Source organism: Streptomyces sp. NRRL S-337, assembly GCF_000720175.1.
GTDB lineage: Bacteria > Actinomycetota > Actinomycetes > Streptomycetales > Streptomycetaceae > Streptomyces > Streptomyces siderophoricus.
In genome coordinates, this window is sequence record NZ_JOIX01000052.1 from 1 (window position 1) to 50,751 (window position 50,751).

Consider the following 50,751-nt stretch of genomic DNA (forward strand, 5'->3'; position numbering starts at 1 on the left):
AGGTAGGGGAGGTGGGACGCGGCCGGTGGGGGTGCGGCCCGTTCGGCGGGGCGTGGGCCGGGGCCCCTGGGGGAGCGGGGGTGCGCTCCTGCACCCGCCCCCCGAAGGGGGGTGGGCGGCGGGGAAAAAGAGGAGCGCGTCATTCCGCGCAGCCGGGAGGAGCGCGTCAGCTCGCCCCCGGCGGGAGCGCGTCAGCGCGGCCCAGAGGAGCGCGTCAGCGCAGTCGGGCCACGCGCCAGATGGCCAGGGCCGCGGGGACGGCCACCACCAGGGCGTACAGCAGGACCACCCGCCAGCTGGCGCGGCGGCCGGAGCCCCGGGCGGGCAGGCCGGGCCAGGTGTGGCCGACGCGGCGGGCGGCCATCATGCCCCAGCCGGCCGCGCAGCAGCACAGCAGCAGGCCGAGCATCGCGATCACCGCGCCACCGTCGCCGCCGAATTCGAAGGCCAGCGGGAAGGCGAACATCAGCGAGCCGACGGCCGCCAGCCCGACGATCGGTGCGAGCTGCCACAGCCGCAGCCGGCGCGGCGGACGCAGCTCGCGGAAGGACTCACCCCCCTCACCGGTCCCGCCGGCGGCGTCCGGTCCGTCGGAGTCGTCCAGCGCCCCGGTGGCGTCCAGGGCGTCGGAGTGGCCCATGGGGTCGGAGGTCCGCAGGGGGTCGGACGAGGCGAGGGCATCGGACGAGGCGAGCGGGCCGCTGCCGAGGGCGTCGCCGCCGGGCGGACCGTCTTCGGCGAGGCCGTCGTGGGACAGGTCGCCGTGCGACCGGCCGCCCTGGGAGAGACCGTGGTGCGACCGGCCGCCGTGGGCCGCGTCCTCCCGGGACGGGTCGTTCCGGGACGGGTCGTTCCCGAGCGGGTCGTCCCGGAGCAGGTTGCTACCAGGCAGAGCGTCCCGGAGCGGGGCGTTGGGGACGTCCGGGCCGTCGGTGGTCAGCGGCGCCGCGTCGGTGCCCGTGTCCGTGTCGGTATCCGTGTCAGCGCCGTTGTCCGGCTGCTGGGCTCGGTTGCGAGGGCCGGCCTCCATTGCCACGCGCCCTCCCCACTGCCGCATGCATGCCTCGATCGAAGGTCGATGATGACACGCCCTCAGGGGCCCTGATGACGGCCGGAGCGTCCCGATGCCATGACGTGATCAGGCTGTGACCGGTCGTTCGAGCAAGGCCAGCGCCTGCTCAGGGAGTTCCGTCCGGTGCTCGGCCGCGCCGCTGAGCCAGTGGACGCGCGGGTCCCGGCGGAACCACGAGTCCTGACGGCGCGCGAAGCGCTTGGTGGCGCGCACCGTCTCGTCACGCGCCTGCTGTTCCGTGCACTCCCCCGCCAGCTGCGCGAGCACCTGCTGGTAGCCGAGCGCCCGGGAGGCGGTGAGGCCCTCGCGCAGTCCTTCGGCCTCCAGGCGGCGCACCTCGTCGACCAGGCCCGCCTCCCACATGCGGTCGACCCGGCGGGCGATCCGCTCGTCGAGTTCGGGGCGGGCGACGTCGACCCCGATCTGCACGGTGTCGTAGACCGCCTCATGACCGGGGAGGTTCGCGGTGAAGGGGCGGCCGGTGATCTCGATGACCTCCAGGGCACGCACGATGCGGCGGCCGTTCCCGGGCAGGATGGCGCGGGCGGCCTCCGGGTCGGCGGTGGCCAGCCGGGCGTGCAGGGCTCCGCTCCCCAGATCGGCCAGTTCGGCCTCCAGACGGGCGCGCACCACAGGGTCGGTGCCGGGGAACTCCAGGGCGTCGATGGCACCGCGTACGTACAGGCCGGAGCCGCCGACGAGGACCGGGGTGCGGCCCTCGGCGAGCAGCCGGTCGATCTCGGCACGGGCCAGCCGCTGGTACTCGGCGACGTTGGCGGCGCGGGTGACGTCCCAGACGTCCAGGAGGCGGTGCGGTACGCCCTGCTGCTCCTCGGGCGTGAGCTTGGCGGTCCCGATGTCCATGCCGCGGTAGAGCTGCATGGAGTCGGCGTTGATGACCTCGCCACGCAGATGTCGGGCGAGCGCAACGCCCAGATCGGACTTTCCGGCCGCGGTGGGGCCGACGACGGCGATGACCCGCGGAGCGGGGACAGCGGTGTTCACCCCGTCAGTCTCCCAAACATCGGTGGCCCATCTCGAACGAGCGACGTGACGGGCCACCGATGAGGTCGTTGCCTGTTGCGAGGTCCCGAGAGAGCCGGTGCAGCACCGGCGCCCGTGGGCGGCGCAACGGTCCGCTCCGGGCGGCAGGGGATTTCGCCCACATGAAGAGCGTAGGAGCAGTTATGGGCGTGTTTTCGCGGTTTCGCCGCCGTAAGTCCGAAGCGTTGACGGAGGAGAGCGCCGCGACGTCGGTGACGGCCGAGGCGGAGGAGCCGGCGAAGTCGGCCGCTTCTGAGGAGGCCGAGGGCGCCGAGGAAGCCCGGGGGGCCGGGGAGGCCGAGAAGGCCGCGGGCGCCGGGGAGGCCACGGCCGGCGACGGGGCCGCGGCGGACGCGGTGGCCGAAAGTGTGGCGGACGACGTGGCGGAAGCGGCGGCCCCGGAGGTGTCCGGTGACGAGACGCGTGACGAACAGTGTGCGGAGACCGCCGAGGCGGCCGCCGAGCAGGCCGCGGAGACGCCTTCCGGACCGGCCGCCGAGCAGGCCGCCGAAGGGGAGCCGCACGGCGCGGCGGAGCAGACCGCCGAGAGCTCCGGGATTCCCCGGCAGCAGTCGGTCCGGGCCACGGCGAACAGCGAGGCCGGCGAGGGCGCACGGAAGTGAGGCACGGGTAGTTCACGCGCGTCGGAAAGACGGGCGGCGCACGACGGCCGCGGGGTGGCTCACCACCTCGCGGCCGTCGTGTCGTATCCACTACGGAGCGGACGCCGCCGGACCGCCCCCTCAGGAGAGCCGGCGTGCCACCGGCCGGCCGGTGACCGGCCGGCCCGGCACAGCGGCGGCTACGACCAGGTGGCGACGAAGTACCCCACCCCGTACGGGGCCTCCTCGCGCAGCAGCCGACCGGCCAGGCCCGCGCCCTCGGCGGCGCCCGCCAGGAGCTGCCAGCCGGCCCGTCCGGACGCCTGCAGGGCCGCAGCGAGCTGGGCGTCCAGGGCGCTCAGCGCGGCGACGTCGGCGGCACCCAGCGCGCGGGACACGGCGGCGTCGAAGGGCTCGGCCCGGTCGTCGAGGTAGCCGGGCGCCTTGACCGTCCGGCAGGCGCTGCCATCGCCCATCACCAGCAGGGCCACCCGGGGCGCACGGGTGGCGATCTCCCGGCCGGCCGCCAGGGCCCGTTCGGCGGGCAGCGCCGGGTCCAGGCCCAGGCCCTCCACGGGGGCGTCGGCCCAGTCCGCGCGGGCCAGCAGCCAGGCGCCGACGGAGAGGGACGGCGGGAGCGGCCGCTCGGTGGCGGCCTCGGCGGCGCCCAGCGTCACATCGAGCGGCACCCCGAAGCCGCGGAACGAGCCGGCGGCACCCTCGGGGTGCGGGCCGCGGGTGGCCTCGTCGGCGGGGCCCACGACGACCAGCCGGTCCGGGCGAGCCGCGGCCAGCAGGCCGATCGCGTCGAGGCAGGCGGCGCGCAGCGTTTCCAGCTCGGGCGCCGCGCCGGCGGCGACCTCCGGGACGAGCAGCGGCGGGCAGGGGCAGATGGCGGCGGCTACGAGCATGCCACGCAGCGTAACGTCCCTGCCCGCCGTCCTCGCGCTCAGTCGCAGCCGCAGCCCGCGGTGGGCGCCGGGCTCGGGGCCGGGGCACCGATGGTGGGCAGGCCCAGCAGGACGCCCTTGGGCTTGTCGGCCGGGGCGGCGGTGCGCTTCTCCCAGGCGTCACCGGCGCGGGTACGGCGGACCCCCTTGGCCGGGCCCTCCGCGAGGAGGTGGTGCGGAGCGGCGTAGGTCACCTCGACGGTCACCACGTCGCCGGGGCGGACCGGCTCCTCGGGCCGGGTGAAGTGCACCAGGCGGTTGTCCGCCGCCCGGCCGGACAGCCGGTGGGTCGCGTCGTCCTTGCGGCCCTCGCCCTCGGCGACCATGACGTCGAGGGTGCGGCCGACCTGCTTCTTGTTCTCCTCCCAGGAGATCTCCTCCTGGAGGGCGACCAGCCGCTCGTAGCGCTCCTGGACGACGGCCTTGGGGATCTGGCCGTCCATCTCGGCCGCGGGGGTGCCGGGGCGCTTGGAGTACTGGAACGTGAACGCCTGGGCGAAGCGGGACTCGCGGACCGTGTGCAGGGTCTGCTCGAAGTCCTCCTCGGTCTCCCCCGGGAAGCCGACGATGATGTCCGTCGAGATCGCGGCGTCCGGCATGGCGGCGCGCACCTTCTCGATGATGCCGAGGAACCGCTCCTGGCGGTACGAGCGGCGCATCGCCTTGAGGACCCGGTCGGAGCCGGACTGCAGCGGCATGTGCAGCTGCGGCATCACGTTGGGCGTCTCGGCCATGGCGGCGATCACGTCGTCGGTGAAGTCGCGCGGGTGCGGGGAGGTGAAGCGCACCCGCTCCAGGCCCTCGATGTTCCCGCAGGCGCGCAGCAGCTTGCTGAAGGCCTCGCGGTCGCCGATGTCGGAGCCGTAGGCGTTGACGTTCTGCCCGAGCAGGGTGATCTCGCTGACGCCCTCGGCGACCAGCGCCTCGACCTCGGCGAGGATGTCGCCGGGCCGGCGGTCCTTCTCCTTGCCGCGCAGCGCCGGGACGATGCAGAAGGTGCAGGTGTTGTTGCAGCCGACGGAGATCGATACCCAGGCCGCGTACGCGCTCTCGCGGCGGGTGGGGAGCGTGGAGGGGAACGCCTCCAGCGCCTCGGCGATCTCGACCTGCGCCTCTTCCTGGACGCGGGCCCGCTCCAGCAGCACCGGCAGCTTGCCGATGTTGTGCGTCCCGAAGACCACGTCGACCCAGGGGGCCTTCTTGACGATGGTGTCGCGGTCCTTCTGCGCGAGGCAGCCGCCCACGGCGATCTGCATTCCGGGGTGCGCCGCCTTCTTGGGGGCGAGCTGCCCGAGGTTGCCGTAGAGGCGGTTGTCGGCGTTCTCCCGCACCGCGCAGGTGTTGAAGACGACGACGTCGGCCTCCTCGCCCCCCTTGGGCGCACGGACGTACCCGGCCTCCTCCAGCAGGCCGGACAGCCGCTCGGAGTCGTGGACGTTCATCTGGCACCCGTAGGTGCGGATCTCATAGGTCTTCGGCACGCCCACGACGTGGCTGCGGTCGGTGCTGCTGGTCATTCCTCAAGGGTAAGGGCCCGCCGGAGAAGCCTTCCCCCCGCGGGCCGTAAGGGCCGTCCGTACCCGTTCCCGGCAGGCGGGCGGGGCCTCATCGCTCCCCTCGAAAACTCTCCTGGTAACTCTCCTCGTGACTCTCCTCGAAGAAGTCGATCAGACGCAGCACTTCCGCGCCGAAGTGCCGCTCCAACGGGTCCGGCCGGTCCCGCAGTGCCGCGGCCGCTTCCCGGACGGCCGGGTCCGGCCGCTGCTGGGCCGCGGACGTCGTCGCCCACCACACCTCGTGATCGACGTCCGGTTCGGCCAGGGCGCGGGACAGCAACTGCTCGAAGGCGGGGCGGACCCCGTAGCGCGGCTCCAGCATGGTGAGGATCGCGGTGTGCCCGGTGCGGACCCGCAGTCCGTCCAGCGACAGCTCCTCACAGGTCGTCCCGGACGCACCCCGGACGGTCCTGCGCCCGACCGGCTCCGCCGGCCCGCTCCTCCCGGTCCTCCCGCTCCTGCGCCGCAATTCGGCCACGGCGCCGGTCCCGTGCCAGTACCGGGCCAGCGCCAGGGCATCGCGCCCCGCGCCGTCCTTGTGCCAGAGTTGCGCGCCGCGGCAGATGAGCGTTTCCGTGATCTCGTACGCCCCGCGGTCGATCGCCCGCAACAGGGCGGTCCGGCCGTCGGGGGCCACCTGGTCCAACCGCGCCGCCCCGCTCAGCAATTCCACCACCGGCAGGTCGAAGGCATCCACCGCCAGGCACAGCAGGGGCGTGCCGTGCCCGTCGACGGTGTCCGGGTCGCCCCCGGCAGCGAGCAGCGCGTCCACCGCCGTCGCGTCCCCGTTCCGTACGGCCGCTACGAGTGCCTCGTCGCCCATGCTGCGTCCCCCGCTCCCGCACCGCGCGCCCACCGACCGCCCGCCGGACAACGATCACGCGCGGAGCGGAGCGTAGTGGACCACAGGGCCCCCTCCCCCTCCCGCCGGAGCCCGGCACCTGGCAGGATCCCGCGCATGGTCACCGCACTCCCCCGCCCGGGCCGCCGGGCGTATCAGGCAGGCGTCGCGGCGCTGGTCGTGCTCGGGCTGGCGCTGTGGTGGCTGCTGTCCATGGGGAGCGCGCCCGCGCCGGGCGGGCAGGTGACGATGGCGACGGGCGTGCCGACGGGGGTGTACGCGCGCTACGGGGAGCTGCTGCAGCAGGACCTGGCGCACGACATGCCGGACGTACGGCTGCGGCTGACCCGGAGCGAGGGGTCGATCGACAATCTGCGGCAACTGGTGTCCGGGCGTGCGGAGTTCAGCATCGCGACGGCTGACGCGGTCGCCACGTACCAGTTCCGGGGCGAGCCGGGCGCGGACCGGCTGCGGGCCTGTGCGCGGCTGTACGACGACTACATGCAGCTGGTGGTGCCCAAGCGGTCGGCGGTGCGCTCGACCAAGGATCTGCGGCGGCTCCGGGTGGGCGTCGGGGCCGACGGCTCGGGTGTGCAGCTGATCACCCGGCGGCTGCTGGAGGCGGCCGGACTGGACTTCGACCGGGACATCAAGCCCGTGCGGGTGGGCATCGACCGGATGCCGAAGCTGCTGGAGCAGGGGAAGCTGGACGCCTTCTTCTGGTCGGGCGGGCTGCCGACGACGGCGGTCCAGCGGCTCGCGGAGCGGTTCCCCGTACGGCTGGTGCAGCTCGGGGACCTCACCGAGGGGCTGCACCGGCAGGGCGAGCGCACCCGCTACTACCGGGCGGCGGTGATGCCCGCCGACGCCTATCCGCGGGCCCAGGACGGGCAGGCGGTGAAGACGATCGCGGTGGCGAACCTGCTGGTCACGACGGACCGGGAGGACGCGGCGCTGACCCAGGGCATCACCCGGACGGTGATCGACAGCCGGGACTGGATCGGGCGTCAGGTGCATGCCGCGCAGAAGGTGGACCTGCGGACGGCGGTGTTCACCGATCCGCTGGAGCTGCACGAGGGCGCCCGGCGCTATTACGCGTCCGTGAAGCCCTGAGGGCATCGGACCGCGCGGCCGTGCGTGGCCCCTGGCACCCCAAAAAAGCGCCCTGGCCTGCGACGGACGGTGCCGTCACAGGCCAGGGCAGACGCGCGGGGCGTCAGGCAGGCATGATGTTCTCGGCCTGCGGGCCCTTCGGGCCCTGGGTCACGTCGAACGAGACCTTCTGGCCCTCCAGCAGCTCACGGAAGCCCTGAGCCTGGATGTTCGAGTAGTGGGCGAAGACGTCGGGGCCGCCGCCGTCCTGCTCGATGAAGCCGAAGCCCTTTTCCGAGTTGAACCACTTGACGGTGCCGGAAGCCATGTTTTTCTCCATTCATGGGGCAAACCGGGGACCACACCGTGCGGTCCCCTTCGCCGCGATGATCGCCCCACACCGGAAACGGCCCGGAAACTCCGGAAAACAGGAACGCCCGGGGCTACCAGCCTCCGGGCGCACACAACGTTCATGGGTACCACAACTGCAACGTCCTTCGACGGTAGCACACTGCGCCGACGGGCCGGCCGGTTCAGGGCGCGCTGCGCGGCAGGGTGACGGTGACCTCCAGCCCGTGCGGCGGGTGTGGGGCGTAGGCGATGGTGGCGCCGCCCGCGGCGAGCAGGGCGCGGGTGATCGACAGGCCGAGCCCGGAGCCGGAGACGTTCTGGTGGCGGCTGCTGCGCCAGAAGCGGTCACCGATCCGCGCCAGTTCGTCCTCGGTCAGCCCGGGCCCGCGGTCCGCCACGGTGATCCGCACCTGCGCGCCGTCCGGCGCCACCCGTACGGTCACGGGTCGGCCGGCCGGGGTGAACTTGAGGGCGTTGTCGACGACCGCGTCCAGGGCGCTGGAGAGGGCGACCGGGTCGGCCCAGCCGGTGACCGCGGGCTGGCCCTCGTAGGTCAGCCGGACGCCCTTGTCGTCGGCCATCGGGCGCCAGGAGTCGACGCGTTCGGCGGCCAGCGCGGCCACGTCGGTGAGCTGGAGGTCGGCGGCGGTGTGCTCGGCGAGCGCGAGGCCCAGCAGATCGTCCAGGACCCGGGCCAGCCGCTTGCCCTCGGTGCGCACCGAGGCGATCTCCTCGTTGCCTTCGGGGAGTTCGAGGGCCAGCAGCTCGATCCGCAGCAGCAGCGCGGCCAGCGGGTTGCGCAGCTGGTGGGAGGCGTCGGCGACGAAGGCGCGCTGCTGTTCCAGCACCTCCTCGACGTGGTCGGCCATCTCGTTGAAGGAGCGGGCCAGCCGGCGCAGTTCGGGTGGTCCGGCGGTGGCGGCGACCCGGGACTTCATCCGGCCGGTGGCGATGTCGTGACTGGCCGCGTCCAGGACCCGTACGGGCCGCAGCACCCAGCCGGTGAGCCGGAAGGCCGCGCCGACGGCGACGAGCATCGCCGCGCACTCGCCGGCCGCGATCAGCAGCCAGCCGTGCAGGATCCGCGCGCGCATCTGCCCGGTGGGCGAATCGGTCATGACCACCGCGACCACGTCGCCGTCGCGGATCACCGGCGAGGCGACCGGGATGCGGCCGTCGTCGTCCCACGGCCAGATCTGGTGCGGGTCATGGCTGCGGCGGCCGGCCAGCGCCTCGCTGAAGGCCCGGGCGCCCTCCCCGTCGCGGGGCACCGGCATGTCCCGCGGGGCGGCGGCCATCGGGGAGCGGTCGCGGTAGAAGACGCCGGCCCGGATCCCGTACAGGCCGTAGTAGCGCGCCAGCTCCGAGCGGAGGGTGGCGCGCCGCTCGTCCTCCTCGGGTGTCTTGTCCTTGGGGTCGGCAGCGGGGCGGGCGGTGACGAACTGGGCGAGCGAGGCGAACCGGGCGGCGTCGTCGATCCGGTCGACGACCACCTTCTGCTGCTCCACGCCGGCGGTGATGACGCCGAGCGGGAGGCCGAGCGCGAGCAGCACACCGGCCATCAGGACGATGAGGAGCGGAAGGAGTCGGGTGCGCACGTGCCCGCGGCGGCCTTCAGGGAGCCTGGGCGGCCGGGGCGGCCGGCACGACCAGGCGGTAGCCGACGCCGCGTACGGTCTCGATCAGGGCAGGCATGCGCAGTTTGGCGCGGAGCGAGGCGATGTGCACCTCCAGGGTCCGGCCGGTGCCCTCCCAACTCGTCCGCCACACCTCGCTGATGATCTGCTCCCGGCGGAAGACCACCCCGGGCCGCTGGGCGAGCAGAGCCAGCAGATCGAACTCCTTGCGGGTCAGCGGCACCGCGGCGCCGTCCACGGACACCTGGCGGGTGGAGAGTTCGACGGTGACCGCGCCGAGCCGCAGCGGCGCCTCGGGCGCGCCCTCCTCGGCCGGCTGCTCCGTGCCGCCGGCCGGCACCGCGTTGCGCCGGCTGACGGCGTGGATACGGGCCAGCAGCTCACCGGTGTCGTACGGCTTGACCACGTAGTCGTCCGCGCCCAGGTTGAGGCCGTGTATGCGCGAGCGCACGTCGGAGCGCGCGGTGACCATGATGACCGGGGTGGCGCTGATCTTGCGGATCCGGCCGCACACCTCGAAGCCGTCCTGGTCGGGCAGCCCGAGGTCGAGCAGCACCACCGCGAACGGCTCGGCGGCGTCGGGCAGCAGGGCCTTGAGCGCCTCCTCACCGCTGCGCGCGTGGACGACGGACAGGCCGTGCTTGGCGAGCACGGCGGCCAGCGCCGCGGCGACGTGATCGTCGTCCTCGACCAGCAGCAGTCTCATCGGGCCTCCTTCCCGGGTGCGTACGGACAGGCCACAGGGCATCTACGGCGATGGCGGGTGCGCGCGTCAAGAGGAGGCCACCTCCCGGCCGCCATCCGTTACCCAGCCGGTACGCCGCCGGCACCGCGCCACGGCAAACCCGGCCCCCGGCCGGCTCTCCCCTCCCCTGCCCGCCCGCCTCACCCTGAGTGTCCCGCTGCGACCGGATCGTTATGCTCAAGTTCCCCTCAGATGTAATGACGCTGGTCGCGGGGCGTCACTAGGGTCCTCCCAACCGAGGAGGACGGAGCTGTACGCCGATGAGTGAAGTATCGGTGACCAAGAACGCCGAGGGTTCCCCGCCGGCGGGTGACCAGCTGGTCGTGCTGGACAACGTGAACAAGCACTTCGGCGCGCTGCACGTGCTCCAGGACATCGACCTGACGATCAACCGGGGCGAGGTCGTCGTCGTGATCGGGCCCTCGGGCTCCGGCAAGTCGACGCTCTGCCGCACGATCAACCGCCTGGAGACCATCGACTCCGGCAGCATCACCATCGACGGCAAGCCGCTGCCGCAGGAGGGCCGCGAACTGGCCCGGCTCCGCGCGGACGTGGGCATGGTCTTCCAGTCGTTCAACCTCTTCGCACACAAGACGGTGCTGGAGAACGTGATGCTGGGCCAGACCAAGGTCCGCAAAACGGACAAGGCGGCGGCCGAGCAGAAGGCCCGCGCCCTGCTGGACCGGGTCGGTGTCGGCACCCAGGCGGACAAGTACCCCGCACAGCTCTCCGGCGGGCAGCAGCAGCGGGTGGCGATCGCCCGCGCGCTGGCCATGGACCCGAAGGTGATGCTGTTCGACGAGCCGACCTCCGCGCTGGACCCGGAGATGATCAACGAGGTGCTGGACGTGATGCAGCAGCTCGCCCGGGACGGCATGACGATGGTCGTGGTCACCCATGAGATGGGTTTCGCGCGCTCCGCGGCGAACCGTGTGGTCTTCATGGCGGACGGCCGCATCATCGAAGAGGCCGAGCCGAACCAGTTCTTCAACAACCCGCGCAGCGACCGCGCCAAGGACTTCCTGTCGAAGATCCTCCACCACTGAGGCCGCAGTTGGGCCACCATCATTGCCAACACTTGCTGAACCAAAGGATGTTCACCATGAGGATGCTCAAGACGGCTGCGGCCGGTGCGGTGGTGCTCGCGCTGGCGGCCACGGCGACCGCCTGCGGCGGCGAGTCGGGAACGGCCGGCGACAAGCCGGCCGGCGGTGAGGTCTACAGCGGCACGTACAAGGTCGCCAAGGACGTCAAGGTCAACTCGGCGGTGCTGAAGAAGGCCCAGCAGAAGGGCCAGATCGTCATCGGCGTCAAGGCCGACCAGCCGTTCCTGGGCTACCAGGACCCCTCGTCGGGCAAGTACTCCGGCTTCGACATCGAGATCGCCAAGATGGTCGCGGCCGACCTGGGCTTCTCGGAGAAGCAGATCAAGTTCAGCACGGTCGACTCCAACGTCCGTGAGACCAAGATCTCCGGGCACGACGTCGACTACTACGTCGGCACCTACACGATCAACGACGAGCGCAAGAAGCAGGTCGGCTTCGCGGGCCCGTACTACACCGCGGGTGCGGACCTCCTGGTGCGCAAGGACGAGAAGGGCATCACCGGCCCGGACACGCTCCGCGGCAAGACGGTCTGTTCGATCACCGGCTCCACGCCGCTCCAGGAGATCAAGAAGGTCAAGTACGGCGCCAAGACCATCGAGCTGGGCAAGTACTCGGACTGCGTGAAGAAGCTGATCGACGGCGACGTCGACGCGGTCACCACCGACGACGCGATCCTCAAGGGCTACGCGGCCCAGCGCCCGCAGAAGCTCCGCGTGGTGAACAAGCCGTTCACCAAGGAGCCCTACGGCGTCGGCATGGACAAGAACGACAAGGCCCTGCGCGACGCGATCACCAAGGCGCTGGAGAACCACATCAGCAACGGCGACTACAAGAAGGCTTACCAGGGCACCCTCGGCAAGTCCGGGTCGGCCTACGTCGCCCCGCAGACGCCGCTGCCGCGGTACTGAGGCGCCGGACCGCTCCTCCTGACCGCGCCGCCCCGTACGCCCGCCGTGGCCGGGTGTGCGGGGCGCGCTGTCTTCACCCCGTCTCTCCCTTCCCCGCCGTCGACCCGATGACCGCTACCGCGGAGACCCCATGAACGTACTCCTCGATCATCTGCCCGAGTTCCGGGACGGGTTCCTCGGAACCCTGGCGATCACCGCGGCGAGCGCGGTGATCGCCCTGGTGCTCGGCGTCCTCATAGCCGGATTCCGGGTCTCTCCGATCCCGCCGCTGCGCGCGTTCGGAACGGCCTGGGTCACGCTGCTGCGCAACACCCCGCTGACGCTGCTCTTCCTCATCGCGATGTTCGTCGTGCCCCAGGTGCTCTTCAAGGGACTGAGCCCCTTCGTGCTGGCCATGCTGGCGCTGGGCTTCTACACCTCCTCGTTCGTGTGCGAAGCGGTGCGCTCCGGCATCAACACCGTGCCGCTGGGGCAGGCGGAGGCCGCGCGCAGCCTCGGGATGACGTTCTCGCAGACCCTTCGCCTGATCGTCCTGCCGCAGGCCACCCGCACCGTGCTGCCGCCGCTGAGCAGCATCTTCATCGCCCTCACGAAGAACTCCGCCATCGCGGGTGCGTTCAGCGTCACCGAGCTGTTCGGCTTCGCCAAGCTGCTCAGCGACCAGGGGTACGCGATCGCCTGGATCTTCCTGTGGGTCGCTCTCGCCTACCTCGTCATCACCTTCGCCATCAGCGGTGCCTTCCGGCTGCTGGAGCGCCGGATGGGGGTCGCGCGGTGAACGGACGCGACATGAGGGTCCCCCCGGCCGACATCCCCCAGCTACCGCTGGGAGGTGTCCCCATGGGGAGGAAGAGCACGATGTGGGTGCCACGCGCCAGCGGGGCGGAACGAAGTGAGGTAACGGCATGAGTGGGGCCAGCGTTCTCTACGACGTCCCCGGGCCGAAGGCGAAGGTGCGCAACCGCGTCTACACCGTCCTCGGTGGGCTCGTGGTACTCGCCCTGATCGGGTTCGTCGTGATGCGGCTCAACGCGACGGGCCAGTTCGAGCCCGAGCGGTGGGACATCTTCAACAACGCGGGGGTGCGCACCAACATCCGCAACGGCCTGCTGACGACCCTTGAGGTCTTCGCGGTCGCCGCGGTGCTCTCCCTGCTCCTCGGCATCCTGCTGGCGGTCGCACGGCTGTCGGACCACAAGCCCGTGCGCTGGCTGGCGACCGGGTTCATCGAACTCTTCCGCGCCGTCCCGCTGCTGATCACCATCTACGTGATCTGGGTCCTGCTGCTCACCAACCGCGACGCGCTCGGCCTCTCCGGCGACCAGCCGCAGTTCTGGGCCCTGGTCATCGGACTGACGGTCTACAACGGCTCGGTCCAGGCCGAGGTGCTGCGGGCCGGCATCAACTCCGTGCCCAAGGGCCAGAGTGAGGCGGCCTACGCCCTGGGCATGAGCAAGACCCAGGTCATGACGACCGTGCTGATCCCGCAGGCCGTCCGCGCGATGCTGCCGACGATCATCAGCCAGCTCGTGGTGACGCTGAAGGACACCTCCCTCGGCTACATCATCACGTTCGAGGAACTGCTCTACACCGCCCGCCTGATGAGCACCAACATCCTCGTCAACGGCGAGGACACCTACGTCCCGTTCATCATCGTCACCGGCTCCCTCTACGTCGCGATGTGCCTGGCGCTGTCCGCCCTCGCCAACTGGATCGAGCGGCGCGGCCGGCGGGCGAAGACCGGGATCGGTGTGGCGGCGGCCGGCGAGCCGGTGACCGCCACCGACGCCCTGGAGCCCGCGGCTCCGGCCGACGTCCCGGCGGACGCGAAGGACTGACGGTACGACGGCCCGCGCGGCCGGTACGGAACCGTCCGGAGGCGGTGGCAACGGCGCCACCGCCTCCGTCACTTGACGCGAGCGGCCGCAGTGGGTTGCATACGCTGTGTGATCACGCACCGGGCTCCAACTGCCAGTCCCCGCATGTCCCGTACGTACCGGCGGCCCTGGGGAGCAGCGCCGTGGACCCGGTGATCGTCGCCGGGGGCGGCCCGGTCGGCCTCTCCCTCGCGCTCGCCCTCGCCCGGCTCGGCGTCCCCTCCATCGTCCTCGACGAGACCTCCGGCCAGGAGGACACCCGGCCCGCCCGCACCGCCGTCCTCCGCGAGGACACCGCGGCGTTCGTCGGCCGGCTCGGCTGCGCCGCGACCCTGGAGTCCGCCGGCACCCGCTGGACGGCCTGGCGGATCATGCGCCGCCGGCGCCTGGTCGAACGCGTCGCCTTCGCCCCGCACACCGCCGACGACGCGGCCGGGCCCGCCGCCACCTCCCCGGTGCACCTCCCCCAGCACGCCCTCACCCGCGCGCTGCGCGCCGCGCTGGAACGCGAGAAGCTCGCCGAGGTCGTCACCGACAGCCGGCTGACCGACCTCGAACAGGACGAGCACGGCATCAGCGCCCACACCCGCGGCCCCAAGGGGACGTGGTGGCGCGGGAGTTACCTCATCGGCTGCGACGGCCCCCGGTCGACCGTGCGCAAGCTGCTGGACATCCGCTTCCCCGGCCGTACGGCCGTCGAGCGGCATGCGGTGGCCGCGCTGCGCTGCGAACTCCCCTGGCCCGGCGAGGCCCTGCTGCACCGCTCACCGCCCCGGCAGGGCGGGACACCGGGCAGCGAGGTCTCCGCCCGTCCGCTGGCCGACGGCGTCTGGCGGCTGGACTGGCTGCTGCCCCCTGGCCGCGAACTGGTCACCCCGGACGCCCTGGTCGCCCGGATCCGCGACTCGCTGGCCGGCTGGACCACCGAGTACCCGGTCGAGGCCGGCGACGTCGTCGCGGGCTCCGGCGTGGACGGGGGCGGCGCCCGGGGTTCCGGCCACGGCCGGCTGGTCCCCCCGTACGAACTCCTCGACACCGGCGTGCACACCGTCCACCACCGGCTGGCCCGCTGCTGGCGGCAGGGCCGCGCCTTCCTCGCCGGGGACGCCGCACACCTGCTGGGCGCGCTCGGCACCCAGGGGCTGGACGAGGGGCTGCGGGACGCCGAGAACCTCGCCTGGAAGCTGGGACTGGCCTGGCACCACGGCGCCACCGAGACCCTGCTCGACAGCTACCAGGCCGAGCGGCGGGGCGCGGTCGCGGCCCGGCTGCGCGCCGCCGACCAGGCGCTGCCGCTGCTGCGGGACGGCCGCTCGGCCCGCTGGCGCACCGTCCTGCCCGGCGCCGCGCGCGGCCGCAGCACCCTGCTGACCGACGGCCACCTGGGCCGCGGCCCGCTGGGCGCCCCACCGGTGTACGCCCGCACGCCGCTGGCACCGCCCGCCGCGCACACCGGCGGACCGCTCGTCGAGACGCCGCCGGGAGCACCGGTGACGGACGTACCGGTGACCGCGCCGGACGGTTCGGTGGTCCGGCTGCGCACCCGCCTCGGGCGCGGGCTGCTGGTGGTACTGGTGGCGCCCGGCACCACCGTCTGGGACCGCCGGCACTGGCAGTCGGCGGGCCTCATGCCCCGGCTGAGCAGCGCCGCCGCGGCGCTCCCGATGCCCGCCGAGGTCCTGGTCACCGAGTCCTACCCGGGCGCCGCCGCCCACACCGTCCTCCTCGTACGCCCCGACGGCCACCTGGTCACCGCCCTCGCCCCCGGCATCCGCCCGTCCGAACTCCACGCCTGCGCGGAGGCGGTCCGGGGCGGCACACCTGACGACGCCTCGGGGGTCGCGGGGGCTTATGGGCGAGTGAGGGCTGGGGGCTCGGGGAGTGCCTTGGGGAGTGCGGGAGTTTCGGGGGGCTCTGGGGCTTCTGTGGGTTCTGTGGGTGTGCAGAGGGTGGGGGATGTTGAGGGGGTGGTTGGTGGTGCCGATGCGGGGGGCGGTTCCGGGGGTGGTTCCGCAGACGGTTCCGGGGGTCGGGAGGGTGCCGGCGCGGGGGATGGTGCCGGCGCGGGGGGTGGTGCCCGTGCGGGGGATGGTGCCGGCGCTGGGGATGGTGGCCGGGGAGGTCCCCAGGCTGGGGAGGGTTCCGGCGCCGGCAAGGGTGTGCGGGCCGCGGAGGAGTACTGGAGCGAGGACGGAGGGGCAGGCGCGGACGGGAGCGGAGGCGAGCCGGGTTCCGGCGCCAGCGCCGGAACCGATCCGAGAACCCACCCCGGAACCGACCCTGGAACTGACCTGGGAACGAGCGCCGGAGGGGACCCCGGAACGAGCCCCGGGGTGGATACCTGAGCGGGCGCCCGAGGGAGCCGCAGACTGAGCACCGACGCAAGGACCCACCCCAGTCTTCCGGTGGACCCGCCAGTCGACCAGACCAGCTGGCCCGTCCAGCTGGTCCGTCCAGCTGGTCCGTCGAGCTGGCCCGCCCAGTTGGTCCGCCCAGCCGACTCGGCCATGTGATCGCGCAGTCGACTCGATGCGGTTGACTCGTGCAGTTCACTCGTGCAGTTGACCCGTTCCGAACCAGCGTGTTTCACTCCGAGAGTGACTGACCACAGCTCGCGATTCTGGCGGAGGGTCCATCTGGACCTGGTCCGCTATGCGGGCTGCATGTGTCGTCCGTCCTGTTGATCCGCATTTCCTTCCCCGCGCGGCCGCCTGCCCCTGTCCGGCAGCCGCGCCTCTTCGCGATCACTCAGGACGGTTTCCGTGCCCGACGTACGTACCCCCGCGCGCCCGCACACCCCCGGCGATGACACCCCCACCAACGACACCGCCGGCAAGAACGGCGGTCCCAGCGCCTCCGCACTCCTCGACTTCGTCCGCCGTACCGCTGCGGACCCGGCACTCGTCGCCTCCCTGCCGCTCGACCCGGAAGGTCGGACGTGGATCCGGCTGGACGGGCCGGGCGGCAGCGAGGCCTGGCTGATCGGCTGGCCGCCCGGCACCGGCACCGGCTGGCACGACCACGGCGGCTCACACGGGGCGTTCGCCACGGCGACGGGCGAACTGACGGAGCAATCGCTCGCCGCCCAACTGCCCACCGACGGCTGGAAAACCCTGGAACTCACCGACGACGTCGACCGGGAACGCACACTCGCTGACGGCCGCGGCCGAGCCTTCGGCCCCCACCACGTCCACCAGGTCCTCAACACCTCGCCGGACACCCACGCGGTCTCCGTGCACGCCTACTACCCGCCGCTGCCGCTGATGCGCCGCTACAGCCGCACCGGCCAGGTACTCCGCCTGGAAGAGGTCGAGCGTCCGGAGGAGTGGACGTGAGCGCCATCGACGCCCTTCTCGCCGACGCCCGCCGCCAACTGGGCCGCCGGATCGACCCGCAAGAGGCGGCCGCCGTCCAGCAGGCGGGCGGCCTGCTCGTCGACATCCGTTACGCGGAACTACGGGACCGCGACGGCACCATCCCCGGTGCCCTGATCGTGGAACGCAACGAACTGGAATGGCGCCTGGACCCCACCAGCGCACACCGGGCGCCGGAAGCGACCCACCACGATCTGCCCCTCGTGGTGATCTGCAACGAGGGCTACGCCTCCAGCCTCGCCGCCCTCTCCCTCCGCCACCTCGGCCTCCACCGAGCCACCGACCTCACCGGCGGCTTCCAAGCCTGGCGCACAGCCGGCCTGCCGGTCGAGGGTGGGGCCCCGAGATGAGGTGAGGGATGAGGGCCCCGCGAGCCGTCATGCGAGGTAGGCGAGGGCGGAACTTCGGTAAGGGGCTGGGGGCGGGACTTCGATAGGGGCTGGGGGCGGAACGGGTGCGGGCCTTCCTCTCCCCCCCCGGGGCCCCGCCCCGCCCCCACCCCGCTTCCTGCCCACTTCCACGCAGCCCTGACCGACGCGGGACGCTGGCGGTGCCGGAGGCTGCCCGTCCCAAGCCCGACCGTCGCCCGAATCCCCACCCCCGCCGCAATGCCACAACACTCCAGGCCACAACACTCCAGGCCACGACACTCAAGGTCAGGCCAGGAGTAGTCCTCGCTCCGGCCCGCTCCGGCCAGCTCCCGTCGGCTCCACTCCGCTTCGGTCCGATCCGGTCCGCTCCGGCCCGGATCAGTCTTCCCCCAGATGCTCTTCCAGGAGGTCAGGGTCCTCGCCCTCTTCCTCCAGGGCCTGTCTGACCACGCGGAGGGCCAGGCCCTCCGGGTAGCCCTTGCGGGCGAGCATGCCTGCCAGGCGGCGCAGGCGCTTCTCGCGGTCCAGGCCCCTGGTCGTGCGCAGCTTGCGGTCGACCAGTTCGCGGGCAGTGGACTCCTCCTGCTCGGAATCGAGGCGGCCGACCGCCTCGTCGATCAGTGCGGAGTCCACGCCCTTCGTACGCAGCTCCCGAGCGAGGGCCCGCCGGGCCAGGCCGCGCCCGTGGTGGCGGGACTCCACCCAGGCGTCGGCGAAGGCCGCGTCGTTGATCAGTCCGACGTCCTCGAAGCGGGACAGCACGTCCTGCGCGGCCTCATCGGGAATGCCGCGCCGGCGCAAGGCATCCTCAAGCTGTTTACGGGTACGCGGACTCCCGGTGAGCAGGCGCAGGCAGATGGCCCGCGCCTGCTCCTCGGGCGTACGCGGTGGTCCCGCCTCGGCCCTCGACGAGGCGGGTTCGTCCTCGCCGGAGGCGAGAGTGGAACCACCGCCGTTCTGACGGCCACGGCCGCCCCTGCGGCCGTTACGGGTCTCGGCGTCACCGGCAGCGCTGTGGATCCCGTCCGCGCTGTCCGGCCATTCCGTTCGCCGTGTCATGGCGGGCTAGCTCTTGGCCGCAGCGGCCTTGGAACCCTTGGCGCTCTTCGTCGCCGCGGCCGGAGCAGCCGGGGCCGCGTCGGTCGCCGCGCCCGCGGCGTCCGCGCCGGGCTCCGCCGCCGGGTCCTGCGGCTTGACGCCGATGCCCAGCTTCTCCTTGATCTTCTTCTCGATCTCGTTGGCGAGATCGGGGTTGTCCTTGAGGAAGTTGCGGGCGTTCTCCTTGCCCTGTCCGAGCTGGTCGCCCTCGTACGTGTACCAGGCGCCGGACTTGCGGATGAAGCCGTGCTCCACGCCCATGTCGATCAGGCCGCCCTCGCGGCTGATGCCCTGGCCGTAGAGGATGTCGAACTCGGCCTGCTTGAAGGGCGGCGAGACCTTGTTCTTGACGACCTTGACGCGGGTGCGGTTGCCCACGGCTTCGGTGCCGTCCTTGAGGGTTTCGATGCGGCGGATGTCCAGGCGGACCGAGGCGTAGAACTTCAGCGCCCGGCCACCGGTCGTGGTCTCCGGCGAGCCGAACATCACGCCGATCTTCTCGCGGAGCTGGTTGATGAAGATCGCCGTGGTCTTGGACTGATTGAGCGCGCTGGTGATCTTGCGCAGGGCCTGGCTCATCAGCCGGGCCTGGAGGCCGACGTGGGAGTCGCCCATCTCGCCCTCGATCTCGGCCCGCGGCACCAGGGCGGCGACGGAGTCGATCACGATGAGGTCGAGCGCACCGGAGCGGACCAGCATGTCCACGATTTCCAGGGCCTGCTCGCCGTTGTCGGGCTGGGACAGGATCAGGGCGTCGGTGTCCACGCCGAGCTTCTTGGCGTACTCGGGGTCGAGCGCGTGCTCGGCGTCGATGAACGCGACGGAGCCGCCGGCCCGCTGGGCGTTCGCGACCGCGTGCAGGGTCAGGGTCGTCTTACCGGAGGATTCCGGGCCGTAGACCTCGATGACGCGGCCTCGGGGGAGGCCGCCGACGCCCAGGGCGACGTCGAGGGCGGTGGATCCGGTGGGGATGACCTCGATGGGCTCCTTCGACCGCTCCCCCATGCGCATCACTGCGCCCTTGCCGAATTGCCGTTCAATCTGTGCGAGTGCGGCGTCCAGCGCCTTCTCGCGGTCAGTGCCTGCCATGGGTTCCACCCGATTTGCTTGAGTCGATCGCTTCACGTCCATGACGCTAACGCCTGCCACTGACAATGCGCCCGGACCCGGCTCCGGCCTGTGGATAACTTCGCGGGTATCCCGGAATCACGGGCCGGATCTCTCATGAGAATAGCTGTTCGATTTTTGTGTCAAGCGCCGCACCACGCCGTGTGCCCCGCGGTCCGCGGTGTCAGCCCGCGTCGGGCGCGCCCTGCTGTGCGGTGGCGTCCCGGCCGGCCGAGTCCGTGTCCTGCCCCACCGGGTCCTTCCCGTCGGGCCGGTCCTCGTTGCGCTCGGCGGCGTGGCGCACGCGGGCGAGGAGGTCGGCGGCGCGTCGGCGGCGGGCCTTGCCGTGGACCCGAAGGTCGTCGGGCACGGCGTAGCGCTTGACGTACGCACCGAGGAACGCCTGCAGGGTGGCCGTGGCCGGGATGGCGATCAGTGCGCCCACCGCGCCCATGAGGGCCGTGCCGGCGACGACCGATCCGAAGGCGACGGCGGGATGGATGTCCACCGTCTTGGCGGTGATCCGTGGCTGGAGGAGGTAGTTCTCGAACTGCTGGTAGATCACGACGAAGCCGAAGACCCACAGGGCGTGCCAGGGGTCGACGGTGAAGGCGATCAGGATCGGCAGCGCGCCCGCGAGGTACGTGCCGATGGTCGGGATGAACTGGGAGACCAGGCCCACCCACATGCCCAGCGCCGGGGCGTACGGCACGCCCATCAGCTCCAGCAGGACGTAGTGCGCAAGGCCGGAGATCAGGGCCATCAGGCCGCGCGAGTAGAGGTATCCGCCGGTCTTGGCGACAGCGATCTCCCAGGCGCGCAGCACCTCCTCCTGGCGGCGGGGCGGGAGGACGGAGCACAGCGCGCGGCGCAGTCGGGGGCCGTCGGCGGCGAAGTAGAACGAGAAGAGGGCGACGGTCAGGAGGTTGAACAGGCTGCCCAGCACGGTCGCGGAGACGGCGAGGACGTTGTTGGCGCTGTCCTGGACGTACTTCTGCAGCCAGTCGGACCGGAGCAGGTTGTTCTGCACCTCGACCCGGGAGAGGTGGGAGTGCAGGGTGCTGTTGATCCAGCTGATGACGGAGTCGAGGTACTGCGGGAATTCCTCGACCATGGTGGCTATCTGGCCGGCGAGCATCGAGCCCAGCAGCGCGAAGAAGCCGGCCGCGGCGACGAGGATGCCGAGGAAGACCAGGCCGGTGGCCAGGCCGCGCCGCATGCCGCGGGCCGCCATCCAGGAGACGGCCGGTTCGACGGCTAGCGCCAGGAAGAACGCGATCAGCACGTTCAACAGCAGCGAGATGAGCTGGTGGAATCCCCAGGTGGCGAGCTGGAAGCAGGCCACGAGGGCGAGCGCGAGCACCATGGCGCGCGGCAGCCAGCGCGGCATCCGGGCGTCGGACCGGGCGTCCGGCCGGTCCTCGGGGTGGGGGACGTCGTTGCTGGTGATCTCATCAGACACAGGCACGAAGCCAAGTGTCGCGCACCGCGCCGACTGCTCCGGCCGCGTTCGGGTCCAGCCGCTTCAGCGCTTCTCGGGCGGCACGTCCATGGCGGCGCAGACCACCCGCCACACCTCTTTGGCGCTCCACCCGGCGGCCAGTGCTTCGTGGACGGTCCGGCCGCCGAGGCCGGACATCACGTGATCGCGCGCGAAGGAGTCGGCGTACGACGCGCCGAAGTGATCCGCCATCCGCTGCCAGAAGACCGTCAACCGCATGCCTCCAGTATCCCGCCCTGGGCTGGCAGGGGGGCGCGAGCCGGTGCCGCCGGAGGATTTCGGCCCTACCGTCGGGCCATGGCCGAAAACGCAAGCCCTCCTCCGACCCCTCTGGCGCGTGCGGAGCGATTCATCTGGCTGACCGCCCGGGTACTCGAACAGCGGCTCTTCGAGTACGACTTCCTCGGCGGCGGTGCGGACCCGGTGGAGACCGCGCTCGCCGCGTACCGCAACGACGACGACGGCTTCGGCCACGCCCTGGAGCCCGATCTGCGCGGACCCGTGAGCCAGCCGCTGCACACCGCGCACGCCCTGAAGGTCCTGGATCTGATCGGGCGCTGTGACGGCCGTCAGGTGGAGCGGATCTGCCGCTATCTGACGAAGATCTCGACTCCCGAGGGAGCACTGCCCGCGCTGCACCCCTCCCAGCGTGGTTACCCGGCCGCCCCGTGGATCCCGGTGGTCGACGATCCGCCGAGCGCGCTCCTGGCGACCGGCCCGGTGGTGGGCACGCTGCACCGCAACGAGGTGTGGCACGCCTGGCTCTTCCGGGCCACGGACTACTGCTGGGCGGCGGTGGAGTCGCTGAAGGGGACCCATCCGTACGAGGTGGAGGCGGCGCTGGCGTTCCTGGACGGCGCGCCGGACCGGCCGCGGGCCGCCGCGGCGGCCGAGCGGCTGGGGCGGCTGGTCAGGGAGGAGGGCCTGGTGCTGCTGGATCCGGGGCGGGCGGCCGAGGTCCCGGTGGCGCCGGGGTACGCCCCCGGGGAGCACCACTTCGCGTACAACTATGCGCCGTCACCCGGTTCCCTGGCCCGCGGCTGGTTCTCCGACGAGGAGATGGACCGGGCCCTGGACCACCTCCTGGCGCTGCAGGAGGAGGACGGCGGCTGGCCGGTGAACTGGCGGATCTGGGCACCGGGGACGGCGCTGGAGAGCCGCCCGATGGTGACGCTGAAGGCATTGCGTACCTTGCGGGCGTACGGACGGCAGCTGGGCTGAGCGACCGGTCCGGGCCGGTCGTCCGCGCCGCGCCCGGACCTCTTGGGTGAGCATGCGGGTGGCCCCTCCCCCGGGGCCGCCCGCATGCTGCGTTCGCCCTCCGTCCCAGGGGAGGGCGTCCCCCGGCCCGGGGCGCGTCAGCCGCCCAGCGCCCGTACGCCTGCCGTGACGGCCACGGCGACGCCGACGACCAGCAGGAACGGCGCGCGCAGGGCGAGCGCGACGGCCGCGGCGGCCACGCCTGCGGCCTTGGCGTCGAGCATCAGGTGGTGGCCGTCGCTGAAGGTCTGCTGTGCGGTGAGCGCGGCCAGCAGGGCCACCGGAAGCAGCGCCGCCAGCCGCTTGACGAGCGGGCGTTCCAGGACACCGGCGGGCGCGGACAGGCCGAGGTACTTGACCAGGTAGCAGCCGACGGCGGTGGCGGCGATGGCGATCCAGACGTTCATGCCTGCTTCTCCTCGGTGGCGGGGCGGCCCTGCGCGTCGCCCGTGTGGGTCGTGTCGTTGCCGGCGCCCTTCGCCCGTGCTCGGCGGCCCTGTACGACGAGGACTGCGGGGGCGGCGAGCGCCGAGAGCAGGACCGGTACCCCGGTGGGCAGCAGCGGCAGCGTGGTCATGACCAGGACGACCGCGAGGCCGGCGGCCGCCCGCTCGGCGGTGCTCCGCAGCATCGGTGCGAGCAGCGCCAGGAAGACCGCGGGGCTGGCTGCGTCCAGGCCCCAGGCGTCGGTGTCGCCGAGCGCCGCGGCCCCGAGGGCGCCGATGAGGGTGGTGAGGTTCCACAGGACGTAGAGGCTCAGGCCGGTGACGGTGAAGCCGAGCCGGGCGCTGCGGCGGTCCGGCTGGGCCAGGGTGACGGCGGTGGTTTCGTCGATGACCCAGTGGGCGGCGAAGGGCCGGACCGCCGCCCGGTGGCCGAGGACGGCGGAGAGCCGCAGGCCGTAGAAGGCGTTGCGCACGCCGAGGAAGAAGGCCCCGGCCGCGGCGGTGAGTGGGTTGCCGCCCGCGGCGAGCGCGCCGACCAGGGCGAACTGTGAGGCGCCGGTGAACACGAGCAGGCTCAGCGCGCAGGTCTGGAGCAGGGTGAGGCCGGAGCCGGCCGAGGTCACGCCGAAGGCGAACCCGGAGAGGCCGACGGCGATGCCGACGCCGAGGGCGTCCCGGATGACGGCGGAGTCGGGTTTGGCGGGCCGTGCCGGTTCCGGCGTCGCGGCCTTTCCGGTGGGGCGTATGTCTGTCTGTTCTGCCACGCCCGGGACCTTAGGCGGGGGCGCTCCCGGTGGTCTTGTACGTTCTTGCGCCTCCTGCCGGGCGCGGGCCGCTCACAGGGCGCGTTCCTTGCGGTACGCGCCGGGCGGTACCCCGACGATCCGGGTGAAGTGGCGGTTCAGGTGCGGCTGGTCGGTGAAGCCGACCGCGACGGCGGTGTCGGCGGGCGGGTGGCCGGCCTCCAGGAGGGTGCGGGCCCGGCGGACCCGGGCATCGGTGAGCCAGGCGTGCGGGGGCATCCCGTAGGCGGCCTTGAAGGCCCGCAGCAGGGCGAACGGGCTGGTGCCGAGGTCGTGTGCCAGGTGTTCCAGGGAGGGCGGGTCGGCCATCCGGTCCTCCAGTACGGCACGGGCGCGGGCCGCGTTGCGCGCGCCCGCGCTGCGTGGGGTGCGTGCCGGGAGGGGGCCTCCGTAGCGGCGCAGCAGCCGGGCGACGGTGAGGCGCAGCAGGCTGTCGGCGGCGAGCGCGTTGCCGGCCTCGGCGGCCCGGTGGACGTCGGTGATCATGCGGGCGAGCCGGGGGTCCTCGGCGACGGTTTCGGTGAAGCCGGCGGTGCCGCGCAGGGCCGTGGTCTCGTCGGCTATCTCGGCGACGAGGTCGGACGACGGGTAGAGGGTGGCGTAGGTCCACCCTTCGGGGGCGCCGGCCCGTGCGGTGTGGGCGACCTCGGGGTTGATCATCATGATGCCGCCCTGCCCGGCCCGGACGGTGCCCTTCTGGAAGCCGACCTCCTCGATGCCGGAGGTGACCGCGCAGACGACGTAGCCGTCGTGGGCGTGGCGGGGGAAGGAGTGCCGTACGTAGCGGGCGCGCAGCAGGTCGAGACCGGGCAGGCCCGGGTAGCGCCAGTGCCGGGCCCACTCCCCGCGCTCCCGTGGCGTGGCGTCGGTGCCCGGTGCGCGGTCCGCGGCCGCGCTGTCGCCGCTGACCGTGATCATGTCTCCATTCTGCGTCCGGATCGCACGCCCGTGACCTGGGGGTCCGAGGCGTGGACGGCGGGCGGGGCGGTCCGCCGGCGCCCGGGGGGGCCGCGTTGTCAGTGGTCCGGTGCACGATGGGGAACATGGCCAAGGCAGCGCTCGACTCGTTCTCGCCGGCGACCCGCGGATGGTTCGCCGGGGCGTTCCGCGCGCCCACCGCCGCGCAGGAGGGCGCCTGGCAGGCGATCGGCGCGGGCTCGGACGTCCTGGTGGTCGCGCCGACGGGTTCCGGCAAGACGCTCGCCGCGTTCCTGGCGTCGCTGGACGCGCTGGCGTCCATGCCGCCGCCTGCGGAGCCCAGGAAGCGCTGCCGGGTGCTGTATGTGTCGCCGCTGAAGGCGCTGGCCGTCGACGTGGAGCGCAATCTGCGCAGCCCGCTGACGGGTATCCGGCAGGAGTCCGTCCGGTTGGGCCTGCCGGAGCCGGACATCAGGGTGGGTATCCGTTCCGGGGACACGCCCCCGGCGGAGCGCCGGGCGCTCGCCAACCGCCCGCCGGACATCCTCATCACGACGCCCGAGTCGCTGTTCCTGATGCTGACGTCCTCGGCGCGGGAGGCGCTGGCGGGCGTCGAGACGGTGATCGTGGACGAGGTGCACGCGGTCGCCGGCACGAAGCGCGGGGCGCATCTGGCGCTGTCCCTGGAGCGGCTGGACGAGCTGCTGGACCGTCCGGCGCGCCGGATCGGGCTGTCGGCGACGGTGCGCCCGGTGGAGGAGGTGGCCCGCTATCTGTCGCCGCAGCGCCGGGTGGAGATCGTCCAGCCGCCGTCGGGGAAGCGGTTCGAGTTGTCGGTGGTCGTCCCGGTCGAGGACATGGGCGAGCTGGGCAGCGCCCCGGTCCGGGAGGGGGAGACCGGTGAGAAGCCGTCCATCTGGCCCCAGGTCGAGGAGCGGATCGCCGATCTGGTGCAGGCCCACCGCTCCACGATCGTCTTCGCCAACTCGCGCCGGCTGGCGGAGCGGCTGTGCAACCGACTCAACGAGATCGCCTACGAGCGGACGACGGGAACGGCGCTGCCGGAGCACCACTCCCCCGCGGAGCTGATGGCCGAGGCCGGTGCCGCGAAGGGCGCTCCGCCGCTGTTGGCGCGGGCGCACCACGGCTCGGTCTCCAAGGAGCAGCGTGCCCAGGTGGAGGAGGACCTGAAGGCGGGCCGGCTGCCGGCCGTGGTCGCCACGTCCAGTCTGGAGCTGGGCATCGACATGGGCGCGGTCGATTTGGTGGTGCAGGTGGAGTCGCCGCCGTCGGTGGCGTCCGGTCTGCAGCGGGTGGGCCGGGCCGGCCATCAGGTCGGGGCCGTCTCGACGGGCATCGTGTTCCCGAAGTACCGCGGCGATCTGGTGCAGGCAGCCGTGGTGACGGAGCGGATGCGGACCGGCGCCATCGAGGCGCTGCGGGTGCCCGCCAATCCGCTGGACGTGCTCGCCCAGCAGGTCGTGGCGATGGCTGCGATGGACACCTGGGTCGTGGAGGAGCTGCTGGCCGTCGTCCGGCGGGCGGCGCCGTTCGCCGCGCTGCCGGAGTCGGCGTTCCGGTCCGTGCTGGACATGCTCGCCGGCCGCTATCCCTCGGACGCGTTCGCCGAGCTGCGGCCGCGCCTGGTGTGGGACCGGGTCGCCCAGACGGTCACGGGGCGCCCCGGCGCCCAGCGGCTGGCCGTGACGTCGGGGGGCACGATCCCGGACCGCGGTCTGTTCGGGGTGTTCCTGGCCGGCGGCGACTCCGGCAAGGGGGGTGGCGGGCGCCGGGTGGGCGAGCTCGACGAGGAGATGGTCTACGAATCCCGGGTCGGCGACGTCTTCACGCTCGGTACGACGTCCTGGCGGATCGAGGACATCACCCGGGACCGGGTGCTGGTCACACCCGCCCCCGGGGTGCCCGGCCGGCTGCCGTTCTGGAAGGGCGACCAGCTGGGCCGCCCCCTGGAGCTGGGGCGGGCGCTGGGTGCGTTCCTCAGGGAGATCGGGGCCGCCGACCCGGAGGAGGCGCGGAGCCGGCTGGCCGCGGCCGGGCTGGACGACTGGGCGGTCTCCAATGTGCTGGGCTATCTCGCCGAGCAGCGGCAGGCCTGCGGCCATGTCCCCGATGACCGCACGATCGTCGTCGAGCGGTTCCGCGACGAGCTCGGCGACTGGCGGGTGGTCATCCACTCCCCGTTCGGCGCGCAGGTGCACGCCCCGTGGGCGCTGGCCCTCGGCTCCCGGCTGGCCGAGCGCTACGGCCTGGACGCCCAGGTGATGCACGCCGACGACGGCATCGTGCTGCGCCTGCCGGACGCCGACCTGATGGGCCTCGACCTCCTCGACGGGGACGGCGGGTTCGGCGCGGCCGGTGACCCGGGGCTGGGTGCGCGCGGCGCGGAGTACGACCCGGAGCAGTCCCCGGTGGGGGCCGCCGACGTCGCCTTCGATCCGGGCGACGTCGATCAGCTCGTCACGGACCAGGTGGGCGGCTCGGCGCTGTTCGCCTCCCGGTTCCGCGAGTGCGCCGCCCGCGCCCTGCTGCTGCCGCGCCGCAACCCCGGCAAGCGCACCCCGCTGTGGCAGCAGCGGCAGCGCGCGGCCCAACTGCTCCAGGTGGCCAGCGAGTTCGGGTCCTTCCCGATCGTGCTGGAGGCCGTCCGCGAGTGTCTCCAGGACGTCTTCGACGTGCCCGGTCTGACGGAGCTGATGGGTGACCTCGAGGCCCGCCGGGTCCGCCTGGTGGAGGTCACGACCCCCGAGCCGTCCCCGTTCGCCCGCTCGCTGCTGTTCGGCTACGTCGCCCAGTTCCTGTACGAGGGCGACTCCCCGCTCGCCGAGCGGCGGGCCGCCGCGCTGTCGCTGGACTCGCGGCTGCTCGCCGAGCTGCTGGGCCAGGCCGAGCTGCGCGAGCTGCTGGACGCCGAGGTGCTGGCCGAGCTGGAGCGCGAGCTGCAGTGGCTTTCGGAGGACCGCCGGGTCAAGGACGCGGAGGGGGTGGCCGACGTCCTGCGGCTGCTGGGGCCGCTGACCGACGCCGAGCTGGTCGAGCGCGGCGCCGATCCGGCATGGCCGCGGGAGCTGGCCGCCGCCCGGCGGGCCATCTCGGTGCGGATCGCCGGCGCCGACCACTGGGCCGCCGTCGAGGACGCCGGCCGGCTGCGGGACGCTCTCGGCACGGCGCTGCCGGTCGGCGTCCCGGAGTCCTTCACGGAACCGGTCAAGGATCCGCTGGGCGATCTGCTGTCCCGCTTCGCCCGTACGCACGGCCCGTTCACGTCCGACCAGGCCGCCGCCCGCTTCGGACTGGGCACCGCGGTCACGGACGGCGCGCTGCACCGCCTCGCCGCCGCCGGCCGCGTCGTCCAGGGCGAGTTCCATCCGGCGGGTATCGGCCAGGAGTGGTGCGACGCCCAGGTGCTGCGCAGACTGCGGCGCCGTTCGCTGGCCGCGCTGCGTGAGGAGCTGGAGCCGGTGCCGCCGGCGGCGCTCGCCGCCTTCCTGCCCCAGTGGCAGCATGTCGCCGCGCCGCGTCCGGCCCCGGTGAGCGGCCCGCCGGCGCCGTCCGGCGGAGCGTCGCACAGCCTGCGCGGAATCGACGGGCTGGTGCGCGCCGTCGAGCAGTTGCAGGGCGCGCCGGTGCCGGCCTCGGCCCTGGAGAAGCTGGTGCTGCCGTCCCGCGTCGGCGGATACACCCCGGCCATGCTGGACGAACTGACCGCCACCGGCGAGGTGTTGTGGGCCGGTGCCGGTGCGCTGCCCGGCAAGGACGGCTGGCTCTCGCTGCATCTCGCCGACGCGGCTCCGCTGCTGCTGCCGCCGCCGCTCCCGCTGGAGCTGACCGCCCTCCATGAGTCGCTGCTGGCCGCGCTCGCCCCCGGGTACGGCCTGTTCTTCCGCCAGCTCGCCGACCAGGTCCGGGCGACCACCCACCCCGAGGTGACCGATCCCCAACTGGCCGACGCGCTCTGGGACCTGGCGTGGTCGGGCCGGCTGACCAATGACACCCTCGCCCCGCTGCGGGCGCTGCTCGGCTCGGGCCGTACGGCCGGTTCGACGGCGCACCGCGCCCGGCGCGCCGTCCCCCGCGGGCGGTACGGCTCGCTGGCCATGGCCGCGGGCCACGGCGTCCGGCCCACGGCGTCCCGGTCGGGCCCGCCGACCGTCGGCGGCCGCTGGTCGCTGCTGCCCGCTCCCGAGCCGGACCCCACCCACCGCGCGCACGCCCTGGCCCGTACGCTCCTGGACCGGCACGGCATCGTCACCCGCGGGGCGGTCGCGGCCGAAGGGGTCGAGGGCGGTTTCTCCGCCGCGTACCGCGTCCTGGCCGCGTTCGAGGAGTCCGGGCAGGCCCGCCGCGGCTATGTCGTCGAGGGGCTGGGCGCCGCCCAGTTCGCGATGGACGGTGCGGTGGACCGGCTGCGCGCGGTGAACACCCAGCGGGAGCGCACCGTCGACGAGGCGCTGCCGGACGGCGGGCCGCAGCGGCGCGGCGGTCCGCAGCGGGCCGTGGTGCTGGCCGCCGCCGATCCGGCCAATGCCTACGGCGCCGCCCTGTCCTGGCCCGATCCGCCCGAGGGCTCGACCCACAAGCCCGGCCGGAAGGCGGGCTCCATGGTGGTCCTGGTCGACGGTGAGCTGACGCTCTACATGGAGCGCGGCGGCAAGACCCTGCTGATGTGGCCGCTGGGCCAGGACCCGGCCGGGGCCACGACGGACCCGCGGCTGCGGATCGCGGTGGAGGCGCTCACCGACGCCGCCCGGGCCGGTGCGCTGGGCACGATCACCACCGAGCGCATCAACGGCACCGCGGCCCTCACCTCCCCGTTCGCCGCCGTCCTGGAGTCCGCCGGCTTCCACCCGACGCCGCGGGGGCTGCGGCTGCGCGGCTGACGGCGCCGGCGGACCGGCATGATGGGGGCATGCCCGAAGGTGACACCGTCTGGCGGCTGGCGCAGCGGCTGCACGAAGCGCTGGCCGGCCGGCCGCTGACCCGCTGCGACCTGCGGGTGCCCAAGCTCGCGACGGTGGACCTGACCGGCCGCGAGGTGCAGGCGGTGGTCCCCCGCGGCAAGCATCTGCTGACCCGTTTCGAGGGCGGCCTCACCCTCCACTCCCATCTGCGGATGGACGGCGCCTGGCAGATCTACGGTCCCGCCGAGCGCTGGCGCGGCGGGCCGGCCCATCAGATCCGGGCGATCCTCGGCACGGCGGAGCACACCGCGGTCGGCTACCGCCTCCCGGTCCTCGATCTGCTGCCGACGGCCGACGAACCGCGGGTCGTCGGTCATCTGGGGCCCGATCTGCTGAGCCCCGACTGGGATGCCGCGGAGGCGCTGCGCCGGCTGCTCGACGCCCCGCGGCGGCCGCTCGGCGAGGCGCTGCTCGACCAGCGCAATCTGGCAGGCATCGGCAACGTCTTCAAGTCGGAGCTGTGCTTCCTGCTGCGCGCCTCGCCCTGGCTGCCCGTGGGGGAGCTGCCCGCACCGGAGCGGGTGCCGGCGCTCGCCAAGAAGCTGCTGGAGGCGAACAAGCGGCGCCCGGCGCGTACCACCACGCCCAGTGCCCGCCCGGACCGCCGGCTGTGGGTCTACGGCCGGGCCGGCCGCCCCTGCCTGCGCTGCGGTACGCCGGTCCGCTCCGCCGACCAGGACCCCGCGGCCGAGGAACGAGTCACCTACTGGTGCCCTCGATGCCAGCCCGGCACAGAGAATTGACGACCCGTCAGCTCGGGCCTACCCTCCCGGCATGCCTCTGCCCGCGTACGACCTCACGGGCCGCACCGCGATCGTGACCGGCGCGGCGAACGGAATCGGCCGTGCCACCGCGGCACTCCTCGCCGCGGCCGGTGCCACGGTGCACTGCGCGGACCTCGACGAACGGGGCGCGCAGGCGACCGCCACGGCACTCACCGCGGCCGGCGGCACCGCGCACGCCCACCGCGTCGACGTCACCCACCGGGCCGAGGTCGCCGCCGTCGTCGATGCGGCCCGCTCGGCCTCCGGCCGGCTCGACGTGCTGGCGAACATCGCCGGAATCATGCACTCCGCCCCCGCCCTGGAGACCGCGGACGAGGATCTGGACCGGGTGTGGAACACCAACTTCAAGGGGGTGCTGTACGGCTGCCAGGAGGCCGCCCGGGCGATGATCGCCACCGGCACCCGCGGCTCCCTCGTGACCATGGCCTCCGGTGCGATCGACACCGGGGCACCGGGCCTGCTCTGCTACGGGGCCGCCAAGGCCGCCGTCGTGCAGCTGACCAGGACGCTGGCCAGCGAGGTCGGCCGGCACGGCATCCGCGTCAACGCCGTCGCGCCGGGCTGGATCCGCACCCCGATGACCGACCGCCCCACCGCGGAGGCGCAGCGGCGGGCGGAGGCGCCGATGATCCGGAGGTCACCGCTGGGGCGGGTGGGAGAGCCGGTGGATGTCGCGCACGCCGTGCTGTACCTCGCGTCGGACGCCTCGTCCTTCACGACCGGCCAGATCCTCCGCCCCAACGGCGGCGTCGCCATGCCGTGGTGAACGCCATCCGGGCCCGCCGGAGCACGGCCCGCCGACGCCGGGACTCGTTCCGGCCCGTCCACGGCACGCAGTGCACCGGCAGCAGGCTCAGGCCCCAGCCGCCGAGCGCCACGGCGCCCTCGACCAGGCCCGCCGCCTGCGGCCAGAACGCCAGCCGGAGCACGGCGCACCACCACAGTCCCCCGACGAGGGCCGCGGATATCCGGCGCCCGGGGACGGCCCGCGGACGACGGCCGGACGGCTCACCCTCCGGGAGCCGGCCGGCCGGTCCGCGGGCCGCGGTTCCACGCCACGCCATGGCTGCCTCCTCCGGCCGACGCTAGACGGGCCCGCCGTCGGCGGGGAGAGCGCACTAGGGCGTTTGCGGCGCGCGGAACCACCACGGGCACCGTCAGTGGGCCTCGGCCTGGAACATCCAGTGGTGCTTCTCCAGGTCGGCGGTGAGACCGATCAGGATGTCCTGGGTGACCGGGTCCGGCTCGTCGGTGGCGATGATCCGCTCGCGCATCCGCCCGATGACCGCGCCCAGGGCGTTCACCATGGCCCGCACCACGTCGCCGTCCTTGACCCAGCCGTCCTGCACCTCGTTGATGCCGCTGGTCTTGGCGACGGTGGCGGCCCGGCCGTCCGGGGACACCCCGATCGCGGCCGCCCGCTCGGCCACCGTGTCCATGTGCGTCCGTGCGCTGGCGACCACCTCGTCGAGCTGGAGGTGCACGGAGCGGAACCGCGGGCCGACGACGTTCCAGTGGACCTGCTTGGCGACGAGGGAGAGGTCCACCAGGTCGACGAGGGCGCCCTGCAGGGCGCTCCCCACGATGCCGCGGGCTTCGTCGGACAGCGTGCTCTTGACGACAGACATCCAGATACTCCTGTTCGAACGGGGATCGAGCCTGACCGGACCCGATCGGGCCGCGCACGGTCCGGACAACCCGTCCGGGTGACCGATCTGGCCGACCGGTCCGGGTGATCGATCCAGGTGGGCGCGTCCCGTGGGCGATCCCGACAGCAATTCGGACCATTTGTCCGATTTAGCCATCGTACAAATGAATCGCACGTTCTGAGCGGCCCGGGGTGATCCGCCGGACCTTCCCGGACAGCACGGAGCCCCGGCGGGCTGCTGCCCGCCGGGGCTCCGGACGCCTGTGAACAGGTGTGTCAGGCCGCGACGACATCCACGACGTCGGCCGGGGACTTGATCGTCACGCGCTCCTCCGGTACGCCGGCCAGAGACGCGACGGACACCGAATTGAGCTTCGGCCGCACCGGCGCCGGCACCGCGTCGCTCGCGGCCGCGGACGCGGCCAGCTCGGCGAGCGCCAGCTCGTCGCTGACCTCCCGCATCAGCTCGGACATGCGCACGTCCAGCGCGTCACAGATCGCCGAGAGCAGCTCGGAGGAAGCCTCCTTCTGCCCCCTCTCGACCTCGGACAAATAGCCGAGCGACACCCGAGCGGAGGACGAGACCTCGCGCAGGGTTCGGCCCTGGCGCTGACGCTGTCGGCGCAGAACGTCACCCAGCAGGCGACGAAGCAGAATCATCGCTGGCTCCCTCCTCGGACCTCGGATCCGGATCCTTCTCGCCCCACCGTACCGCCTCGGGCCGCGGCCGTGCCGGGCGCAAGTACGTGTTCACTCAGGGCTGCAAACATCCATTCCCCCCGTGTTGTTCCGTATCCTGTGCCCGCGCATTTTCTGTCAGTTCGCTCAACAACAGTGCGAGCACCGCGTCAATGGTGTCCCGGCGGATCCGGTCGCGATCCCCCGTGAACGCCAGCCGGCGCACCTCGCCGGCACCGTCCGGCCCCTGCACCGCGACGAAAACGGTGCCCACCGGCTGCCCGTCCTGCGGATCGGGTCCGGCGACGCCCGTGGTGGCGATGCCCCAGTCGGCGCCCAGCACCCTCCGCACACCGGCCGCCATCTGCCGGGCGACCTCGCCGTCCACCGCTCCGCGCGCGGCCAGCAGGGCGCCGTCGACGCCCAGTATGTCCCGCTTGAGGTCGGTGGCGTACGCGGTGATCGAGCCGCGCAGCGCCCGCGAGGCCCCGGGGACCGCGGTCAGCGTGCCGGCCACCAGGCCGCCGGTCAGCGACTCCGCCACGGCCAGGCTCTGCCCCCGTCCGGCGAGCAGCTCCAGCGCCCCGGCCGCGGCAGAACCCGGCCCGGTCACCGGACGGTGTCCTGTTCGGCCCGGGCGGCCCGCTCCCGCGCCAGCCCGGCCCGGCGCAGCACCACGGCCTGCCGGACGTAGTCGAGTCCGGTCGCGACCGTCAGCACCACGGCCGCCGCCATCACCCACCAGCGGAAGGTCGCCAGGGGCCCGGTCAGCACCAGGACGTACATCCCGACCGCGGTGCCCTGCGCCAATGTCTTGATCTTGCCCCCGCGACTGGCCGGAATCACCCCGTGCTTGATCACCCAGAAGCGCATCAGCGTGATGCCGAGCTCACGGAAGAGGATCACGCCCGTCACCCACCAGGGCAGATCACCGAGCACCGACAGGCAGATCAGCGCCGCGCCCATGATCGCCTTGTCCGCGATCGGGTCGGCGATCTTGCCGAAGTCGGTGACCAGGTTGTACGTGCGCGCCAGATGTCCGTCGAAGATATCGGTGATCATGGCGATCGCGAAGGCGGCCCAGGCGAAGGCGCGCCAGGCCCGATCGGTCCCGTTGTCGTGCATCAGCAGCATCACGAAGGCGGGGACCAGCACCAGCCGCAGCATCGTCAGGACGTTGGCGATGTTCCACAGCCCGGCCGGCCGGACGGCCGGCGCCGTGCGCGGGCCACCCGCTGCGGAAGCCGGGACTCCGGTCATCTGGCCGCCTCCTCGGTACACGACGCGCCGTCCACCGACAGCACCTCCGCCACCAGGTCCACGCCCTCGCTCGCCACCACCTTTGCTTCGACCATACGACCCGGCGACAACTCCTGGCCGGTCGAGAGCAGGGTCACGCCGTCGGTCTCCGGCGCCTGGTGCGCGGCCCGCCCGACGAGACCGTCCTCGTCGTCGTCACGGTCGACCAGCACTCGCACCGTCTCGCCGATCCGCTCCTCCGCGCGCTGCGCGCTGAGCTCCTCGGCCAGCCGCGACACCTGGGCCAGCCGCTCGGCGACCTCGTCCGGGTCGAGCTTGTTCTCGTACGACGCGGCCTCGGTGCCGTCCTCGTCGGAGTAGCCGAAGACGCCGATGGCGTCGAGCCGGGCCTCGGTCAGGAAGCGCTCCAGCTCCGCCAGGTCGCCCTCGCTCTCCCCGGGGAAGCCCACGATGAAGTTGGACCGGACACCGGCCTGCGGCGCCTTCGTCCGGATCTGGGCGAGCAGCTCGAGGAAGCGGTCGGTGTCGCCGAAGCGCCGCATCGCCCGCAGCACACCGGGTGCCGAGTGCTGGAAGGAAAGGTCGAAGTACGGCGCGACCTTGTCGGTCCCGGTCAGGACGTCGATCAGACCCGGTCGCATCTCGGCCGGCTGCAGATAGCTGACCCGGATCCGCTCGATGCCGTCGACGGCCGCCAGCTCGGGCAGCAGCGTCTCCAGCAGGCGGATGTCGCCGAGGTCCTTGCCGTAGGAGGTGTTGTTCTCGGAGACCAGCATGATCTCCTTGACGCCCTGCTCGGCCAGCCAGCGGGTCTCTCCGAGCACGTCGGAGGGCCGGCGGGAGATGAACGAGCCGCGGAAGGACGGGATGGCGCAGAACGTGCAGCGCCGGTCGCAGCCGGAGGCCAGCTTCACCGACGCCACCGGGCTGCTGCCGAGCCGGCGGCGCAGCGGGGCGCGCGGCCCGGAGGCGGGCGCGATGCCCTCCGGCAGGTCCTCGGGCGGGGCGGCCGGCGCCTCGGCCTGGGCGTGGCCGGGCAGCGCGACCCCGGCGGAGCCCTGCCGCTCGGCCGGGCTGATCGGCAGCAGCTTGCGGCGGTCGCGCGGGGTGTGCGAGGCGTGGACGCCGCCGCTGAGGATGGTCTGCAGCCGGTCGGAGATGTCGGCGTAGTCGTCGAAACCGAGCACGCCGTCGGCCTCGGGCAGCGCCTCGGCGAGCTCCTTGCCGTAGCGCTCGGCCATACAGCCGACGGCGACCACGGCCTGGGTTCTGCCGCCGCCCTCACGAGCCGCGGTCTTCAGATCATTGGCTTCCAGCAGGGCATCGACGGAGTCCTTCTTGGCGGCCTCGACGAACCCGCAGGTGTTGACGACGGCGACATCGGCTTCGGCGGCTTCCTCGACCAGCTCCCAGCCGTCCGCCGCCAGGCGGCCTGCGAGCTCCTCCGAGTCCACCTCGTTACGGGCGCAGCCAAGGGTGACAAGGGCGACGGTACGGCGTTCGGGCATAGGCCTCAGCCTACTTCGTCCCGGACACCCCCTTCGCGCGCAGGTCTCCGCCGCCGGGCCCAGGGGCCCCGGGCCGGGCGGCGGACGCGGTCCGGAGCGTGGCGCTCAGCCCGCCTGGGGGTCCCCCGGCGTGTAGCTGAGCCGCTCGACGGGCCCCTTCTCACCGATCTCCTTGACCTCTTTGCCGTTGACGTACAGCTGTACGACCGGCGCATTGCCGAGGACCAGGTCGATCCGCTTCTTGTCGGTGATCGTCTTGGACTCGCCCTGCTTGAGCAGGCTGTCCTCCAGCAGCTTGCCGTTGGCGTCCTTGGCGGAGACCCAGCTCTGGCCGTCCTTGGCGGTGACCTTGATCGTCACCTTGTCCTTCGGCAGCCCGGCGACCGCACTGTCGGACGGCTCCGGCAGCGGCGGCTTGATCGTCGAGGGATGGCGGGTGGGCGCCGGCGCGGGCTTGGCGTGCGAATCGGACGCGATCGGACTGTTGTCGCTCTTGTCGCCGCCGGTGAAGAGCGTGAAGCCGGCGAAACCGACCACCGCGACGATCGCCGCGACCATCGCCGCCGTCCAGTTCGGGCGGCGCGGCTCGGAGCGGATCCGGTCGGCCTCGTAGATCGGGGCGGCCAGGTCGGTCGGCGTCGGCCGGCCGCCGTGCTCGGCGTCGAAGTGCGCGATCAGCGGGCCGGGGTCGAGCGAGACGGCGCGGGCGAGCGTTCTGATGTGCCCCCGGGCGTAGACGTCACCGCCGCAGCGCGAGAAGTCGTCCTGCTCGATCGCGTGCACGATGGGGATGCGCACCCGTGTCGTCGTACTGACCTCTTCGACGGTCAGTCCCGCGGCGATACGGGCCTGCTGGAGGGCGCGACCGACGGAAGGCCGGTCAGCTTCGGGGGAGTTGCCGATGGACACGGGCGGCGCCTTTCGAGCGTGTAGCCACCTGCTGGAAGCTCAGTCTAGGGGTGGAGCGAAAGGGTCGGGCAAGCGGGAGAGCTCGGTTTGTACGCCATCAGAACGCCCCGCGGGGGTGCCGTGCGGGTTGATGATGAAGCATCGTTCCCTCGCCTCCCTCAACTTGACGTGTCGGCAGGAGAAACGGTTGCTTGCGTCTCCCGTACGGGTGACCCGGATGTCTGTGCTACTCCGTAGCCTCCCCCCGGATCACCGCCAGCACTCCGTCCAGTTCGTCAGGTTTCACAAGAACGTCACGAGCCTTCGACCCCTCGCTGGGCCCGACGATGTTGCGCGACTCCATCAGGTCCATCAGCCGGCCGGCCTTCGCGAAGCCCACCCGCAGCTTGCGCTGGAGCATCGACGTCGACCCGAACTGGGTGGAAACCACCAGCTCAGCGGCCTGACACAGCAGGTCGAGGTCATCGCCGATGTCCTCGTCGATCTCCTTCTTCTGCTTGCTGCCCACCGTCACGTCGTCCCGGAAGACCGGGGCCATCTGGTCCTTGCAGTGCTTGACCACGGCGTGGACCTCGGCCTCGGTGACGAACGCGCCCTGCATACGCGTCGGCTTGTTCGCCCCCATCGGCAGGAACAGCCCGTCACCCTTGCCGATCAGCTTCTCGGCACCCGGCTGGTCGAGGATGACCCGGCTGTCGGCCAGCGAGGACGTGGCGAACGCGAGCCGCGAGGGCACATTGGCCTTGATCAGGCCGGTCACGACGTCGACGGACGGCCGCTGGGTGGCGAGCACCAAATGGATGCCGGCGGCCCGGGCGAGCTGGGTGATGCGGACGATGGAGTCCTCCACGTCGCGCGGCGCGACCATCATCAGGTCCGCCAGCTCGTCGACGATCACCAGCAGGTACGGGTAGGGCGCCAGCTCCCGCTCGCTGCCCTCGGGCGCGCTGATCCTGCCGTCGCGCACCGCCTCGTTGAAGTCGTCGATGTGCCGGAAGCCGTAGGCCGCCAGGTCGTCGTAGCGCAGGTCCATCTCGCGCACCACCCACTGCAGCGCCTCCGCGGCCCGCTTGGGGTTGGTGATGATCGGCGTGATCAGGTGCGGGATGCCCTCGTAGGCGGTCAGCTCGACGCGCTTGGGGTCGACCAGCACCATCCGGACGTCCTCCGGGGTGGCGCGCATCATCACCGAGGTGATCAGGCAGTTGATGCAGGACGACTTGCCGGAGCCGGTGGCGCCGGCCACCAGCATGTGCGGCATCTTCGCGAGCGAGTGCATGACGTACCCGCCCTCGACGTCCTTGCCGAAGGCCACCAGCATCGGATCGTCGTCCTCGGCGGATTCCGCGAGCCGCAGCACGTCGCCGAGGTTGACCATCTCGCGGTCGGTGTTGGGGATCTCGATGCCGACCGCGGACTTGCCCGGGATCGGGCTGATGATCCGGACGTCGGGGCTGGCCACCGCGTACGCGATGTTCTTCGCCAGCGCGGTGATCTTCTCGACCTTGACGGCCGGACCCAGCTCGACCTCGTAGCGGGTGACCGTCGGACCGCGGGTGAAACCGGTGACCGCGGCGTCGACCTTGAACTCCTGGAAGACCGTGGTCAGCGCGGCCACTATGGCGTCGTTCGCGGCGCTGCGGGTCTTGCCCGGCCCGCCCCGCTCCAGCAGGTCCAGCGACGGCAGCGCATAGGTGATGTCCCCGGACAGCTGGAGCTGCTCGGCGCGCGGCGGCAGCTCGCCGGAGGGCTCGGGCGGGGCCTTGGTGAAGTCCGGTACGGACGCGGTGGGCGGCTCCTCGGCAGGCGTCGGCTCCGGCTTCGGCCCGGCGCCGCGGGCCGGCGGGACCGTACCGCTCTCCTCCGACGTGTCCGCGCCGTCGTGCTCGCGGTGCTCGGTCGAGATGCCGCTGCTGAGCCCGGCCACGAGCGGGGAAGGCTGGACGCCGTGCAGCACCGCGCCGTCCAGCGCCGCGGCGGCTGCGGCGGCCACGTCCACCGCGTCCATCGGCCGGTCCGCGGCGGGCTGTACGGAGCTCCGGCGCGGTCGCCGCCGCTTGGCCAGCGCCGCCTCCTCCAGGGAGTCCGGGTCGGCCGGGGCGGACGCCGCGGGGGTACGGCGGCGGGGGCCGCGCGCGGGCTGCTCGCGCCAGTCCTCGGCGTACTCCTCGGCCTCGTCGAAGTCCACCTCCTCCTCCAGGGGGTGCACCACGCCCAGCCGCACGCCGAGCGCCCGCAGCCGCTGCGGGATCGCGTTGACCGGGGTCGCGGTGACCACCAGCAGCCCGAAGACCGTCAGCAGCACCAGCAGCGCCACGGCCAGGGTCTGGCCGACGGTGAAGATCAGCGGCTTGGAGGCGACCCACCCGAGGTAGCCGCCGGCGTCCTGTATGGCCGCGAAACCATCGCCGCGCCCCGGCGAGCCGCAGGCCATCGCGACCTGCCCGAGGACGCCGACGACCAGCGCCGACAGCCCGATGACGATCCGTCCGTTGGCCTCCGGCTGCTCCGGGTGCCGGATGAGCCGCACCGCGATGCCGCCGAGCAGTATCGGGACGACCAGGTCGAGACGGCCGAACGCGCCGGTCACCAGCAGTTCGACGAGGTCGCCGACCGGACCGGAGAGGTTGGACCAGGTGCCGGCCGCGATCACCAGTGCCAGACCGAGCAGCCCGAGGGCCAGGCCGTCCTTGCGGTGCGCCGGGTCGAGGTTCTTCGCGCCGCGGCCCATCCCGCGGAACACCGCTCCGATGGCGTGGGCGATCCCCAGCCAGCAGGCGCGGACCAGGCGGTACACCCCGCCGGTCGGGGACGGTGCCGGTCTGGGCGGGGCCTTCTTGACGGGCGCCTTCTTGGCCGGGGCCTTCTTGGCCGGGGCCTTCTTGGCCGGGACCTTTTTCGCCGCGGCCTTCTTGGCGGGCGGTTTCGCGGGCGCCTTCTTCGCTGCGGTCTTCTTGGCCGCGCCCCCGGACCGTCCGGCGCGCTGCTTCGAGGGGCCCGCCGTGCTCTGGGTTCCCTTGCCGGACGTACGTGAGGCCATGGCGACGAGATTACAGGCGATCGCGGGCATGACACGAGCGCACGGCGCTTCACCCATCCGTGTCGCGCGCCCGTCTCATGAAGGGGCGTCAGCAGCCCGCGGGCCGCCCCGCGCTCACCCCGTGGTGGCCCCGGCCCCGGGCTCCAGGGCGTCCAGCGCCCGGCGCAGCCCGGTGAGTTTGCGCTCCAGGTGGGCCGCGGTGGCCACCGCTGCGGCGTCCGCGGTCTCGTCCAGCTGCTTGGACAGCGCCTCCGCCTGCTCCTCGACCGCCGCCAGCCGCGCGGACAGCTCGGCGAGCAGCCCCGCCGACTCCCTCGCCTCGTCGGCGCTGGGCCGGCCGCCCTCCAGCTGCAGCCTCAGCAGGGATGCCTGCTCCCGCAGTTGGCAGTTCTTCATGTATAGCTCGACGAAGACCGAGACCTTCGCGCGCAGCACCCACGGGTCGAACGGCTTGGAGATGTAGTCCACCGCGCCGGCCGCGTAGCCGCGGAAGGTGTGGTGCGGACCGTGGTTGATGGCCGTGAGGAAGATGATCGGGATGTCACGGGTGCGCTCACGCCGCTTGATGTGCGCGGCGGTCTCGAAACCGTCCATGCCCGGCATCTGCACATCGAGCAGAATCACCGCGAAATCGTCCGTGAGCAGTGCTTTGAGCGCTTCCTCCCCGGACGATGCCCGCACCAGTGTCTGATCGAGCGCGGAGAGGATCGCCTCCAGCGCCAGCAGATTCTCCGGCCGGTCATCGACCAGGAGGATCTTGGCCTTCTGCACCATGGCCCGTCCTCCTCGCCCCGGCAGTGAACCGGACGCCGCCCCAGGGGACGACTCCGTCATGCCGCCCGTCCTTGTGCCGGTCATGGTAGCTGCACCCCGCCTGTCGCCACACCCTGTCACCGCGATGTCACTGTGCACGTAGCAGAAACGCAGACAGAGACGAGAAGGTTCCCCGGATCCGGGGCCTCCACACGTCCGCCGCCACACTCCGTCAGCACGCGATGATCCTCATTCCGGCTCCATACTGGACGCCCTCTCACTCCGCGCGCATCCATTGCTCCATGACCGACAGCAGATGGTCGGTGTCCACCGGCTTGGTCACGTAGTCGGAGGCCCCGGAATCGATGCTCTTCTCCCGGTCGCCCTTCATGGCCTTCGCGGTCAGCGCGATGATCGGCAGCCCGGCGAACTGCGGCATCCGGCGGATCGCCGCGGTGGTCGCGTAGCCGTCCATCTCCGGCATCATGATGTCCATCAGCACCAGCACGATGTCGTCGTGCTGCTCCAGGACCTCGATGCCCTCCCGGCCGTTCTCCGCGTACAGCACCGACAGCCCGTGCTGTTCCAGGACGCTGGTGAGCGCGAAGACGTTGCGGATGTCGTCGTCGACGATGAGCACCTTCTCGCCGTGGAAGCCGCCCTCGAAGCCCTGCTCGACGAGGTCCTGGCCGTTGCCCAGCCAGGGTTCCTCGGCGGCCGGCCGCTCCGGCTGCGCGGGCGCCTGCTTGGCGGGCGCCTGCGGGGCGGGCTGCGGCGGGCCGGACGGCTGCTGGCCGGGCAGCGCGAACCGCCGCTGGGACCCGGAAATCGCCCGCCGGCGACGCCGGTTGAGGCTTCCGCCGCCCACCTCCCGGCGCGGCGCCTCCTCCGCCTCCTGGATCCCGGCCTCCGTCTCGCGCGCCTCCGCGTCCATCGCCAGCCCGCCGGCGACCAGCTGCGGGTAACCCTGCGGCGGCAGACCGCCCGGGTTGTGCGGCAGGTAGAGCGTGAAGGTGGAGCCGCGGTTGGGCTCGCTCTGGGCGTGGATCTCGCCGCCCAGCAGACGGGCGATCTCCCGGCTGATGGACAGGCCCAGACCGGTACCGCCGTACTTGCGGCTGGTCGTGCCGTCCGCCTGCTTGAACGCCTCGAAGATGACCCGCATCTTGCTGGACGCGATGCCGATGCCGGTGTCGGTCACGGAGAACGCGATCATCTCGGCGTCCGGGTCGCGCAGCGAACCGTGTTCCAGCAGCTGTTCGCGAATGGCCACCGGGACGTCCGCGCCGGCCGGCCGGATGACCAGCTCGACCGCGCCGGTGTCGGTGAACTTCACCGCGTTGGACAGCAGGTTGCGCAGCACCTGCAGCAGCCGCTGCTCGTCGGTGTGCAGCGTGGCCGGCAGCTCCGGCGAGACCCGTACGGAGAAGTCGAGCCCCTTCTCCGCGGTCAGCGGCCGGAAGGTGGCCTCGACGTAGTCGACGAGCTGGACCAGCGCGATCCGCGTCGGGCTGACGTCCATCTTGCCGGCCTCGACCTTCGACAGGTCCAGGATGTCGTTGATCAGCTGGAGCAGGTCGCTGCCCGCGCCGTGGATCGTCTCGGAGAACTCGACCTGCTTCGGGGAGAGGTTCCCCTCGGCGTTGTCGGCCAGCAACTTGGCCAGGATCAGCAGCGAGTTGAGCGGGGTGCGCAGCTCGTGCGACATGTTGGCCAGGAATTCCGACTTGTAGCGCATCGAGACCGCGAGCTGCTCGGCGCGCTCCTCCAGGACCTGCCGGGCCTCCTCGATCTCGGTGTTCTTCACCTCGATGTCGCGGTTCTGCGCCCGCAGTTGCTCGGCCTTCTCCTCCAGTTCGGAGTTGGACAGCTCCAGCGCCTTCTGCCGGCTCTCCAACTCGGCGGAACGCTCGCGCAGTTGCTCGGTCAGCTCCTGCGACTGCTTGAGCAGCACCTCGGTCTTGGTGTTGACCGAGATGGTGTTGACGCTGGTCGCGATCATCTCGGCGATCTGGCTGAGGAAGTCCTTCTGGATCTGGGTGAACGGCTGGAACGACGCCAGCTCGATCACGCCGAGCACCTTGTCCTCGAACAGCACCGGCAGCACGATCACGTTCGCCGGCGGCGCCTCGCCCAGACCCGAGGCGATCTTGAGGTAGCCGGCGGGCACGTTCTCCACCAGGATCGTGCGCTTCTCCTCGGCGGCCGTGCCGATCAGCGTCTCACCGGGCTTGAAGGTGGTGGGCATATTGCCCCCGGCGTAGCCGTACGAGCCCATCAGCCGCAGCTCGTACTCGCCCGACTCGCCGCCGTCCGCGCCGATCTCCTGGCTGTCCGGCTGCGCCGCCAGGAAGAACGCGCCGTGCTGCGCGGAGACCGCGGGCGACAGCTCGCTCATGATGAGCGTGGCGACGTCCTTGAGGTCGCGCCGGCCCTGCATCAGACCGGAGATCCGGGCGAGGTTGCCCTTGAGCCAGTCCTGCTCCTCGTTGGCGAGGGTGGTCTCGCGGAGCGTGGCGATCATGGTGTTGACGTTGTCCTGGAGCTCCAGGATCTCGCCGGCCGCGTCCACGTCGATCCGGACGTTGTGGTCGCCGAGGGTGACCGCCGCGGCGACCGCGGCGATGGCGCGCACCTGCCGGGTCAGGTTTCCGGCCATCTCGTTCACGGATTCGGTCAGGTCCCGCCAGGTGCCGGCCACGCCCCGCACCTGAGCCTGACCGCCCAGCTGGCCCTCCGTACCCACCTCGCGGGCCACCCTGGTGACCTGCTCGGCGAAGGACGACAGCTGGTCGACCATGGTGTTGATGGTGGTCTTCAGCGCGAGGATCTCGCCGCGCGCGTCGATGTCGATCTTCTTGGTCAGATCACCCTTGGCGATGGCGGTGGTGACCATCGCGATGTTGCGGACCTGGCCGGTCAGGTTGTTGGCCATCGAGTTCACGGACTCGGTGAGGTCCTTCCACGTCCCGGCGACTCCGGGGACGCGGGCCTGACCGCCCAGGATGCCGTCGGTGCCCACCTCGCGGGCCACCCGCGTGACCTCGTCGGCGAACGACGACAGCGTCGTGACCATCGTGTTGACCGTGTCGGCGAGCTGCGCGACCTCGCCGCGCGCCTCGACCGTGACCTTCTTCGTCAGGTCGCCGTTGGCGACCGCCGCGGAGACCTGCGAGATGTTCCGCACCTGGATGGTCAGGTTGTTGGCCATCAGGTTGACGTTGTCGCTGAGGTCCTTCCAGATGCCGGTGACGCCCGGAACCCGTGCCTGGCCGCCCAGTTGGCCTTCGGTACCGACCTCACGGGCGACCCGGGTCACCTGCTCGGCGAACAGCGACAGCTGGTCGACCATCGTGTTGACGGTCGTGACCAGTTCGAGGATCTCGCCCTTGGCGTCGACGGTGATCTTCTTCGACAGGTCACCGCGGGCGACCGCGGTCGTCACCTCGCCGATGTTGCGCACCTGCGACGTCAGGTTGTTCGCCATGAAGTTGACGGACTGGGTGAGGTCCTTCCAGGTGCCGCTGACGCCCTGCACCTCGGCCTGACCGCCGAGGATGCCCTCGGTGCCCACCTCGCGGGCGACCCGGGTGACCTGCTCCGCGAAGGACGAGAGCTGGTCGACCATGGTGTTCAGGGTGTTCTTGAGCTCCAGGATCTCGCCCCGGGCGTCCACGTCGATCTTCTGCGACAGGTCACCTCGCGCGACGGCCGTGGCGACCTGTGCGATGTTGCGGACCTGGGCCGTGAGGTTGCCGGCCATGCCGTTCACGGAGTCGGTCAGATCGCGCCAGACGCCGGCCACGCCGGGCACCTGCGCCTGACCGCCCAGCCGGCCGTCCGTACCGACCTCCCGGGCGACCCGGGTGACCTGCTCGGCGAACGCGGAGAGCTGGTCGACCATCGTGTTGATGGTGCTCTTCAGCTCCAGGATCTCGCCGCGCGCGTCCACGTCGATCTTCTGCGACAGGTCACCGCGCGCCACCGCCGTCGTCACCTGGGCGATCTGCCGCACCTGAGAGGTGAGGTTCCCCGCCATGAAGTTGACGGAGTCGGTCAGCTCCTTCCAGGTGCCGCTGACGCCGTCCACCCGGGCCTGACCGCCCAGCCGGCCCTCCGTGCCGACGTCCCTGGCCATCCGCGTGACCTGGTCGGCGAACGACGACAGCTGGTCCACCATGGTGTTCACGGTGTTCTTCAGCTGGAGCATCTCGCCGGAGACGTCGACGGTGACCTTCTGCGACAGATCGCCGTTGGCGACCGCTGTCGTCACCTGCGCGATGTTGCGCACCTGCCCGGTGAGGTTGCGGAACGCGGTGTTGACGGAGTCCGTCAGGTCCTTCCACGTCCCCGCCGCCCCGGGCACCGCCGCCTGGCCGCCCAGCTCACCCTCGACGCCGATCTCCCGTGCCACCCGCGTCACTTCGGCACCGAACGAGGAGAGCTGGTCCACCATCGTGTTGACGGTGTTCTTCAACTCCAGCATTTCCCCGGCCACATCGACGGTGACCTTCTGCGACAGATCGCCGTTGGCGACCGCCGTCGTCACCTGCGCGATGTCCCGCACCTGGGCCGTCAGGTTGCGGAAGGCGTTGTTCACCGAATCGGTGAGGTCCTTCCACGTGCCCGCGGCACCCGGCACCTGCGCCTGACCGCCGAGCTGCCCCTCGGCCCCGACCTCGTTCGCCACCCGCGTCACTTCGTCCGCGAAGGTCCGCAGCGTTTCGGTCATGGTGTTGATCGTGTCGGCGAGCTGGGCGACCTCGCCGCGTGCGCTGACCGTCACCTTCTGCGACAGGTCACCGTTGGCCACGGCCGTGGTGACCTGGGCGATCCCGCGCACCTGAGCGGTGAGGTTGCCGGCCATGAGATTGACCGAATCCGTCAGGTCCTTCCACACCCCGGCCACACCGGGGACCTGGGCCTGACCGCCGAGCTCGCCCTCCGTACCGACCTCGCGGGCAACCCGGGTCACCTCGGAGGCGAACGACGACAGCTGGTCCACCATCGTGTTGACGGTGTTCTTCAGCTCCAGCATCTCGCCGGCGACATGGACCGTCACCTTGCGCGACAGATCACCCTTGGCGACCGCCGTGGTGACCAGCGCGATGTCCCGCACCTGTGCGGTCAGCCGGGACGCCATGGTGTTGACGGATTCCGTGAGGTCCTTCCACGAACCCGACATTCCGCGCACCCGCGCCTGGCCGCCGAGCTTGCCCTCCGTACCGACCTCGCTGGCCACCCGCGTGACCTCGTCGGTGAACGCGGAGAGCTGGTCCACCAGACCGTTGACCGTCCGGCCGACCTTCAAGAATTCACCGCGCAGGGGATGCTCCGAAGAACTGTCCGAACTGCGCGACCGAAGATCCATCCGCTGTTCCAGATCGCCCTCGGACACCGCCGAGAGCACCCGGCCGACCTCGGAAACCGGCCGTACCAGGTCGTCGACCAGCGCGTTCGAGGCGTCGATGGCCGCGGCCCAGGAGCCTTCGGCGGCCCCGACCTCCAGCCGCTCCGTGAGTTTTCCCTCACGTCCGACGACCCGGCGCACCCGCGCCAGCTCGCCCGTCAGATGCAGATTGCGGTCCGCGACCTCGTTGAAGACCGCCGCGATCTCCGACATGACGCCGTCGCCGGAAACCGTGAGCCGCTTGCGGAAGTTCCCGTCCCGCATGGCGACCAGAGCGACCAACAGCCGATTCAGCGCAGCCGTATCCACCTCGGTCGTCCCGTTGCTCCGGGAACGTCCGCCTTTCGCGCGCGTGCTTGCGCCCCGCGCCGCTGCGCCAGACTCCACCGTGTCCCTCCCGCAGGGTCGACCGTTCTACCCGGGCTTTCTCTTGATACTTGCCCAGTGTTTCACCATGGCCCAACCAGGCCATAACAGTTCGGCAGCATCGCACACCGTCCCACGGCACGATTGGGGCGGAAACACACGTGACCGGCATCCTCGGCCGCGGCGAAGGTAAGTAACCTGGCATACGGCTGTCCACCCGCCCCGTGACCACGCGTACGGGCGGTGGCACGAGCACACCAGGTATTTCCGGAGGGGCGCCGCGACCATGGGGGAGCAGATCACCGACACACGCATGAGGAGACCAGTGATCACCGCGCGGGCCGCCGCAACCTTCGAGCCGGTCGGGCGCTCGGTCGCCACCGCCCGTGCGTTCGTCCGCGACACCCTCCAGGGCTGGGGCTGCGCCGACATCATCGACGACGCCGTCGTCCTCACCAGCGAGCTGGTCACCAACGCCGTCGTGCACGCCGGCACCGCCGCGGACGTCCTGTGCCAGCGCGACGACGACGGCGTGAAGATCTCCGTCGCCGACCGTTACCCCGAACGGGAAATCCCGCTCCAGAACGCCGGCCAGGTCATCGTCCACCCGGACCGCGAGGGCGGCCGCGGACTGCTCCTGTGCGGCGCCCTCGCCACCCGCTGGGGCGTCGAATACAGCCCCGCCCAGAAATACGTCTGGTTCCAGCTCGACCTCCCCGAGCGCCCCGCCGGCACCCGCTCCGCCGGCCCCGCCCTCCCCGTCGACGCCCTCCCGGTCACCGACAGCCGGGTCCGCGTCGCGGTGATCCAGATCGACCGCGGCGGCTGCATCAGCTTCTGGAACGAGGACGCCCAGGCCCTCTTCGCCTACGACCCCGAGCAGGTCATCGGCAAACCCCTCACCGACTTCGCCGCCTGGCCGCACACCCCCGGCACCGGCACCGGCATCGCCGAGGCGCTCCAGCTCTCCCGGTGGGAAGGCTCCTACGGCATGCGCGGCGCCGACGGCCGGGTCGTCCCCGTCTACGCCTCCCACCTGCGCGTCCGCGACGCCGACGGCGAGGCCTCCACGGTCTGCCTGCTGGTCCGCGACCACGAACGCGCGATCCTCCAGAGCCCCCAGCGCACCCCCGCCGACGACACCGCCTCGCACACCGGCCAGGCCGCCCAGTCGTCGGCCCACCCCTCCGACCCGTTCGAGGTCTTCATCGGCTCGCCGGCTCCCGACGACCTCGACGGCCTGCTCCAGCGCACCGTCGAACGCGCCCGCGACATGCTCGACGGCGACGCCGCCTACCTCCTGCTCGCCACCGACGACGAGACCGAACTGGAGGTCCGCGCCTCCACGGGCCTGCCCTCCGCCCGCCAGCGCTTCGCCCGGGTCCCCGTCGAGGCCGGCTCCGGACGCTACGGCTCCGCCCGGATGCCCGCCGTCCACGAGGACCTCACCGCCGTCCCCGGCGCCGTCCCCCTGCTCAGCGGCACGGGCATGCGCTCCGTCGTCACCGTCCCCCTCAAGGTCGAAGGACGGCTGACCGGCTCCCTCGGCGTGGCCGCCGAGAACCCCGGCCGCTACACCAACGAAGAGGCCCTCCGCCTCCAGTTCGCCGCCGACCGCATCGCCCTCGCCGTCGAACGCGCCCGGCTGACCGAACTCGAAAAGCTCCGCCGCGGCTCGCTGTCCTTCCTCGTCGAGGCGTCCGACCTGCTGGCCGGCACCCTCGACCGCGACCAGACCCTGGCCCTGATGGCCCAGATGACGGTCCCCACCCTCGCCACGTGGTGCGCCGTCTACACCGTCGCCGACCAGGCCTCCGAACCCGAGCTGTCGTACGTCCTGCACGAGGACGAGGACCGCATCGACGGGCTGAAGACCCTCCTGATGAAGGTCGACCCGCCCGAGCCGGTCCCCACCCCCGGCGCCCGCATCTGGACCGCCCCCAGCGACGCCGCCCACGACGCCGCCCTGCGCACCTCCATGCGCAGCCTCGGCCTGGGCAACGCCGCCCGCCCCTCCAGCGGCCCCGGCGCCACCCTCGCCACCGCCGCCGCGGTCGGCGGCGAGACCGTCGTACTCCCCCTCGTCGCCCGCAACCGCGTGATCGGCATGCTCACCCTCGGCAAGCCCACCGAGGAGCACTTCCGCCAGGAGATCCTCGAACTCGCCGAGGACCTCTCCCGCCGGGCCGCCCTCGCCCTGGACAACGCCCGCCTCTACTCCGAGCGCACGGCCATCAGCCAGTCCCTCCAGCGCAGCCTGCTGCCCCCGGAGCTGCCCGACATCGCCGGCGTCGAGGTCGAGGTCATCTACCGCGCGGCCGGCGAGGGCAACGAGGTCGGCGGCGACTTCTACGACCTCTTCCCGATCCGCGACGGCGCCTACGGCTTCGCCATCGGCGACGTCTGCGGCACCGGCCCGGAAGCCGCCGCCGTCACCGGCCTCGCCCGGCACGCCCTGCGCCTGCTCGCCCGCGAGGGCTTCGGCGGCCCCGCCGTCCTGGAGCGGCTCAACGCCGCCATCCTCGACGAAGGAGCCCGCAGCCGCTTCCTGACCCTCCTTTACGGCGAGCTCTGGCCCCAGGACGACGGCAGCGCCCTCCTCAAGGTCGTCTGCGCCGGCCACCCGCTGCCGCTCCGGCTGCGCCAGGACGGCACGGTCGAACCAGCCGCCGAACCCCAGCCCCTGCTGGGCGTCATGGACGACCTCGAACTGTACGAGCAGACCGTCACCCTGGACCCGGGCGACGTCCTGCTGTGCGTCACCGACGGCGTCACGGAGCGCCGCGAGGGCGCCCGCATGCTCGGCGACGACGGCCTCACCGACGTCCTGACGACCTGCACCGGCCTGACCGCCGGCGCCGTCGCCGCCCGCGTCCTGCGCGCCGTGGAACGCTTCGCCGCCGAACCGGCCTCCGACGACATGGCCATCCTCGCCATGCGCGTCCCCGAGCCCCAGCCCCAGACCGGCTGACCCCGGGGCGGGCCACCGCCGTGTGACCCGCCCCAAACCCCCGCGGCCGCCCGCCCAGGACCACCGGCAACCTTGCGCGCGGTGCAGGACACCTCTGACCGCCCTGCACTGGAGTCCTCCCCAGGCCCGCACACGATCGGCCCATGCCCACCACCACCGGCGATCAGCTCGCCGTCGTCAGCCGGACCGGCTCCACCGTCACCTTCTTCGACTCCACCGGCCACGAGGTGCTCAACGTCCTCGACATGCCCCCGCAGCCCCACGAACTCTGCTTCGACCCTGACCGCCGGCTGCTGTACTGGTCAGCGTCGAAGCCACCGACACCGAGCCCGGCGGCGTGGTGATCCTCGACAGCCGCACGCACGCCCGCCTCGGCCGTATCCCCGCCATGCCACCCGGCCCGCACTGGCTCGTCGTCACCCCCGACGGCCGGCGCGGCTACACCACCAACAAGGAGGCCCCGTTCCGACGGCCGCCAGTTGATCGTCGCAACCCCCAAGGCCGACTTCGCCCCCCGGAACCCGGCCGAACCGGCCCTCCGCATCATCGACACCATCTCCGACGAGACCGTCCGCACTCTGCCGACCAAGGGCCACGTCTGGCCACCCTCGGCCCCGAGCACACCGGCATTTCCGGGGCACACGGCCTGGCCTATATCGAGGCCGCACAGAACTGAGGTGAACTGAGGAGAACTGAGGCCCCCTCACCCGCGGCCACATACGACAAAGGCCCCCGCCATTCGGCGAGGGCCTTTGCGTCTTGAGCCCCAATACGGAATCGAACCGTAGACCTTCTCCTTACCATGGAGACGCTCTGCCGACTGAGCTATTGGGGCCGGCAACAGAAAGAATATTACCCCAACTCCGCGGCGTTCACGAACCACCCCGGCCCGCTCCTAGAAAGCCGGCTGCAGCAATCCCCCCAGCGCATTGCACGCACTGACCATCTTCTGCAGCTCGCGCCGCGACATCCCGGCGTGCACCGGCAGCGTCAAGGTCTCGTCCACCGCCCGCTCGGTCTCCGGCAGGAACACGTCCCGCCGCAACCCCGGCAGCCGGTACACCGGCGCCTGTACCGGCACCCGGCACCCAACGCCCTTGGCCCGCAAGGCCCGTGCGAAAGCGTCCCGGTCCGGCCGGCCGTTCCCCGGCACCCGCACCACGTACTGTGCGTAAAGGTGCCCCGACGCCGGCGCGGGCGTCCGGACCCCGCTGAGCCGCTCGTCCAGATACGCCGCATGCGTCCGACGCAGCTCCGTACCCGCCGGGTCCGCCCCGGCCTCGTCCTCCACCAGCACCAACAGCCCCTGCCGCTGCCCCACTTCACGCAGCCGTCCGACCTCCGCCGGCCGCCCGAACTTGTGGACCGCCACGACCGCCACCGTCCGACTGGACACCACTTCGGCCACCGACGCCGGGTCCAGGCAGTAGCTGTCCGCGTCCACCTCGGCGAACACCGGCACCGCGCCCAACTCCACGACGGCCCGGGCCACTTCGGCGTTGCCGTACGCCGGCACCACGACCTCATCCCCGGTCCGCACACCGGCCGATTTGAGCGTTCCCACAGTCCGCATGAGGCGGATCCTTGTCAGATGAGGTGAACGTCGAGTTACGCCCACCACCCGAAAATCGGAACAAAAAAGCTCCGGTCCCTGAACCACGAGGGTTCAGGGACCGGAGCTGAAGAATTGTTCGGCGGCGTCCTACTCTCCCACAGGGTCCCCCCTGCAGTACCATCGGCGCTGAAAGGCTTAGCTTCCGGGTTCGAAATGTAACCGGGCGTTTC

General features: G+C 72.1%; 41 protein-coding genes, 1 tRNA gene, 1 rRNA gene and 1 pseudogene. 16 read left to right on the forward strand and 28 right to left on the reverse strand.

The genetic code is table 11. From position 1 onward, the window contains the following. Positions 1-214: 214 nt before the first annotated feature. A complete protein-coding gene (locus IG62_RS0128475; protein WP_030809370.1) occupies positions 215-640 on the reverse strand; it encodes a hypothetical protein in 426 nt (141 codons plus the stop codon). A 498-nt stretch (positions 641-1,138) separates the two neighbouring features. Continuing rightward, positions 1,139-2,077, reverse strand: coding sequence for a tRNA (adenosine(37)-N6)-dimethylallyltransferase MiaA (miaA, locus tag IG62_RS0128480; RefSeq protein WP_030809373.1), 939 nt, complete (start codon positions 2,075-2,077; stop codon positions 1,139-1,141). Positions 2,078-2,265: 188 nt separating this feature from the next. Here miaA and IG62_RS49140 point away from each other — a divergent pair, with 188 nt between their 5' ends. Further along, entirely contained in the window at positions 2,266-2,739 is a 474-nt protein-coding gene (locus IG62_RS49140) for a hypothetical protein (protein ID WP_158795134.1), read from the forward strand. 179 nt (positions 2,740-2,918) lie between these two features. Here the strand turns inward: IG62_RS49140 and IG62_RS0128490 are convergent, their stop codons facing one another. The 3 genes from IG62_RS0128490 to IG62_RS0128500 form a co-directional block, all read right to left on the reverse strand. After that, positions 2,919-3,629 carry a class III extradiol dioxygenase subunit B-like domain-containing protein gene (locus tag IG62_RS0128490; protein WP_030809378.1) on the reverse strand — a complete coding sequence of 237 codons (711 nt, stop codon included), beginning with the start codon at positions 3,627-3,629 and terminating at the stop codon, positions 2,919-2,921. 38 nt (positions 3,630-3,667) lie between these two features. Beyond that, a complete protein-coding gene (gene miaB / locus IG62_RS0128495) occupies positions 3,668-5,185 on the reverse strand; it encodes a tRNA (N6-isopentenyl adenosine(37)-C2)-methylthiotransferase MiaB (RefSeq protein WP_030809382.1) in 1,518 nt (505 codons plus the stop codon). A gap of 88 nt (positions 5,186-5,273) precedes the next feature. Continuing rightward, complete coding sequence (locus tag IG62_RS0128500; protein ID WP_051798726.1) at positions 5,274-6,047, reverse strand: ankyrin repeat domain-containing protein; 774 nt, start codon at positions 6,045-6,047, stop codon at positions 5,274-5,276. A gap of 135 nt (positions 6,048-6,182) precedes the next feature. Here IG62_RS0128500 and IG62_RS0128505 point away from each other — a divergent pair, with 135 nt between their 5' ends. Then, positions 6,183-7,178: a TAXI family TRAP transporter solute-binding subunit gene (locus IG62_RS0128505; protein WP_030809387.1), complete on the forward strand. Its 996-nt coding sequence runs from the start codon at positions 6,183-6,185 to the stop codon at positions 7,176-7,178. A 103-nt stretch (positions 7,179-7,281) separates the two neighbouring features. Here the strand turns inward: IG62_RS0128505 and IG62_RS0128510 are convergent, their stop codons facing one another. The 3 genes from IG62_RS0128510 to IG62_RS0128520 all read right to left on the reverse strand — a co-directional run bounded on the left by IG62_RS0128510 (position 7,282) and on the right by IG62_RS0128520 (position 9,851). Beyond that, on the reverse strand, positions 7,282-7,485 hold the full coding sequence (locus tag IG62_RS0128510) for a cold-shock protein (RefSeq protein ID WP_030809389.1): 204 nt from the start codon (positions 7,483-7,485) through the stop codon (positions 7,282-7,284). 205 nt (positions 7,486-7,690) lie between these two features. Further along, positions 7,691-9,106: a sensor histidine kinase gene (locus IG62_RS0128515; RefSeq protein WP_030809392.1), complete on the reverse strand. Its 1,416-nt coding sequence runs from the start codon at positions 9,104-9,106 to the stop codon at positions 7,691-7,693. Between the two features lie 16 nt (positions 9,107-9,122). Next, positions 9,123-9,851 (reverse strand): response regulator transcription factor, encoded by a 729-nt coding sequence (locus IG62_RS0128520; protein WP_030809395.1) that lies wholly within the window; start codon positions 9,849-9,851, stop codon positions 9,123-9,125. 299 nt (positions 9,852-10,150) lie between these two features. Here IG62_RS0128520 and IG62_RS0128525 point away from each other — a divergent pair, with 299 nt between their 5' ends. From IG62_RS0128525 to IG62_RS0128555, 8 genes and pseudogenes are all read left to right on the forward strand, one after another. Beyond that, the gene (locus IG62_RS0128525) at positions 10,151-10,936 is read left to right on the forward strand and encodes an amino acid ABC transporter ATP-binding protein (RefSeq protein WP_030416926.1); all 786 of its coding nucleotides are present in this window, start codon (positions 10,151-10,153) and stop codon (positions 10,934-10,936) included. A 56-nt stretch (positions 10,937-10,992) separates the two neighbouring features. Beyond that, positions 10,993-11,904, forward strand: coding sequence for a glutamate ABC transporter substrate-binding protein (locus IG62_RS0128530; protein ID WP_030809398.1), 912 nt, complete (start codon positions 10,993-10,995; stop codon positions 11,902-11,904). 130 nt (positions 11,905-12,034) lie between these two features. After that, positions 12,035-12,682, forward strand: a complete 648-nt coding sequence (locus IG62_RS0128535) for an amino acid ABC transporter permease (protein ID WP_030809401.1) — start codon at positions 12,035-12,037, stop codon at positions 12,680-12,682. A 127-nt stretch (positions 12,683-12,809) separates the two neighbouring features. Continuing rightward, positions 12,810-13,742 carry an amino acid ABC transporter permease gene (locus tag IG62_RS0128540; protein ID WP_030809411.1) on the forward strand — a complete coding sequence of 311 codons (933 nt, stop codon included), beginning with the start codon at positions 12,810-12,812 and terminating at the stop codon, positions 13,740-13,742. A 182-nt stretch (positions 13,743-13,924) separates the two neighbouring features. After that, positions 13,925-15,613, forward strand: a pseudogene (locus tag IG62_RS0128545) (FAD-dependent monooxygenase); the annotation flags it as partial. 765 nt (positions 15,614-16,378) lie between these two features. Next, positions 16,379-16,465 carry a putative leader peptide gene (locus tag IG62_RS49940; protein WP_311044721.1) on the forward strand — a complete coding sequence of 29 codons (87 nt, stop codon included), beginning with the start codon at positions 16,379-16,381 and terminating at the stop codon, positions 16,463-16,465. A gap of 78 nt (positions 16,466-16,543) precedes the next feature. Continuing rightward, entirely contained in the window at positions 16,544-17,116 is a 573-nt protein-coding gene (locus IG62_RS0128550; RefSeq protein ID WP_030809416.1) for a cysteine dioxygenase, read from the forward strand. Next, positions 17,113-17,505 carry a rhodanese-like domain-containing protein gene (locus IG62_RS0128555; RefSeq protein WP_030809419.1) on the forward strand — a complete coding sequence of 131 codons (393 nt, stop codon included), beginning with the start codon at positions 17,113-17,115 and terminating at the stop codon, positions 17,503-17,505. The genes IG62_RS0128550 and IG62_RS0128555 overlap by 4 nt, the downstream gene beginning before the upstream one ends. Positions 17,506-17,904: 399 nt before the next feature. Here the strand turns inward: IG62_RS0128555 and recX are convergent, their stop codons facing one another. The 4 genes from recX to IG62_RS0128575 all read right to left on the reverse strand — a co-directional run bounded on the left by recX (position 17,905) and on the right by IG62_RS0128575 (position 21,451). Continuing rightward, positions 17,905-18,585: a recombination regulator RecX gene (gene recX, locus IG62_RS0128560; RefSeq protein WP_030809422.1), complete on the reverse strand. Its 681-nt coding sequence runs from the start codon at positions 18,583-18,585 to the stop codon at positions 17,905-17,907. A 6-nt stretch (positions 18,586-18,591) separates the two neighbouring features. Beyond that, positions 18,592-19,713 (reverse strand): recombinase RecA, encoded by a 1,122-nt coding sequence (gene recA, locus IG62_RS0128565; RefSeq protein WP_030809425.1) that lies wholly within the window; start codon positions 19,711-19,713, stop codon positions 18,592-18,594. Between the two features lie 202 nt (positions 19,714-19,915). Next, positions 19,916-21,121 (reverse strand): AI-2E family transporter, encoded by a 1,206-nt coding sequence (locus IG62_RS0128570; RefSeq protein ID WP_234326792.1) that lies wholly within the window; start codon positions 21,119-21,121, stop codon positions 19,916-19,918. A gap of 135 nt (positions 21,122-21,256) precedes the next feature. After that, the gene (locus IG62_RS0128575; RefSeq protein WP_030809431.1) at positions 21,257-21,451 is read right to left on the reverse strand and encodes a DUF3046 domain-containing protein; all 195 of its coding nucleotides are present in this window, start codon (positions 21,449-21,451) and stop codon (positions 21,257-21,259) included. 78 nt (positions 21,452-21,529) lie between these two features. Between IG62_RS0128575 and IG62_RS0128580 the strand changes: the two genes are divergently transcribed. Then, complete coding sequence (locus IG62_RS0128580) at positions 21,530-22,453, forward strand: hypothetical protein (protein ID WP_030809434.1); 924 nt, start codon at positions 21,530-21,532, stop codon at positions 22,451-22,453. A 137-nt stretch (positions 22,454-22,590) separates the two neighbouring features. Here IG62_RS0128580 and IG62_RS0128585 read toward each other — a convergent pair whose 3' ends face one another. The 3 genes from IG62_RS0128585 to IG62_RS0128595 all read right to left on the reverse strand — a co-directional run bounded on the left by IG62_RS0128585 (position 22,591) and on the right by IG62_RS0128595 (position 24,659). Then, positions 22,591-22,899 carry an AzlD domain-containing protein gene (locus tag IG62_RS0128585; protein WP_030809438.1) on the reverse strand — a complete coding sequence of 103 codons (309 nt, stop codon included), beginning with the start codon at positions 22,897-22,899 and terminating at the stop codon, positions 22,591-22,593. Further along, entirely contained in the window at positions 22,896-23,702 is an 807-nt protein-coding gene (locus IG62_RS0128590; RefSeq protein ID WP_030809441.1) for an AzlC family ABC transporter permease, read from the reverse strand. The genes IG62_RS0128585 and IG62_RS0128590 overlap by 4 nt, the downstream gene beginning before the upstream one ends. A gap of 72 nt (positions 23,703-23,774) precedes the next feature. Next, positions 23,775-24,659 (reverse strand): AraC family transcriptional regulator, encoded by an 885-nt coding sequence (locus IG62_RS0128595; protein ID WP_030809445.1) that lies wholly within the window; start codon positions 24,657-24,659, stop codon positions 23,775-23,777. 125 nt (positions 24,660-24,784) lie between these two features. On the opposite strand from IG62_RS0128595, the gene IG62_RS0128600 reads away from it, so the two are divergent. Genes IG62_RS0128600 through IG62_RS0128610 form a run of 3 tightly spaced genes read left to right on the forward strand, consistent with a single transcriptional unit; the run spans position 24,785 to position 31,189 of the window. After that, positions 24,785-29,557, forward strand: coding sequence for a DEAD/DEAH box helicase (locus IG62_RS0128600; protein WP_030809448.1), 4,773 nt, complete (start codon positions 24,785-24,787; stop codon positions 29,555-29,557). Between the two features lie 29 nt (positions 29,558-29,586). Beyond that, the gene (locus IG62_RS0128605) at positions 29,587-30,381 is read left to right on the forward strand and encodes an Fpg/Nei family DNA glycosylase (protein WP_030809451.1); all 795 of its coding nucleotides are present in this window, start codon (positions 29,587-29,589) and stop codon (positions 30,379-30,381) included. Between the two features lie 31 nt (positions 30,382-30,412). Next, positions 30,413-31,189, forward strand: coding sequence for an SDR family NAD(P)-dependent oxidoreductase (locus tag IG62_RS0128610; RefSeq protein WP_030809454.1), 777 nt, complete (start codon positions 30,413-30,415; stop codon positions 31,187-31,189). Here the strand turns inward: IG62_RS0128610 and IG62_RS45355 are convergent. The 10 genes from IG62_RS45355 to IG62_RS0128655 all read right to left on the reverse strand — a co-directional run bounded on the left by IG62_RS45355 (position 31,137) and on the right by IG62_RS0128655 (position 46,016). Further along, positions 31,137-31,487 (reverse strand): hypothetical protein, encoded by a 351-nt coding sequence (locus tag IG62_RS45355; RefSeq protein WP_234326790.1) that lies wholly within the window; start codon positions 31,485-31,487, stop codon positions 31,137-31,139. The two genes, IG62_RS0128610 and IG62_RS45355, sit on opposite strands and share 53 nt — an antisense overlap. A 93-nt stretch (positions 31,488-31,580) precedes the next feature. Next, positions 31,581-32,051: a Dps family protein gene (locus tag IG62_RS0128615; RefSeq protein WP_030809457.1), complete on the reverse strand. Its 471-nt coding sequence runs from the start codon at positions 32,049-32,051 to the stop codon at positions 31,581-31,583. Between the two features lie 296 nt (positions 32,052-32,347). Next, positions 32,348-32,731 carry a helix-turn-helix domain-containing protein gene (locus IG62_RS0128620; protein WP_030415589.1) on the reverse strand — a complete coding sequence of 128 codons (384 nt, stop codon included), beginning with the start codon at positions 32,729-32,731 and terminating at the stop codon, positions 32,348-32,350. Positions 32,732-32,825: 94 nt separating this feature from the next. Continuing rightward, entirely contained in the window at positions 32,826-33,362 is a 537-nt protein-coding gene (locus IG62_RS0128625; RefSeq protein ID WP_030809460.1) for a CinA family protein, read from the reverse strand. Then, positions 33,359-34,009, reverse strand: coding sequence for a CDP-diacylglycerol--glycerol-3-phosphate 3-phosphatidyltransferase (gene pgsA, locus IG62_RS0128630; RefSeq protein ID WP_030809463.1), 651 nt, complete (start codon positions 34,007-34,009; stop codon positions 33,359-33,361). Before pgsA ends, IG62_RS0128625 begins: the two co-directional genes overlap by 4 nt. Beyond that, positions 34,006-35,517: a 30S ribosomal protein S12 methylthiotransferase RimO gene (gene rimO / locus IG62_RS0128635; RefSeq protein ID WP_030809466.1), complete on the reverse strand. Its 1,512-nt coding sequence runs from the start codon at positions 35,515-35,517 to the stop codon at positions 34,006-34,008. The genes pgsA and rimO overlap by 4 nt, the downstream gene beginning before the upstream one ends. 105 nt (positions 35,518-35,622) lie before the next feature. After that, entirely contained in the window at positions 35,623-36,426 is an 804-nt protein-coding gene (locus IG62_RS0128640) for a helix-turn-helix domain-containing protein (protein ID WP_030809469.1), read from the reverse strand. Between the two features lie 226 nt (positions 36,427-36,652). Further along, positions 36,653-39,496: a DNA translocase FtsK gene (locus IG62_RS0128645; RefSeq protein ID WP_030809472.1), complete on the reverse strand. Its 2,844-nt coding sequence runs from the start codon at positions 39,494-39,496 to the stop codon at positions 36,653-36,655. Positions 39,497-39,580: 84 nt separating this feature from the next. Continuing rightward, positions 39,581-40,240, reverse strand: coding sequence for a response regulator (locus IG62_RS0128650; protein ID WP_030809475.1), 660 nt, complete (start codon positions 40,238-40,240; stop codon positions 39,581-39,583). 256 nt (positions 40,241-40,496) lie between these two features. Next, on the reverse strand, positions 40,497-46,016 hold the full coding sequence (locus IG62_RS0128655; RefSeq protein WP_078872302.1) for a HAMP domain-containing protein: 5,520 nt from the start codon (positions 46,014-46,016) through the stop codon (positions 40,497-40,499). A gap of 292 nt (positions 46,017-46,308) precedes the next feature. Here IG62_RS0128655 and IG62_RS0128660 point away from each other — a divergent pair, with 292 nt between their 5' ends. After that, complete coding sequence (locus tag IG62_RS0128660) at positions 46,309-48,966, forward strand: SpoIIE family protein phosphatase (RefSeq protein WP_234326791.1); 2,658 nt, start codon at positions 46,309-46,311, stop codon at positions 48,964-48,966. A gap of 143 nt (positions 48,967-49,109) precedes the next feature. Then, positions 49,110-49,310, forward strand: coding sequence for a YncE family protein (locus IG62_RS0128665; RefSeq protein WP_030809484.1), 201 nt, complete (start codon positions 49,110-49,112; stop codon positions 49,308-49,310). 418 nt (positions 49,311-49,728) lie between these two features. On the opposite strand, the gene IG62_RS0128670 is transcribed toward IG62_RS0128665, so the two are convergent. The 3 genes from IG62_RS0128670 to rrf form a co-directional block, all read right to left on the reverse strand. Then, a tRNA-Thr gene (locus IG62_RS0128670) sits at positions 49,729-49,801 on the reverse strand. 60 nt (positions 49,802-49,861) lie between these two features. Continuing rightward, positions 49,862-50,539 carry a DegT/DnrJ/EryC1/StrS family aminotransferase gene (locus tag IG62_RS0128675; RefSeq protein WP_030809487.1) on the reverse strand — a complete coding sequence of 226 codons (678 nt, stop codon included), beginning with the start codon at positions 50,537-50,539 and terminating at the stop codon, positions 49,862-49,864. 116 nt (positions 50,540-50,655) lie between these two features. Next, positions 50,656-50,751: ribosomal RNA gene (rrf, locus tag IG62_RS43455) — 5S ribosomal RNA — on the reverse strand; the annotation flags it as partial.

What these genes read in the sequence shown, in the direction of transcription:
- IG62_RS0128475 (WP_030809370.1), bottom strand. Translation starts at nt 640, where the DNA reads ATGGGCCACTCCGACGCCCTGGACGCCACCGGGGCGCTGGACGACTCC.
- IG62_RS0128490 (WP_030809378.1), bottom strand. Translation starts at nt 3,629, where the DNA reads ATGCTCGTAGCCGCCGCCATCTGCCCCTGCCCGCCGCTGCTCGTCCCG.
- miaB (WP_030809382.1), bottom strand. Translation starts at nt 5,185, where the DNA reads ATGACCAGCAGCACCGACCGCAGCCACGTCGTGGGCGTGCCGAAGACC.
- IG62_RS0128500 (WP_051798726.1), bottom strand. Translation starts at nt 6,047, where the DNA reads ATGGGCGACGAGGCACTCGTAGCGGCCGTACGGAACGGGGACGCGACG.
- IG62_RS0128505 (WP_030809387.1), top strand. Translation starts at nt 6,183, where the DNA reads ATGGTCACCGCACTCCCCCGCCCGGGCCGCCGGGCGTATCAGGCAGGC.
- IG62_RS0128510 (WP_030809389.1), bottom strand. Translation starts at nt 7,485, where the DNA reads ATGGCTTCCGGCACCGTCAAGTGGTTCAACTCGGAAAAGGGCTTCGGC.
- IG62_RS0128520 (WP_030809395.1), bottom strand. Translation starts at nt 9,851, where the DNA reads ATGAGACTGCTGCTGGTCGAGGACGACGATCACGTCGCCGCGGCGCTG.
- IG62_RS0128525 (WP_030416926.1), top strand. Translation starts at nt 10,151, where the DNA reads ATGAGTGAAGTATCGGTGACCAAGAACGCCGAGGGTTCCCCGCCGGCG.
- IG62_RS0128530 (WP_030809398.1), top strand. Translation starts at nt 10,993, where the DNA reads ATGAGGATGCTCAAGACGGCTGCGGCCGGTGCGGTGGTGCTCGCGCTG.
- IG62_RS0128535 (WP_030809401.1), top strand. Translation starts at nt 12,035, where the DNA reads ATGAACGTACTCCTCGATCATCTGCCCGAGTTCCGGGACGGGTTCCTC.
- IG62_RS0128540 (WP_030809411.1), top strand. Translation starts at nt 12,810, where the DNA reads ATGAGTGGGGCCAGCGTTCTCTACGACGTCCCCGGGCCGAAGGCGAAG.
- recX (WP_030809422.1), bottom strand. Translation starts at nt 18,585, where the DNA reads ATGACACGGCGAACGGAATGGCCGGACAGCGCGGACGGGATCCACAGC.
- recA (WP_030809425.1), bottom strand. Translation starts at nt 19,713, where the DNA reads ATGGCAGGCACTGACCGCGAGAAGGCGCTGGACGCCGCACTCGCACAG.
- IG62_RS0128570 (WP_234326792.1), bottom strand. Translation starts at nt 21,121, where the DNA reads ATGCCGCGCTGGCTGCCGCGCGCCATGGTGCTCGCGCTCGCCCTCGTG.
- IG62_RS0128575 (WP_030809431.1), bottom strand. Translation starts at nt 21,451, where the DNA reads ATGCGGTTGACGGTCTTCTGGCAGCGGATGGCGGATCACTTCGGCGCG.
- IG62_RS0128580 (WP_030809434.1), top strand. Translation starts at nt 21,530, where the DNA reads ATGGCCGAAAACGCAAGCCCTCCTCCGACCCCTCTGGCGCGTGCGGAG.
- IG62_RS0128585 (WP_030809438.1), bottom strand. Translation starts at nt 22,899, where the DNA reads ATGAACGTCTGGATCGCCATCGCCGCCACCGCCGTCGGCTGCTACCTG.
- IG62_RS0128595 (WP_030809445.1), bottom strand. Translation starts at nt 24,659, where the DNA reads ATGATCACGGTCAGCGGCGACAGCGCGGCCGCGGACCGCGCACCGGGC.
- IG62_RS0128600 (WP_030809448.1), top strand. Translation starts at nt 24,785, where the DNA reads ATGGCCAAGGCAGCGCTCGACTCGTTCTCGCCGGCGACCCGCGGATGG.
- IG62_RS0128605 (WP_030809451.1), top strand. Translation starts at nt 29,587, where the DNA reads ATGCCCGAAGGTGACACCGTCTGGCGGCTGGCGCAGCGGCTGCACGAA.
- IG62_RS0128610 (WP_030809454.1), top strand. Translation starts at nt 30,413, where the DNA reads ATGCCTCTGCCCGCGTACGACCTCACGGGCCGCACCGCGATCGTGACC.
- IG62_RS45355 (WP_234326790.1), bottom strand. Translation starts at nt 31,487, where the DNA reads ATGGCGTGGCGTGGAACCGCGGCCCGCGGACCGGCCGGCCGGCTCCCG.
- IG62_RS0128615 (WP_030809457.1), bottom strand. Translation starts at nt 32,051, where the DNA reads ATGTCTGTCGTCAAGAGCACGCTGTCCGACGAAGCCCGCGGCATCGTG.
- IG62_RS0128620 (WP_030415589.1), bottom strand. Translation starts at nt 32,731, where the DNA reads ATGATTCTGCTTCGTCGCCTGCTGGGTGACGTTCTGCGCCGACAGCGT.
- pgsA (WP_030809463.1), bottom strand. Translation starts at nt 34,009, where the DNA reads ATGACCGGAGTCCCGGCTTCCGCAGCGGGTGGCCCGCGCACGGCGCCG.
- rimO (WP_030809466.1), bottom strand. Translation starts at nt 35,517, where the DNA reads ATGCCCGAACGCCGTACCGTCGCCCTTGTCACCCTTGGCTGCGCCCGT.
- IG62_RS0128645 (WP_030809472.1), bottom strand. Translation starts at nt 39,496, where the DNA reads ATGCCCGCGATCGCCTGTAATCTCGTCGCCATGGCCTCACGTACGTCC.
- IG62_RS0128650 (WP_030809475.1), bottom strand. Translation starts at nt 40,240, where the DNA reads ATGGTGCAGAAGGCCAAGATCCTCCTGGTCGATGACCGGCCGGAGAAT.
- IG62_RS0128660 (WP_234326791.1), top strand. Translation starts at nt 46,309, where the DNA reads ATGAGGAGACCAGTGATCACCGCGCGGGCCGCCGCAACCTTCGAGCCG.
- IG62_RS0128665 (WP_030809484.1), top strand. Translation starts at nt 49,110, where the DNA reads ATGCCCACCACCACCGGCGATCAGCTCGCCGTCGTCAGCCGGACCGGC.
- IG62_RS0128675 (WP_030809487.1), bottom strand. Translation starts at nt 50,539, where the DNA reads ATGCGGACTGTGGGAACGCTCAAATCGGCCGGTGTGCGGACCGGGGAT.